Annotated in this window: 45 protein-coding genes, 1 other RNA gene, 1 pseudogene and 4 riboswitches (1 of these 51 only partly in view); of the genes and pseudogenes, 21 read left to right on the forward strand and 26 right to left on the reverse strand. The window is 70.1% G+C overall.

The window, feature by feature from the left end:
- The 4 genes in view from ACFFIO_RS13840 to ACFFIO_RS13855 are tightly spaced (at most 35 nt apart) and all read left to right on the forward strand, a layout consistent with a single transcriptional unit that may run on beyond the window.
- Positions 1–538: the final stretch of a heme/hemin ABC transporter substrate-binding protein gene (locus ACFFIO_RS13840; RefSeq protein WP_378042664.1), read on the forward strand. Its footprint begins 665 nt before the window's first position; 538 of the gene's 1,203 nt are visible here — the last part of the coding sequence; its start codon lies beyond the left edge, outside the window; its stop codon occupies positions 536–538.
- Positions 535–1,737, forward strand: a complete 1,203-nt coding sequence (locus tag ACFFIO_RS13845; protein WP_378042665.1) for a FecCD family ABC transporter permease — start codon at positions 535–537, stop codon at positions 1,735–1,737. The genes ACFFIO_RS13840 and ACFFIO_RS13845 overlap by 4 nt, the downstream gene beginning before the upstream one ends.
- Positions 1,737–2,549, forward strand: a complete 813-nt coding sequence (locus ACFFIO_RS13850; protein WP_378042667.1) for a heme ABC transporter ATP-binding protein — start codon at positions 1,737–1,739, stop codon at positions 2,547–2,549. The genes ACFFIO_RS13845 and ACFFIO_RS13850 overlap by 1 nt, the downstream gene beginning before the upstream one ends.
- A gap of 35 nt (positions 2,550–2,584) precedes the next feature.
- Positions 2,585–3,844 carry a siderophore-interacting protein gene (locus ACFFIO_RS13855; protein ID WP_378042668.1) on the forward strand — a complete coding sequence of 420 codons (1,260 nt, stop codon included), beginning with the start codon at positions 2,585–2,587 and terminating at the stop codon, positions 3,842–3,844.
- A 77-nt stretch (positions 3,845–3,921) separates the two neighbouring features.
- On the opposite strand, the gene ACFFIO_RS13860 is transcribed toward ACFFIO_RS13855, so the two are convergent.
- Positions 3,922–6,042 (reverse strand): AMP-binding protein, encoded by a 2,121-nt coding sequence (locus ACFFIO_RS13860; protein WP_378042669.1) that lies wholly within the window; start codon positions 6,040–6,042, stop codon positions 3,922–3,924.
- Between the two features lie 12 nt (positions 6,043–6,054).
- A riboswitch (SAM riboswitch) is annotated at positions 6,055–6,174 on the reverse strand.
- A gap of 115 nt (positions 6,175–6,289) precedes the next feature.
- Here ACFFIO_RS13860 and ACFFIO_RS13865 point away from each other — a divergent pair.
- Entirely contained in the window at positions 6,290–7,978 is a 1,689-nt protein-coding gene (locus tag ACFFIO_RS13865; protein ID WP_378042671.1) for a cation:proton antiporter, read from the forward strand.
- A gap of 56 nt (positions 7,979–8,034) precedes the next feature.
- On the opposite strand, the gene ACFFIO_RS13870 is transcribed toward ACFFIO_RS13865, so the two are convergent.
- The 6 genes from ACFFIO_RS13870 to ACFFIO_RS13895 form a co-directional block, all read right to left on the reverse strand.
- Positions 8,035–8,811 (reverse strand): GNAT family N-acetyltransferase, encoded by a 777-nt coding sequence (locus ACFFIO_RS13870; RefSeq protein ID WP_378042672.1) that lies wholly within the window; start codon positions 8,809–8,811, stop codon positions 8,035–8,037.
- Between the two features lie 21 nt (positions 8,812–8,832).
- Positions 8,833–10,488, reverse strand: coding sequence for a sodium:solute symporter family protein (locus ACFFIO_RS13875; RefSeq protein ID WP_378042674.1), 1,656 nt, complete (start codon positions 10,486–10,488; stop codon positions 8,833–8,835).
- Complete coding sequence (locus ACFFIO_RS13880; RefSeq protein ID WP_378042676.1) at positions 10,485–11,189, reverse strand: OsmC family protein; 705 nt, start codon at positions 11,187–11,189, stop codon at positions 10,485–10,487. The genes ACFFIO_RS13875 and ACFFIO_RS13880 overlap by 4 nt, the downstream gene beginning before the upstream one ends.
- Before the next feature lie 46 nt (positions 11,190–11,235).
- Positions 11,236–12,153, reverse strand: a complete 918-nt coding sequence (locus tag ACFFIO_RS13885; protein ID WP_378042677.1) for an ABC transporter permease — start codon at positions 12,151–12,153, stop codon at positions 11,236–11,238.
- Positions 12,150–13,163 carry an aliphatic sulfonate ABC transporter substrate-binding protein gene (locus ACFFIO_RS13890; protein ID WP_378042679.1) on the reverse strand — a complete coding sequence of 338 codons (1,014 nt, stop codon included), beginning with the start codon at positions 13,161–13,163 and terminating at the stop codon, positions 12,150–12,152. Before ACFFIO_RS13890 ends, ACFFIO_RS13885 begins: the two co-directional genes overlap by 4 nt.
- 88 nt (positions 13,164–13,251) lie before the next feature.
- Positions 13,252–14,094 (reverse strand): ABC transporter ATP-binding protein, encoded by an 843-nt coding sequence (locus ACFFIO_RS13895; RefSeq protein WP_378042681.1) that lies wholly within the window; start codon positions 14,092–14,094, stop codon positions 13,252–13,254.
- Positions 14,095–14,104: 10 nt separating this feature from the next.
- Positions 14,105–14,200, reverse strand: a riboswitch (SAM riboswitch).
- 203 nt (positions 14,201–14,403) lie between these two features.
- A riboswitch (SAM riboswitch) is annotated at positions 14,404–14,496 on the forward strand.
- A gap of 7 nt (positions 14,497–14,503) precedes the next feature.
- On the opposite strand from ACFFIO_RS13895, the gene ACFFIO_RS13900 reads away from it, so the two are divergent.
- The 4 genes from ACFFIO_RS13900 to ACFFIO_RS13915 all read left to right on the forward strand — a co-directional run bounded on the left by ACFFIO_RS13900 (position 14,504) and on the right by ACFFIO_RS13915 (position 19,094).
- Positions 14,504–15,844, forward strand: a complete 1,341-nt coding sequence (locus ACFFIO_RS13900; protein WP_378042683.1) for an acyl-CoA dehydrogenase family protein — start codon at positions 14,504–14,506, stop codon at positions 15,842–15,844.
- Positions 15,845–16,041: 197 nt separating this feature from the next.
- On the forward strand, positions 16,042–16,638 hold the full coding sequence (gene sigK, locus ACFFIO_RS13905; protein ID WP_378042685.1) for an ECF RNA polymerase sigma factor SigK: 597 nt from the start codon (positions 16,042–16,044) through the stop codon (positions 16,636–16,638).
- Complete coding sequence (locus tag ACFFIO_RS13910; RefSeq protein ID WP_378042687.1) at positions 16,635–17,468, forward strand: anti-sigma factor; 834 nt, start codon at positions 16,635–16,637, stop codon at positions 17,466–17,468. Before sigK ends, ACFFIO_RS13910 begins: the two co-directional genes overlap by 4 nt.
- Positions 17,469–17,534: 66 nt before the next feature.
- Positions 17,535–17,626: riboswitch (SAM riboswitch) on the forward strand.
- Between the two features lie 64 nt (positions 17,627–17,690).
- Positions 17,691–19,094, forward strand: coding sequence for an LLM class flavin-dependent oxidoreductase (locus ACFFIO_RS13915; RefSeq protein WP_378042741.1), 1,404 nt, complete (start codon positions 17,691–17,693; stop codon positions 19,092–19,094).
- A gap of 121 nt (positions 19,095–19,215) precedes the next feature.
- On the opposite strand, the gene ACFFIO_RS13920 is transcribed toward ACFFIO_RS13915, so the two are convergent.
- On the reverse strand, positions 19,216–19,758 hold the full coding sequence (locus tag ACFFIO_RS13920) for a hypothetical protein (RefSeq protein WP_378042689.1): 543 nt from the start codon (positions 19,756–19,758) through the stop codon (positions 19,216–19,218).
- A 204-nt stretch (positions 19,759–19,962) separates the two neighbouring features.
- On the opposite strand from ACFFIO_RS13920, the gene ACFFIO_RS13925 reads away from it, so the two are divergent.
- Positions 19,963–21,060, forward strand: coding sequence for a winged helix DNA-binding domain-containing protein (locus tag ACFFIO_RS13925; protein WP_378042691.1), 1,098 nt, complete (start codon positions 19,963–19,965; stop codon positions 21,058–21,060).
- A gap of 101 nt (positions 21,061–21,161) precedes the next feature.
- On the opposite strand, the gene ACFFIO_RS13930 is transcribed toward ACFFIO_RS13925, so the two are convergent.
- A complete protein-coding gene (locus ACFFIO_RS13930; RefSeq protein ID WP_378042693.1) occupies positions 21,162–22,550 on the reverse strand; it encodes an NAD(P)-dependent malic enzyme in 1,389 nt (462 codons plus the stop codon).
- A 159-nt stretch (positions 22,551–22,709) separates the two neighbouring features.
- Positions 22,710–25,379: an HAD-IC family P-type ATPase gene (locus tag ACFFIO_RS13935; RefSeq protein WP_378042695.1), complete on the reverse strand. Its 2,670-nt coding sequence runs from the start codon at positions 25,377–25,379 to the stop codon at positions 22,710–22,712.
- 233 nt (positions 25,380–25,612) lie between these two features.
- On the opposite strand from ACFFIO_RS13935, the gene ACFFIO_RS13940 reads away from it, so the two are divergent.
- The 4 genes and pseudogenes from ACFFIO_RS13940 (at position 25,613) to ACFFIO_RS13955 (ending at position 27,448) form a co-directional block, all read left to right on the forward strand.
- On the forward strand, positions 25,613–26,041 hold the full coding sequence (locus tag ACFFIO_RS13940; protein ID WP_378042697.1) for a CoA-binding protein: 429 nt from the start codon (positions 25,613–25,615) through the stop codon (positions 26,039–26,041).
- Between the two features lie 38 nt (positions 26,042–26,079).
- Positions 26,080–26,400, forward strand: a complete 321-nt coding sequence (locus tag ACFFIO_RS13945; RefSeq protein WP_378042699.1) for a putative quinol monooxygenase — start codon at positions 26,080–26,082, stop codon at positions 26,398–26,400.
- Between the two features lie 100 nt (positions 26,401–26,500).
- A pseudogene (locus tag ACFFIO_RS13950) lies at positions 26,501–26,809 on the forward strand (DUF952 domain-containing protein); the annotation flags it as partial.
- Positions 26,810–26,986: 177 nt separating this feature from the next.
- Positions 26,987–27,448: a nucleoside deaminase gene (locus tag ACFFIO_RS13955; RefSeq protein WP_378042742.1), complete on the forward strand. Its 462-nt coding sequence runs from the start codon at positions 26,987–26,989 to the stop codon at positions 27,446–27,448.
- A 145-nt stretch (positions 27,449–27,593) separates the two neighbouring features.
- Here the strand turns inward: ACFFIO_RS13955 and ACFFIO_RS13960 are convergent, their stop codons facing one another.
- From ACFFIO_RS13960 to purS, 4 genes are read right to left on the reverse strand one after another with little or no spacing between them, the layout of a single operon-like run.
- A complete protein-coding gene (locus ACFFIO_RS13960; protein ID WP_378042700.1) occupies positions 27,594–28,337 on the reverse strand; it encodes a DUF3800 domain-containing protein in 744 nt (247 codons plus the stop codon).
- A gap of 7 nt (positions 28,338–28,344) precedes the next feature.
- Entirely contained in the window at positions 28,345–30,681 is a 2,337-nt protein-coding gene (gene purL, locus ACFFIO_RS13965; protein WP_378042702.1) for a phosphoribosylformylglycinamidine synthase subunit PurL, read from the reverse strand.
- Positions 30,678–31,508, reverse strand: a complete 831-nt coding sequence (gene purQ / locus ACFFIO_RS13970) for a phosphoribosylformylglycinamidine synthase subunit PurQ (protein ID WP_378042704.1) — start codon at positions 31,506–31,508, stop codon at positions 30,678–30,680. Before purQ ends, purL begins: the two co-directional genes overlap by 4 nt.
- Positions 31,508–31,786, reverse strand: a complete 279-nt coding sequence (purS, locus tag ACFFIO_RS13975) for a phosphoribosylformylglycinamidine synthase subunit PurS (protein ID WP_188804352.1) — start codon at positions 31,784–31,786, stop codon at positions 31,508–31,510. Before purS ends, purQ begins: the two co-directional genes overlap by 1 nt.
- An 80-nt stretch (positions 31,787–31,866) precedes the next feature.
- Between purS and ACFFIO_RS13980 the strand changes: the two genes are divergently transcribed.
- Entirely contained in the window at positions 31,867–32,367 is a 501-nt protein-coding gene (locus ACFFIO_RS13980) for a YchJ family protein (protein ID WP_378042706.1), read from the forward strand.
- Positions 32,368–32,473: 106 nt separating this feature from the next.
- On the opposite strand, the gene ACFFIO_RS13985 is transcribed toward ACFFIO_RS13980, so the two are convergent.
- Entirely contained in the window at positions 32,474–34,000 is a 1,527-nt protein-coding gene (locus tag ACFFIO_RS13985) for a CitMHS family transporter (RefSeq protein WP_378042707.1), read from the reverse strand.
- 215 nt (positions 34,001–34,215) lie between these two features.
- On the opposite strand from ACFFIO_RS13985, the gene ACFFIO_RS13990 reads away from it, so the two are divergent.
- On the forward strand, positions 34,216–35,952 hold the full coding sequence (locus tag ACFFIO_RS13990; protein ID WP_378042709.1) for a sensor histidine kinase: 1,737 nt from the start codon (positions 34,216–34,218) through the stop codon (positions 35,950–35,952).
- A 71-nt stretch (positions 35,953–36,023) separates the two neighbouring features.
- Complete coding sequence (locus ACFFIO_RS13995) at positions 36,024–36,632, forward strand: response regulator (RefSeq protein ID WP_378042744.1); 609 nt, start codon at positions 36,024–36,026, stop codon at positions 36,630–36,632.
- Here ACFFIO_RS13995 and ACFFIO_RS14000 read toward each other — a convergent pair.
- Entirely contained in the window at positions 36,611–37,705 is a 1,095-nt protein-coding gene (locus ACFFIO_RS14000; RefSeq protein ID WP_378042710.1) for a YdcF family protein, read from the reverse strand. The genes ACFFIO_RS13995 and ACFFIO_RS14000 overlap by 22 nt on opposite strands.
- Positions 37,702–38,769: a 3-methyladenine DNA glycosylase gene (locus ACFFIO_RS14005; RefSeq protein ID WP_378042711.1), complete on the reverse strand. Its 1,068-nt coding sequence runs from the start codon at positions 38,767–38,769 to the stop codon at positions 37,702–37,704. The genes ACFFIO_RS14000 and ACFFIO_RS14005 overlap by 4 nt, the downstream gene beginning before the upstream one ends.
- A gap of 296 nt (positions 38,770–39,065) precedes the next feature.
- On the opposite strand from ACFFIO_RS14005, the gene ACFFIO_RS14010 reads away from it, so the two are divergent.
- Positions 39,066–42,674: a S8 family serine peptidase gene (locus tag ACFFIO_RS14010; protein ID WP_378042712.1), complete on the forward strand. Its 3,609-nt coding sequence runs from the start codon at positions 39,066–39,068 to the stop codon at positions 42,672–42,674.
- Between the two features lie 134 nt (positions 42,675–42,808).
- Here the strand turns inward: ACFFIO_RS14010 and ACFFIO_RS14015 are convergent, their stop codons facing one another.
- The gene (locus ACFFIO_RS14015; RefSeq protein ID WP_378042714.1) at positions 42,809–44,095 is read right to left on the reverse strand and encodes an aspartate kinase; all 1,287 of its coding nucleotides are present in this window, start codon (positions 44,093–44,095) and stop codon (positions 42,809–42,811) included.
- A 219-nt stretch (positions 44,096–44,314) separates the two neighbouring features.
- Between ACFFIO_RS14015 and ACFFIO_RS14020 the strand changes: the two genes are divergently transcribed.
- Complete coding sequence (locus ACFFIO_RS14020) at positions 44,315–45,382, forward strand: ABC transporter ATP-binding protein (RefSeq protein ID WP_378042715.1); 1,068 nt, start codon at positions 44,315–44,317, stop codon at positions 45,380–45,382.
- Complete coding sequence (locus tag ACFFIO_RS14025; protein ID WP_378042717.1) at positions 45,382–46,530, forward strand: ABC transporter permease; 1,149 nt, start codon at positions 45,382–45,384, stop codon at positions 46,528–46,530. Before ACFFIO_RS14020 ends, ACFFIO_RS14025 begins: the two co-directional genes overlap by 1 nt.
- Before the next feature lie 85 nt (positions 46,531–46,615).
- On the opposite strand, the gene ACFFIO_RS14030 is transcribed toward ACFFIO_RS14025, so the two are convergent.
- The 4 genes from ACFFIO_RS14030 to ehuB are packed head-to-tail and all read right to left on the reverse strand — an operon-like array spanning position 46,616 to position 49,858.
- Positions 46,616–47,494, reverse strand: coding sequence for an amino acid ABC transporter ATP-binding protein (locus ACFFIO_RS14030; protein ID WP_378042719.1), 879 nt, complete (start codon positions 47,492–47,494; stop codon positions 46,616–46,618).
- Complete coding sequence (gene ehuD / locus ACFFIO_RS14035) at positions 47,478–48,140, reverse strand: ectoine/hydroxyectoine ABC transporter permease subunit EhuD (protein ID WP_378042721.1); 663 nt, start codon at positions 48,138–48,140, stop codon at positions 47,478–47,480. The genes ACFFIO_RS14030 and ehuD overlap by 17 nt, the downstream gene beginning before the upstream one ends.
- Positions 48,140–48,877 (reverse strand): amino acid ABC transporter permease, encoded by a 738-nt coding sequence (locus tag ACFFIO_RS14040; RefSeq protein WP_378042722.1) that lies wholly within the window; start codon positions 48,875–48,877, stop codon positions 48,140–48,142. Before ACFFIO_RS14040 ends, ehuD begins: the two co-directional genes overlap by 1 nt.
- A 6-nt stretch (positions 48,878–48,883) precedes the next feature.
- Positions 48,884–49,858 (reverse strand): ectoine/hydroxyectoine ABC transporter substrate-binding protein EhuB, encoded by a 975-nt coding sequence (gene ehuB / locus ACFFIO_RS14045; protein WP_378042724.1) that lies wholly within the window; start codon positions 49,856–49,858, stop codon positions 48,884–48,886.
- A 316-nt stretch (positions 49,859–50,174) separates the two neighbouring features.
- Between ehuB and ACFFIO_RS14050 the strand changes: the two genes are divergently transcribed.
- Complete coding sequence (locus tag ACFFIO_RS14050; RefSeq protein ID WP_378042725.1) at positions 50,175–50,957, forward strand: GntR family transcriptional regulator; 783 nt, start codon at positions 50,175–50,177, stop codon at positions 50,955–50,957.
- A gap of 27 nt (positions 50,958–50,984) precedes the next feature.
- Here the strand turns inward: ACFFIO_RS14050 and recR are convergent, their stop codons facing one another.
- The 4 genes from recR to ffs form a co-directional block, all read right to left on the reverse strand.
- Complete coding sequence (gene recR, locus ACFFIO_RS14055) at positions 50,985–51,584, reverse strand: recombination mediator RecR (protein WP_159553888.1); 600 nt, start codon at positions 51,582–51,584, stop codon at positions 50,985–50,987.
- Positions 51,585–51,672: 88 nt separating this feature from the next.
- Positions 51,673–54,837 carry a DNA polymerase III subunit gamma and tau gene (locus tag ACFFIO_RS14060; RefSeq protein ID WP_378042726.1) on the reverse strand — a complete coding sequence of 1,055 codons (3,165 nt, stop codon included), beginning with the start codon at positions 54,835–54,837 and terminating at the stop codon, positions 51,673–51,675.
- Positions 54,834–55,994, reverse strand: a complete 1,161-nt coding sequence (gene gluQRS, locus ACFFIO_RS14065) for a tRNA glutamyl-Q(34) synthetase GluQRS (protein WP_378042728.1) — start codon at positions 55,992–55,994, stop codon at positions 54,834–54,836. Before gluQRS ends, ACFFIO_RS14060 begins: the two co-directional genes overlap by 4 nt.
- A 67-nt stretch (positions 55,995–56,061) precedes the next feature.
- Positions 56,062–56,158, reverse strand: an RNA gene (gene ffs, locus ACFFIO_RS14070) — signal recognition particle sRNA small type.
- Positions 56,159–56,396 lie beyond the last annotated feature (238 nt).

The raw sequence follows: 56,396 nt of genomic DNA on the forward strand, positions 1-56,396 counted from the left end.
CCGCAGCCTCGAGGCGAACGAGGACATGATGGTCCAGGTCGCCCAGACCCTAGGTGTCCCGGCGGCCGGCGAGGCGCTGGTCGAGCGCTATGACGCCGAGATGGAGACCGCCCAGGCCCGGATCGACGCCCTGGTACCCGACGACGAGGCGGACCTGGTCAGCGCCGCGATCCTCTACGTGCGGGGGACCGCCGGCATCTTCTTCGTCATGGGCAGCGACTCCGGCGGCGATGTGGTAGATAGCGTGGGTGCGCTCAACTCCGCCGAACAGGCTGGCATCACCGGCACCAAGCCGGCCAATGCCGAGGCGTTGGCCGCACTGAACCCGGACGTCATCCTCGTCATGGCCGCAGGCCTGGAGTCCACCGGTGGACTCGCCGGCCTGCTGGAGCGTCCCGGAGTCGCCCAGACCACCGCCGGGCAGAAGCGGCGCATCGTGGACGTCCCGGACGGACAGCTGATGTCCTACGGGCCCCGGACGCCCCAGGCGCTCGTAGCCCTGGCCGAGGCTGTGTACAACCCCGAAGGCACAGGATGACCGTCTCCGAGACCCGCCGGGACGCCGCCGCGGAGAGTGCTTCGCCCGGCCGGGCCCGGTCCACGGTGAACGCCACAGCGCCCGACGGCGGCGCACCCACCGGGGGCGGTCGCGGAACCCCGCCCGGTGCGGACGGCTCCCGCGCGGCCAGGGGCACCCGGCCGCACTCCGCGGCGCGGACCGCGGTGACCGGCGTCGTGCTGCTGCTCCTGCTGCTGGCCGTGCTGGTGCTCTCCGCCGGAGCCGGGCAGTTCCCCACCGCCCCGGCCGAGGTGATCGGCTCGGTCTGGCGTGCGGTGACCGGCTCCTCGGCGGCCACCCCGGACGAGACGCTGCTGGACTCCACCCTGTGGAACATCCGCTTCCCGCGGCTGCTGCTCGGGGTGATCGTGGGCGCCGCCCTCGGCGTGGCCGGGGCCCTGATGCAGGGCGTGTTCAGCAACCCGCTGGCCGAACCCGGGATCATCGGCGTGAGCTCCGGTGCCGCCGTGGGCGCCTGCGTGGTCATCGTGTTCGGGCTGACCGCCGCCGGCGGATGGGTGCTGCCGCTGGCCGCCTTCCTCGGCGGGATGCTGGTCACCTGGCTCGTCTACCTGCTGGCTACGTCCGGCAACCGGGCCTTGGTGCTGACGCTCGTACTGACCGGCATCGCCGTCAACGCCGTGGCTGGCGCCATCATGTCCTTCCTCATCTTCCTCGGGGACACCACCAGCCGCGAGCAGATCGTGTTCTGGCAGATGGGCTCCCTGAACGGGGCCACCTGGGCCGCGGTGGGCACGGCCGGGATCGTGTTCCTGCTGGGAATCGTCGTGGCCATGGCCCTGCGCAGCCAGCTGGACCTCCTCTCCCTCGGCGAGCGGCCCGCCCAGCATGCCGGCGTGAACGTGGGGCGGCTGCGAGTGGTGTCCATCATTGCCGTGGCCGTGCTGACCTCCGCCGCCGTGGCCTACGCCGGACTCATCAGCTTCGTGGGGCTGGTGGTCCCGCACGCCCTGCGGCTCGTGATCGGCCCCTCCCACCGGGGCCTCATCCCGCTCTCCGCCCTGGGTGGGGCCATGTTGCTCTCCCTCGCGGACGTGGCCGCGCGCACCGTCATCCCCTTCGCCGACATGCCGATCGGCATCTTCACCGCCGTGGTCGGAGGACCCGTGTTCTTCATCCTGTTGCGCCAGTCCCTGAAGAAGCAGGGGACCCTCTGATGCTCGAGGCACAGGACGTCCACGTGGAGATCAACGGCCACCAGATCCTGCACGGGGTCGGCGTGGACCTGCGTCCCGGCGAGGTCACCGTGGTGATCGGACCCAACGGCGCCGGCAAGTCCACCCTGTTCTCCGTGCTCTCCGGGGACATCCAGCCCAGCCGCGGTGCCGTCAGCCTGGATGGGACCCCGGTGGCCCGGTGGAAGCCCCAGGACTCGGCCCAGCGCCGGGCCGTGATGGTCCAGGACTCCGCGGTGTCCTTCCCCTTCACCGTCCGCGAGGTCGTGGAGATGGGACGCAATGCCTGGCGGCGCACCGAACGGGTGGACCAGGACCAGGACGTGGTGGACGGAGCGATCGCCTCCGTGGGGATCGAGCACCTGCAGGGGCGGACCATCACCGTGCTCTCCGGTGGCGAACGCCAGCGCACGGCCCTGGCGAGGGTGCTGGCCCAGGAGGGCCGGACCGTGCTGCTGGACGAGCCCGTCTCCGCCATGGACATCGCCCACCAGGAACGCACCCTGAAGCTATGCCGCGAGCTGGCAGCGCACGGCGCCGCGGTCGCCGTCGTGCTCCATGACCTGGACTCCGCCGCCGTGTACGGGGACCGGATCGTGGTGCTGGACCAGGGGCGCGTGGTGGCGGACGGGCCCGCCGCCGAGGTCTGCACCGCGGAGCTGCTCAGTGAGGTCTACGGGACACCGATCCACGTGCTCGAGCTGGACGGCGTGACCCGCGTGCTGCCGGACCGGTCCGGGGTGCGGCGGCTGTCGGACGCGCCTATCGGCTCCTCGTCTCAGACCCTAGGCTGAGCTGGAGGCACGATGACGTGCCACAGGAAGGACCCATGGGCAGCACAGACGAGAATGTCCCGACGGCAGGGCACCCGACGGCAGAGAGCCCGGAGACGGCGAGCGCGGCGGCAGGGAATCCAGCGGCACCGAACGCGGCGGCGGGACCAACGGCTGGGATTGGCCGGCCGGCGGGCGGGAGCCCCGAGCCGGACGCCGAGGAAGCGTACGAGCGGTACCGTGCGGCCCGGGAACGCTATGCCGTGGCCAAGTACGAGTACAAGGCGGCGCAGTACGCCCTGAAGGCAGCCCGATTGCGCGAGCAGGTGGCGGCCGGCGGCACCGTGGGCAAGAGCGGCAAGCGGGACAAGTACGGCAAGGACGACCACCACCACCGCAGGCGCCACCGGCACGGCGGGCGTCAGGAGCGCAGCGACCACGGTCAGCACGGCCAGTACGGCCACGCGGACGGCGATGACCGGGACGGCGTGGTAGGGCGCGGGGCGCTGGGGCCGGTGGAGACCCGCGATTCGTCGGATCGCCGCAAGGGCAAGCAGGTGGTCCTGGACGTGGTCTCCACCGAGCGGCTGGGGGAGCACTTCCAGCGGCTGACCCTCGGGGGACGGGGGTTCGCCGACTTCCGGGACAACCACTTCACGGACAAGTACGTCAAGATCCTCATCGTGGACCCAGCCCTGGGGCTGACCCCGCCCTACGACGTGCAGGCGCTGCGCAAGTCACTGCCGAAGCACCAGCGCCCCGTCCGCCGCACCTACACGGTGCACTCGGTGGACACCGAGGCCGGGACCGTGGTGATCGACTTCGTGCTGCACGGGGATTCCGGGGTGGCCGGACCCTGGGCGGCGGCAGCGCAGGTGGGGGATGCGGTGGCCTTCGCCGGTCCGGGCGGCAAGTACGCCCCGGACCTGACCGCAGACGCTCATCTGCTCGTGGGGGACGAATCGGCCTTGCCTGCGATCTCCGCCGCGCTCGCCGCGCTGCCGGATGGCGCCGCAGGGCAGGCCTTCATCGAGGTGGGCGGACCCGCCGACGAATGGGAACTGACGGTGCCCTCGGGCGTGGGGGTGACGTGGCTGCACCGTGGCGGCGAGTACCGGCTCGGGCGCTCGCAACTGGCGGCCACCGTGGAGGGGATCGGCCGGTCCGAGTGGCCCGCCGGACGGGTGCACGCCTTCGTCCATGGGGAGAAGTCCATGGTCAAGCGCCTGCGCCGGCATCTGACCGAGGAGCGCGGCGTGGACCGGAGGATGCTGTCCCTGTCCTCATACTGGACCTACGGCAAGGCCGACGACTAAGCCGCCCGGCCTCGTTGAGTCTGGAGCGATTCACACATTATGCGGCTGATTGCGTGAATCCCTCCAGACTCAACCGTTCAGCGGCGGGCGGCCATGACGTCGGCGATCTGCCCGACGCACGGCTCGTTCTGCAGGGACGTGGTGTCCCCCAGGGCGGTGCCCTCGTAGAGCTGGGTGAGCAGGCGCCGCATGATCTTGCCCGAGCGCGTCTTCGGCACGTCCGGCACGAAGACAACGTCCCGCGGCTTGGCCACCGGGCCGATCACGGTGCCCACGTGCTGGCGCAAGGCCTCGGCGGATTCCTCGCCTACGCCCGCCCGGGCCACCACGAAGGCGACGGCAGCGTGGCCGGTCTTGGCGTCCGGCACGGGGCAGACGCCGGCCTCCACCACGCCGGGGTGGGAGACCAGGGCCGACTCGATCTCTATGGTGGACAGACGGTGGCCGGAGATGTTGATGACGTCGTCGATCCGGCCCAGGATCCAGATGTCCCCGTCCTCGTCATACTTCGCGCCGTCCCCGGCCAGGAACCAGCCCTGCTCGGCGTAGTCCTTCCAATAGGAGGAGTAGTAGCGCCGCGAATTGCCCCAGACGGTGCGGGCCATGGCCGGTCCGGTGCGGGTGATCACGGCCTTGCCCTGCAGGCCGGCGGCCACGGGCGCGCCGGAGTCGTCCACCACGGCCACGTCCACGCCCGGCAACGGACGGGAACCGCAACCGGGCTTGAACCGCTCGTCGTCCTGCCGCGGGGAGAGGATGGTCGCCCCGGTCTCGGATTGCCACCAGGTGTCCACCATGGGCACGCCCACGGAACCATCGCGCGGGACCTGTGCGCCGGCGTCGCCGGTTTCGGCCTGTGCCTCACCGTCCAAGGTGGACAGCCGGTCCCGGCCGATCTGCGTGCGTGCCCAGGTCCAGGCCTCCGGATTCACGGCCTCGCCGACGGTGCCGACGAGACGGATGGAGGAGAGGTCATAGTCCGTGGGGATGCCCTCGGGGAACCAGCCCATGAGGGAGCGGACCAGGGTGGGTGCGGTGTAGTAGCTGGTGACGCCGTAGCGCTCGATGACCTCGAAGTGGCGGCCCGGGTGCGGGGCGTTGGGCACCCCCTCGTAGATGACCTGCGTGACGCCGTTGGAGAGCGGCCCGTAGATCTCGTAGGTGTGGGCGGTGACCCAGGCCAGGTCCGCCGTGCACCAGTGGACGTCCTGGTCCCGCGCGGTGACATCCGGGTTCGAGAACAGGTAGTCGTAGGACCAGCTTGCCTGTGTCAGGTACCCGCCGGAGGTGTGCACGAGTCCCTTGGGCTGGCCCGTGGTGCCGGAGGTGTACATGATGAACAGCTCGGTCTCGGCGTCGAAGGCTTCGGGGGCGTGCGTGACGGGCTGGCGGTCCACGATCTCGTGCCACCAGACGTCCCGGCCCTCGACCCAGTCCACGTCCACATGCCCGGTGCGGTTGAGCACCAGCACATGCTCGATGTTGTTCTCGCCGGAGACGGCCTCGTCCGCGTTCGCCTTGACCGGGACGGCCTTCCCACGGCGGAACTGGCCCTCGGAGGTCACCAGGAGCTTGGCGCCGGTGTCCTCCACGCGGAACTTCAGGGCCTCGGCGGAGAAGCCGCCGAACACGAGCGAGTGCACGGCACCGATCCGGGCGCAGGCCAGGGTGATGACGATGGTCTCCACCAGCACGGGCAGGTAGACGACCACGCGGTCGCCCTTCCCGATGCCCAGCTCGGTCAGCGCATTCGCGGCCTGGCTGACCTCCTTCTGCAACTGCGCGTAGGTCACGGCGCGGCGGTCGCCGGGCTCCCCCTCGAAGTACAGCGCCACCTTGTCCCCGCGGCCGGCGTCCACGTGCCGGTCCACGCAGTTCACCGCGACGTTGAGGGTGCCGCCCTCGAACCAGCGGATCTCCGGGCCGCGTTCGGCCTCCGGGTCCGGGGCCGTCCACGAGTGGGTGGTGTGCCACGGCGTCTGCCAGTCGAGGCGGCGCGCGGCCTGATCCCAGAAGGCCAGGCGGTCAGCCTCGTCCACCGGGTGGCCGTCGCCGAGACCGCCGTGGAGCAGGTTCGCGGGGCGGCCGGGGTGGGCGGTGGTGTCGGCGGAGTTCAGGAGAGAGTCCGGCAGGGGGCCCGGCAGCGGAGCGGGGAGGGCGCCAGTTTCGGCGGTGGTGGTGTTCGGGGCAACAGACAAGACAGAACCTTCTTTCCATCGAATCTGGCGGTAGCACCTGGTGGCCGATGCCGTGCCCGGAAAGGGGCCGGCGTCGACCACGGGTTGCTGCGGCGTCACAGAGCCAGATCTCTCGGCCGCTCGGGATGGTCGATTCCACTGTACGTCCGGGGCCCAGGCCCGGGCCAAACCGGTGAAGCCGTGCTACGGCGCCGGGATTAGTCTGGACGGGCAGTGGTGACGCCAGCCACCGGAACGGGGAGGCCCCTTGGAAGAATTCGCACTGCTGGCCGTGGCCGGCATCCTGATCATCGTCCTCGTGTCACTCTTCGCGCCGAAGCTGGGCGTGGCCGCACCCATCCTGCTGGTCATCGTCGGCATCGCCTGCAGCCTGATCCCCGGCGCGCCCAGGATCCTGCTGGAGCCGGAGTGGATCCTCATGATCGCGCTGCCGCCGATCCTCTACTCGGCCGCAGTCAACGTCCCCATCACGGATTTCCGCCGGGACCTTGAGACGATCAGCGCCCTGTCCGTCCTGCTAGTGATCGCCTCCGCCTTCGCCACCGGGTGGTTGATCTGGTGGGTGCTGCCGGACATCGGCTTCGCCGCCGCGGTGGCACTGGGGGCCGTGATCAGCCCGCCGGACGCCGTGGCCGCCACGTCCATCGGCAAGAAGCTGGGGCTGCCGCCGAGGCTGGTGATGATCCTCGAGGGGGAGGGGCTAGTCAATGACGCCACGGCACTCGTCATGCTCCGCACCGCCATTGCCGCCACCGCCGGCAGCATCACGTTCTGGGGCGCCATCGGCGACTTCGTCTACGCGGTCATCGCGGGGGTGGCGGTCGGGCTGCTGGTGGGTGCCCTCACGGTGTGGGCCCGGTCCCGGATCCGCCAGCAGCCCGTGCTCACCACCGCGATCTCGCTGACCGTGCCGTTCCTGGCCTACATGCCGGCGGAGAACCTGCACGCCTCGGGCGTCATCGCCGTGGTGGCGGCCGGGCTGATCACCGGGCATCAGGCGCCCAAACGCTTCAGTGCCGTGGACCGCATCACCGACCGCACCAACTGGCGGACCATCCAGTTGCTGCTGGAGAACGGCGTGTTCCTGCTGATGGGCTTCGAGATCACCTCCATCGTCGCGGACGCCGAGTCCTCCGACCGGGGACTGTGGATGGCCGTCGCCCTCGCGGCCGCCTGCACCGTGATGCTCTTCGTGGTCCGCATCCTGTTCGTGGTCCCGCTGATCGCCCGCCTCCGGGCCCGTCAGCGCCGGATCCCCGGCGTTGCCGAGCAGCTGGACGCGGCCCTGGAAGCCGTCGCCGAGGGCGATCAGGACGCCAATCCACGCCGCGCGGCGCGGCTGCAGCGGTGGCGTGCGGACGCACAGTTCCAAGCCACCCACAGCCTCGGGTGGCGCGGTGGTGCCGTGCTGGCCTGGTCCGGGATGCGCGGGGCCGTCACCCTGGCGGCGGCCCAGTCGCTGCCCTCGGACATCCCCTACCGGGCCGAGCTGATCCTGATCGCCTTCACCGTCGCCATCATCACCCTGGTGGTCCAGGGCGGCACGCTGCCCCTGCTGATCCGCGTCCTCGGCATCAAGGGCACCAACGAGGAGGCCGAGGGCCGCGAGGTCACCCGCCTGGCCGAGGAGATCATCGCCGCCCGCGAGGCCTTCCTGGACAACCAGGCACTGCGGCGGGAGAACGGCAGACCCTTCGCCCCCGAGGTGCTGGAGCGGACCCGGAGCCGGGGCCTGGCCGCCACGGAGGCGTTGGCCGCCATGGTCAATGACGACGATCCGGACGGTCACGCCCAGCAGCACCGCGAATTGCGCCGCCAGCTCGTGGACGTGGAACAGTCCGTCCTGCTCGACGCGCGGGCCGGCGGCACCTACTCCTCGCACACCCTCCAGCGGGCGCAGCATTTCATCGACGCGGAGTCCACCCGGATGCAGTAGCCCCGCGGCGGTGCGGGGCCAGGGTCAGGGACACCGGCAGAGGTCCTGCGGTCGGCTCACGGGCGGTGGGCCACCGGGGCGCGGCCCAGCTCCTCGACGGTCAGCATCCGGACGCCCTCTGGATGGCCAGCGGCCTCCAGCACGGAGCCGACGGGATACCGCTCCGGATCGGTCCCAGCCATGAACTCCTTCAGGGCTGCGGCCAGTCCCGCCTCCGGCAGCAGCCGCTGCCCGCGGACGAAGCGCTCCGGCGCGGCCAGGACCAGCAGGAGCATGCCGTAGACGGCGTCCTGCGTCTCGTCGACCGGCGGCTGGAAGTAGGGCACGTCCAGGATCTGTCCACCGAGCCGGGCATAGAACCGCAGCCGTGCCGCCGGGTCCCCGTGCACGGGGTGGGCCTGATGATGGTCGGGGTGCTCCACCTCGGCGAGCACCACCGAGACCTCCGCGTCCGCGGTGATGCCGGCCAGCAGCCCGGACAGCAGCGCCGTGCCCACGCCCCGCCCGCGCTGGTCGGCACGAATGGCCACATAGCTCAGCAGCACGGCCGGGGAGTCGGCGAAGGTCGCGATGATGGCCACGGCCACGGGGTCCGACGCCTCGCCGACCACGCGCACCGTGGCCGAGCCCCGGGCGACGTCCTCGAGCAGCTCCTCCACCGAGACCAATTCACGGGGCGGGAAGTTCGGGACCAGCAGGCGCTCATGCACCCGCGCCACGGCGGCAGGGTCCGTGACGGTGTTGGTGGGCGTGTCGGTGACCGGAGCGCCAACGGGCTCAGTCGGGATCAGGTCGTTCACGGGGTCCTCCTGGCGTGCGGTGGTGATGACCACGGTAGGCGAGGATTCCGCCGGTCAGGAAGCCGGCTCTGAGCGGGACGGGACGGCCTCATCCACGGGGTCCGGGCCGGCGTCGGGCGCCGGTGTGCCCTCGGTCAGCAGGACCACCGCCACGAAGACCGTGATCATGGCCGCGAGCATGGCCAGGCCCACCAGCCCGAACTGCACCAGCCAGGGCCACAATGCCGCAGCGGCCACCACGATCAGCCCGGCCGCGATGATCGCGGTGACCCCGCGCTGGCGCTCCCGGCCGGGCGCCACCAGCCGCCACCGCGACTGCGCCAGGGAGACGAGCACCATGCCCAGCAGGTTGGCGGTCATGCCCACCCAGACCGGGTGCATGCCCAGAAAGAAGTCGGTGGCGTGGAAGCCGGAGGCCGCGTACCAGCTCATGCCCACGCCGAACCCGGCCAGCATGGCCGTCAGCGCAGCGGACCGGGTGGCCAGCGGCCAGAAGAACGCGGCGAGCACCGGCGCCAGGGTGGCCCCGTTGCGCAGGGTCCAGGCCATCACGTTCCACCACGCCGACTCCTCGGTGCGCAGCAGGGCGAAGACCACCATGACCACGGTCAGCCCGACCAGGGCCACGCGGGTGTAGCGGACCAGCTGCCGCTCCGAGGCCGCCGGGTTCAGCGCCGATCCGAGGTCCCTCCCCAGCGAGGTGGCCCCGGAGAACTGGCAGGGTCCGGCCCAGCCGAGCGCGCAGGCCCACAGCCCCACGAAGAAGATCCCCGCCGCCCAGGGCGGCACCACGCTCGCGATGTACTCGGGGATGGCCACGAGCGGCAAGGCCTCGCCCGGCTGCACCAGGGCGGCGGCCACGCCGATGACCACGCCCAGCAGGATCAACGGGATGCCGAGGACGGCGGCTCGGTACAGGCCCCGCTGGCCGTCCTCCGGGGTGCGTGCGGACATGGACATCTGGAAGGCCGCCTGGGCCAGGGGCACGTTGATGATGAAGGTGCCGAACCAGGCCACGATCAGGGACACCCCGGCGTTGGAGAGGTCGAGCATCTCGGGCGCCTCGGCGGCGCGGGCCACGAGCCCGTCTGCGCCGCCGAAGCCCGGGTTGGCGAGCAGCACCCAGACGCCGACGAGGAACATCAGCCCGATCATGATGACGTTCATGGTCTGGCTGAAGCCGACCGAGCGCATCCCGCCGCCGGAGAGGAACACCAGCAGGACCACGGCGGTGGCGGCCACAGACAGCGGCAGGGACAGGTCCGTCACCACGTGCAAGGCGGAGGCGAACGCGATGGTGGTGGCCACGGAGTACATGGGGAACGTCAGCCCGGTGATGACCGAGCCGATGGCCTTCGCGGCACGGCCGAAGCGGTCCCCGATGATGCCGGTCACCGTCACCACGAGCTTCTCCCGCAGCGGTTTGACCAGCAGCAGCGCGATCAACAGGATCTGCACGGTCTCCGCCACGCCGTACCAGACGGCGGAGATCCCGGTCCGGTAGCTCAGCTCCACGATCGCGATGTAGGAGGAGCCGGAGAACAGCCCGGTGATGCAGAAGGCCACAGTCCACGGACCGAAGGAGCGCCCACCCACGAAGAATCCGCCCTTGCCGGTCTCCTGGCGCCGGACCATGATCCGGCCGCCGACCACGAGCAAGGCGGTGTAGACGAGGGCGAGCGCCACGGTCCAGAGTCCGGCGGCGGTCACGCGCGGGTCCCGTCCGTGACGGTCCCGACGCCGGCCTCCGTCCCGGCTGCACCACCAGCCTCCGGTGCCCGGCCGGCGTCGGCGTTCTCGCAGGTGAACACTGGCTCCGGGGCGTCCACGGGGCCGATCCGCGGCTGGTAGCCGAGGGCCCGGTTGCAGGCGGCCTCGGCATCATGGTCCACGGTCCGCCCGGCGAAGGTCCAGGCCACGGTCAGGCCCGCGCCCGCGTCCCGCAGCAGGTTCACGGCCGGGCAGGAATGCTCGACGGCGGCCGCGAAGTCCCGCAGGGCCGTGGCGTCCGTCTCGGGGGTGCCGATGGCCAGCTGCAGCCGGTAGCGGTGGAAGTACGGCTGGACGTCCGCGGTGCCGGCCAGGCCGCGGCGGTCCTGCCGGGCGAGCGAATAGGTGTTGATCCCGGTCAGCTCCAGGCCGCGCCGGGCAGCCACCTGCTCCGCGGTCACGGTGATGCAGGCATCCACCGCCCCGGCGAGAAACTCCATGGGGGTGGGGCCCTCGTTGCGGCCGCCCACCGCCTCGGGCTCGTCCACCGTGAACTCGAACTCGCGGACGCTCACCCGCGTCTGCTGCTGCCCCGTCCACGTTCCGGCGGCGCGGAGGGTCTTCGACTCGGAGTCGAGGGGCGTCTCGCTGAATCGGGAGGGTGTTCGGGACGGTTCTTGGAAAAGCTCAGAAGAGGACACGGCCGTCATTGTAGGACCCTCAGGCGAACATCAACTTGCGAGGAGCTCAGGACCAGCGGCGGATCGCCCGCTGCTCCACGAGGCCGAGGATCGCGTCCGTGATCTTGCCGATGACGGCCAACAGGATGATCGTCAGGATCAGACGGTCGGTGCGGCCATTGTTCTGCGAATCCGTGAGCAGGAAGCCCAACCCCATGGAGGAGGCGATGAGCTCCGCGGCCACGAGGAACAGCCATGCCTGGGCCAGCGCGAGCCGCAGCCCGGAGAACACGGAGGGCACCACGGCGGGCAACTGTATGGTGCGTAGCAGGCGCAGCCCGTGGTAGCCGAAGGCGCGGCCGGCCTCCACGAGGTGCGGGTCCACGTGCTTCAGTGCCGCATACACGTTCGTGAAGATTGGGAAGAACGCGCCGATCACGATCAATGTCACCTTCGAGTCCTCGCCGATGCCCATCCAGAGGATCAGCAGTGGCACCCACGCCAGCGACGGCACCGCGCGAATCGCTCCGATCAGGGGCGCGAGTAGGGCGTCGGCCCAGGTGGACAGGCCCAGGATGGAGCCGATGAGCAGGCCGAGGACCCCGCCCATTACGAAGCCCAGCAGGACGCGCTGCACCGAGATGGCGATGTGGTGCCACAAGGACCCGTCGGCAGCCAGGTCGATCCCCGCGCTGACCACCGAGGCCGGCGAGGGCAACTGCACCGGGGAGAACAGCCCGGCGGCGGTCGCCGCCCACCAGGCGATGACCAGCACCACCGGGATGAGAAGCCCGACGACGGCCCGGCCGGCCGGGGTGCCCAGGGCCCCGCGGGTGCCCGGGCCGGTGGCGGAACCACCGCCGTTCCGGGGGCCTGGGCCTGAGCCCGGGCCGGCCGGCGTCGCGCCCGGGTTGCGGCGCCCTGCCGCCTCATCAGCTTGATGCGATGCCGGGGTCAGGTGTCCGGGGGAGACGTGGGAGATCACCGGGTGGCCTCTTCGGCGAACGAGGGCTCGAGCATCTCGGCCAGGGCCTGATCCACGTTCTCCTGGCTGGCCACGTCACCGGTCTCCACCAGGATCGGGCCGACGACTTCGAGGACATCCAGTTGCGCCTGGCCGGGCACCGGGTCCACGTCCAGGTTGGAGCGCTCCTCGATGACGGTGGTGGCCACATCCTGCTCGAGGCCGGCCACCTCGGCGAGGATGGCCGCGGTCTCCTCGGGGTTCTCGAGGGCCCATTCGCGGGCCTGCTCGTAGACGTCCACCACGGTCTGGGCCAGCTCGGGGGATTCCTCGAGGAAGGACTCCGTGGCGTTGAGGAAGCCGTAGGTGTTGAAGTCGACGTTGCGGTAGAACAGTTCGGCTCCCTCGGCCTCGGCCCCGGCCATGATCGGGTCCAGCCCGGACCAGGCGTCCACAGACCCGTTGTTCAGGGCGGCGTTGCCGTCCGCATGCTGGAGGTTCTGCACCGTGACGTCGGCCTCGTCCACGCCGGCCTCGCCGAGGGCCTGGATGAGGAAGAAGTAGGGGTCGGTGCCCTTGGTGGCCGCCACGTTCTTACCGACCAGGTCCGTGACCTCGGTGATGTCCGAATCGGCGGTGGTGACCAGTGCGGCCCACTCCGGCTGGGAGTAGAGGCTGATGGTCTTGATCGGGGTGCCGTTGGCGCGGCTGAGCAGGGCGGCGGAGCCGGCCGTGGAGCCCACATCGATGGCCTCGGCACGCAGGGCCTCGTTGGCCTTGTTAGAGCCGGCGGACTGGATCCAGTTCACGGTGACGCCCTCGTCCGAGAGTTCCTCCTCGAGCCAGCCCTTCTCCTTGATGACCAGGGAGAGCGGGTTGTAGGTGGCGTAGTCGATGTTCAGCTCGCCGCCTTCGCCGCCGCCTCCAGCTTCGGCGGCCTCACCACCGGATCCCTCGCCGGCCACGCAACCGGTGAGCGCGAGGGCCGTGATGGCGAGGGCGGCGGCGGAGCGGGTGATGCGTGAGCGCATGGTGGTGCCTTTCGAGGGGTGCGGTGCGTCCCGAGCCGGGAGGGTGGTGGCGCGGGGCGATCGGTCGGGTACGGAGAATCGGGGCCGGCTAGCGGCGGTGGGCGTCCACGCCGAGGCCGCCGAGCAGCTCGGTTCGGAGGCGGGCCAGTTCGGCCGAGCCGCGGTCCCGGGGTCGTTCGCCGGGCACGTTGACCACGGTGCGGGTGGTAGCTCCGGTGCCGGCGCCCTGAGTGGGGTCCAAGCCGAGCAGCAGGATCCGGTCGGCCAGCTGGAGCGCCTCGTCCACGTCATGGGTGACGAGCAGGACGGTGGTGGCGGTCTTGGCATGGACGTCCAGCAACAGGTCCTGCATCTTCAACCGCGTCAGGGCGTCGAGCGCGCCGAACGGCTCATCCAGCAGGAGGACGCCGGGCCGACGGGCCAGGGCCCGGGCCAGCGAGGTCCGCTGGGCCATGCCGCCGGAGACCTCCCGGGGCCGCAGGCTGGCGTGCTCGGCCAGGCCCACCAGTTCCAGCAGCCGGTCGACGCTCTCGCGGCCCTCGGCCCGTCCCATGCCCGGGGGCAGTCCCAGGGACACGTTCTGGTGGAGGGTGCGCCAGGGCATGAGGCGGGGTTCCTGGAATCCGACGGCGGTGCGGGAGTCATAGGGGCGGACGGCGGACCCGCCGACCAGGATCTGCCCGGTGCTGCCGCTGTCCAGGCCGCCCACGGCGCGCAGCAGGGTGGACTTGCCACAACCGGAGGCACCGAGGATGGCCAGGACCTCGCCCGGCTTAACGGAGAGGTTGATGTCCCGCAACACGGTGCGTGCGCCGTCGATGGCGGGGAAGGACCGGCCGACGTCGCGGAACTCCACCGCGAGGCTGGTGGTCTGGGCCGGCGGCGCCGTGAGGACGCTGGAACCGGGCAGGGACTCGGCAAGGGCAGTCACGGTGAATCACGCTCCATCGGTTCTGGCATGAGCACCTTCCCGGAGGTCATACGGGAGGTTGCTGCGGCGTCACGGAGCCAGATCTCTCGGCCGCTCTGGATGGTTATCAGTGCTCCAGTGTGACGAGTGATGGAAGAATTCGCCGAAACGCCAGGTCATCTCCCGTCTCATGAGCGGGGTTTAACCTCGCGGAACCGATTTTCTGCGCTGAACCGGCCGAAGATGACGCCGTGTGACGCTCTGCATTCCTGGGTTTCCTGGGGCCGTGCATTTGACAGTGGAGGGCAGATCCCGGCTTGATGGAGGGGACCACCATCCAGAGCGGCCGAGAGATCTGGCTCGTCGACGCCGCAGCAACCCGCCCGTCAGGGGCCAGGGTGCTACCGCCAGGACCGATGGAGCCTTTCTCATGACGAGTACGTTGCCGTCCCGCTACACCGCCCTGTCCGCCCGCTTCGCCCCGGCCTTCGCCGAGGTGGGGCAGGGGGAGCTGCCCCGGGAGGCCGGCCGCCACCTGCCCTTCGCGGCCTTCGAACAACTCCGCGAGCAGGGTCTGGGCGCCGTCAGCGTCCCGGAATCCGCCGGGGGAGCGGGGGCGAGCCAGGAGGACGCCTTCCGGCTGCTGATGGATCTCGCCGCCGTGGACGCCAACACCGCCCACCTGGTGCGCAGCCACCTCAGCTTCGTCCAGCACCTGCTGGCCCAGCCCGACCGCACCGTCCGCGACCGCTGGCTGCGGCGCGTGGCCGAGGGAGAGGTGGCCGGCAGCGCCCTGTCCGAGGGCCGCGACGCACCGCTCGGCGGGCTCGGGACCACCGTGGCCCCGGACGAGGCGGGGCAGTTGCTGATCAGCGGCAGCAAGTACTACACCACTGGCAGCATCTTCTCCACGTGGGCCTTGGCGAGCGTCCGGCTGGACCCCAGCGTGTCCCGCGCTGTCCGGCGCAAGGTCCTGCCCCGCCCCACCGGATCCCAGCGTGCCAGATTCCAGGACACGACGCCGGCCGCCGGCTCGGGCGGCCGGGGCGGCCCCCAGCGGGCCGACGTCGCGCTCGCCGTGGTGCGGGTGCGGCAACCGCGGATCACGGTGAAGGACGATTGGGACGGCTTCGGCCAGCGACTCACCGGGACGGGGACCATGGAGTTCCACGGGGCCGGCGTCGAGGAGCTGCTGGCGCTGCCGCCGGCCGACGGGCCGGTCCCGCTGCACCACGAGTCCACCCTGATGGCGTTGCTGGCTGGCATCGGACGGGCCGCGCTGCGCGACGGCGTGGAGCAGACCCGGCGGCGGAGACGCTCGCCGAACACCGGGGGCGGACTGACCCCGCGCGAGGACGACCAGCTGCTGGGGATCATCGGCGAGCTCTCCGCCCAGCAGGCCACCGCCGAGGAGCTCGTGCGCGCCGCCGGGCGGGACCTGGATGCGGCACTGGCACTCGCCGCCGTCGGGCTGGAGCAGCCGGAAGGCGACGGCGCCGCGGACGAGGCGATGCACCGCGCCGCCCTGACGGCCCACCGGGCTCATGTGATGGTGCCGAAGCTGGTGCTGGACACGTGCACGCGGATCTTCGACACGCTCGGTGCCTCCGCCACCAGCACGGACCTGCAGCTGGACCGGCACTGGCGCAACGCCCGGACCATCGCCAGCCACGATCCGGCCGTGTTCATGGCCCGGATGGTGGGCGATTGGGAGGTCAACGGGACGCGCACCGTGCCCTACCTCCAGACCGGCACCACCGACGAGGCCTGAAGCCGACCCATCCGCAGGGCCGTCGGCTCCGAACACCAGACAGCACCCGGCGGTCGAGCAGGCCACCGGACCGACCACCACCGGACCAACACCGGGCCAGCACAGGAGGAGCCATGCGGATGAAGAGACCACCCATATTGAGCGACGCCCCTGACAGGTAAGCCGATCCTGGCCCCTTGCCCGGTTAGGGTGGATCCATGACGAGCACTGCAGGCACCGGACCCGGCCGCAGTGCCGCGCGCGAGCGGAACGCCCACCTGGTGGGCCTGCTCCAGCGCAGTGCCACTGGAGACCAGGAGGCCTTTGCCGCGTTCTATGATGCCGTGGCCCCCTCGGCCTACGGCCTGGCGCGGAAGATCGTGCGTGACGCCGACCTCGCGGCCGACGTCACGCAGGAGGCCCTCGTGGACGTGTGGCGCTCCGCCGAGCGCTTCAACCCTGACCGCGGATCCGTGGTCGGGTGGGTCTGCTCGATCACCCACCGCCGGGCCGTCGACCTGATCCGTTCCACCCAGTCCGGCCGGGACCGGGAGGAACGGGCCGGAGTGGCCGGGTTCGAGCGGGACCGGGACGACGTTTCCGAGGCCGTGGAGTCGGCGGAGGACCGGGAGCGCGTGACGGAATGCCTCGGCACGCTGACCGGCCTGGAGTACGAGGCCGTGACGCAGGCCTACTACGGCGGGCTGACCTACCGGCAGGTCGCTGAACGACTCGGGGCCAAACTGGCCACCGTGAAATCCCGGATGCGCAGTGCGCTCCAACGACTACAGGACTGTTTGGGGGTGGGAGCATGACGAACGGAAACGAGAACGAGATCAAGAACGAGTTCGACGCGGAGTTGCTCGCCGCCTGGGCCCTGGACGCCGTGGACGAGGACGATCGCCGCGCCATCGAGCAGCAGCTCGGCTCAGACCCTGAGCTCCGTGCCCGGGCCGATGCCCTCAACAGCACCGTTGCCCGCCTGGCGGTGAGCACACCGGCCGAGCCTCCCGCCGACCTGCGGGACCGTGTCCTCTCGGCCGTGGCCGGGACCGGTCAGGACGCGCGGCCTGCCGCGGACGGCGACGCCTCGCCCGCAGCGGGATCCGGCACTACCGGCTCCGGCGTCGGCACCGAGCGAGCCGGCGTCGCCGATCTGGACGGCCACCGTGCCCGACGCCGGCCGACCGCGCGCCGCTGGTGGGTGGGGGCGGTCTCGGCCGCCGCGGCCGCCGCCGTCGCCGTGGCCGTGGTGGTGAGTCAGCCGTGGGCGCCCACGGGCGGCGTGACCGAGGGCGACCAGCTCACGGCGATCGAGCAGATCCTGCAGGTGGACGGGGCCGAACGGCTGGAGTCCCCGGTGACCGGCGGCGGTGAGGTCGAGGTGGCCCGCGCCCCGTCCGGTGAGACCGTGCTGGCCGCGCGGGGCCTGCCGGCTCCCGCCGAGGGCCGCGACTACCAGATGTGGACCATCCAGGGCGAGGCGGCGCCCCAGCCGGCCGGGTTGCTGGAGGTCCAGGATGGCCTCGCCCTCGTGCGGATGCAGGACGTTCCGGCGGACGCGGCGCTCGCCGTCACCGTGGAACCGGCCGGCGGGTCCGAGGCACCGACCACGGATCCGATCGTGGTCCTCGCCTCGAGCTGACACGCCGGGTGACTCCGCGTGAACCCCGGTTGGGGTCGCGACCGAAGGTGTGGTGGAATCGATGGGTACCCATCCAGAGCGGCTGAGAGATCTGGCTCGATGACGCCGCAGCAACCACCGGGCAACCGGACAGGTGCTACCGCCAGGACCGATGGAAGGAGCACCACCGTGTCTGTCCCCAGCAACGAGAACGCCCATGGATCGAACGATCTCCCGGAGGGCGTGCCCACCACCGCCACCGGCAAGCGCGAGATCCTCTTCAATGCCTTCGACATGAACTGCGTGGCCCACCAGTCACCGGGCCTGTGGCGCCACCCCGAGGACCGCGCCCGCGACTACAACACCCTGGGCTACTGGACCGGATTGGCCCAGACCCTGGAACGGGGCCTGTTCGACGGCCTGTTCATCGCCGACGTGCTCGGGCCCTATGACGTCTACGGGGCCTCGGACGAGGCCACGCTCAAGGCCGGCACCCAGGTCCCGGTCAACGACCCGATGCTCGTGGTCCCGCCGATGGCGGCCGTCACGAAGAACCTGACCTTCGGGGTCACCGCCGGCACCGCCTACGAGCACCCCTACCCGTTCGCCCGCCGCCTGGCCACCCTGGACCACCTGACCGAGGGCCGCGTGGGCTGGAACGTGGTGACCGGCTACCTGCCCTCCGCCGCCATCAACATGGGCCAGGAAGACCAGATGGAGCACGACGAGCGGTACAACCACGCCGACGAATACCTCGATGTGGTGTACAAGCTCCTCGAGAGCTCCTGGGAGGACGACGCGGTCGTCAACGACAAGGAGTCCGGGGTCTTCATCGACCCGTCCAAGGTCCACCGGATCGAACACGAGGGCACCTACTTCAAGACCCCCGGCATCGCCTTCACCGAGCCCAGCCCGCAGCGCACCCCGGTGATCTACCAGGCCGGCGCCTCCACCCGCGGCCGGGCCTTCGCCGGCAAGCACGCCGAGGCCGTGTTCATCAACTCGCCCACGGATGACCTGATCAAGGGCACCACCGCGAAGATCCGCCAGGCGTTGGTCGAGGCCGGGCGCGATCCCTACGACGTCCGCGTGATGTCCATGCAGACCATCGTCACCGGCGCCACCGACGAGGAGGCCCAGGCCAAGTACCAAGACCTGCTGCAGTACATCGACGTGGAGGGTGGCCTCGTGCTGATGTCCGGCTGGATGGGCATCAACCTGGCCGAGTTCGAGCTCGACGAGCCGATTGGGGACGTGAAGTCCAACGCGATCCAGTCCGCCGTGGAGACCTTCAAGAAGGCCTCCGGCGACGACTCGATCGAGTGGACCGTCCGCAAGCTCGCGGAGTGGTGCGGCGTGGGCGGCTTCGGCCCGGTCATCATCGGTTCCGGTGAGACTGTGGCCCGGGAACTGGCGCGAATCCAGGACGAGACCGACGTGGACGGCTTCAACCTCGCCTACCACATCACCCCGGGCACCTTCGAGGATGTCGTCGAGTATGTGGTCCCGGAGCTGCAGCAGCTCGGTCGCTACAAGACCGAGTACGCCGAGGGCACCATGCGCCACAAACTCTTCGGGCGTGGCGACCACCTGCCGCAGAACCACTACGGCTCCGGGTTCGCACTGCGGAACCGCGCGCACGCCTGAGGCTGCGGGCCGGCGTCGGGCCGATTGTCAGCCCGGGACCGTGGCGGCAACCGGGTATGCAGGAACCCCGGCCCCCTGAAGCGGGGACCGGGGTTCCGGTGCGTGGTGGGACGGTGCCGGATCAGTAGCGTCCGGGTCCGCCGCCCTCGGTCTCGAGGGACTGGGACGGATCGGAGACCACGTCTCCGGAGGCGTCCTTGACGTTGGTGTTCCCGCTCGAGGCATTCGCATCGGAGCCGGTCGCCGGGGTGTCGGAATCCTTGGTGACGGACTGGTCACCGGAGGCGTGCTTGCCGGCGGACTTGTCTGCGGCATCGGAGGCCTTGTCCGCCAGCCCCTGGGCGGCGTTGGCCCCCTTCTCGGTGGCCGAGTGGGCGGCGGCGTTGGCCTTGTCCGCCTTCTCCGCCAGGTTCGGCGCCTTGTCCTTCAGGGCGTCCGTGGCCTTGTCCGCCAGGCCAGCCGCCTTGTCCGCCATCACGGGGGCCTGGTCCTTGACGGCACTGGTGGCCTTCTGGGTGGCCTTCTGCACCTGGTCCTGGGTCTTCGGGTCGTTCCAGAAGCTCTGCGCGTTCTTGGCGAACTTGTCGAGGTTCTTTCGTCCTTCGCGACTGCCCAGGAGATATCCGAGGGCCGCGCCGATGCCGAGGGTGATCAATCGTTTCATGTCGTCTCCTTTGTGGCGTCTGCCCGTGGCGGGGTGACCGCTCGGGTATGTCCCGAGTCTTCACCGCGGGCGGAGCCAGGTCAATCGGTGCACAGCCGGGCACCGGGGGATTCACAGCCTTTCCTCAGGCATGGTGCCGACAACAGCGGCAGTCGGCGCAGTCCTAGGGCTCCGTGGCACACTGTCCCCAGCGAAGGAGGGGGCATGCTGATTCTCAGCTCCGAACAGGTGGCGCGGATGCGGTTGATCTCCCAGGGGCTGATCGATCCGCTGCCCACTGCCGCCGAGGCGGCGCGATGGCTGACGTGCACCCAGGGCCAGGACTACCCGGGCTCCACCGTGTCCCTGGCCCTGCGCAGCGTGGACCGCTCCACCGCAGCGGTCCGCGAGGTCTACGATGCGGGGAGCATCGTCCGGTCCTGGCCGATGCGCGGCACCCTGTTCGCCGTGGCGGCCGAGGACCTCGGCTGGATCCTGGACCTCACTGCGGGCCAGACGTTGAAGGCGAGCGAACGGCGCCGCCGGGAGCTCGGTCTGGACGCGGACGTGCTCGACCGGGCCGAGTCAGCCGCCCTTCAAGCCCTGGCAGGTCCGGGACTGACCCGTTCGGAGCTCCTGGACCGGTTCACCCAGGAGGGCTTGTCAGTGGATGAGGGACGCGGGTACCACCTGATCTTCTTCCTCGCCCTGCGCGGGGTGCTGTGTTTCGGCCCCACCGAGGGGCGGGAACAACGCATCGTCCTGGCCACGGAGTGGATCGCCTCCGGTCAAGCCTCTGGTCGAATGCGTGGCCGGACGCCAGGCCGGAAGCCGGGCCGGGAGGACGGCGTCCGCGAACTGCTGCTGCGTTACCTGCGCTCCCACGGCCCGGCCACCGTGGAGGACTTCTGCTGGTGGTCCAAGATCGGCAAGACCCAGGCCCGGGCTGCACTGGCGGACCTTCAGCCGGACCTGCTGCCCGCGGACGTGGACGGGCGGAAGCACTGGATGGTCCCGGACCTGCCGGACCGGCACGCAGAGCGGGCCCGGGCCACCGCCGCGCCGGTCCTGCTGCCCGGGTTCGATGAGATCGTCCTCGGCTACCAGGACCGTTCCGCGGTGCTGACGAGGGATGAGGAGACGCTCGTGGTCCCCGGACGCAATGGGGTGTTCAAGGGCACGGTGCTGCATCGCGGCCACGCCGTGGGGACCTGGAAGAGGTCCACCCGGCGCGGCCAGCCTGTCGAGGTCACGGCGTTCGGAGAGCTGCCCGGCCCGGTGGCCAGGGCGGTCCCCCGTCTCAGCGCCGCGCTGCCGGCCTGACGCCGTCGGGCACCGGTCGGCACCGGTCAGGACGACCGGTCGGACACCGCGGGCCCCGGCCGGAAGAACCGGCCGGGGCCCGCGCGTCGGGAAAAGGGCGCTCAGCCCCGCGGGGTGGCGACCTCGGCCACGGCCGCGGCCACCCGGAGGGAGACCTCCGGGTCGAAGACCGAGGGGATGATGAAGCTCGGGTTCAGCTCCTCGTCCGTGATGGTCCCCGCGATGGCCTCGGCGGCGACGACCAGCATCTCGTCGGTGATGTCCGAGGCCCCGGCGTCCAGCAGGCCGCGGAAGAAGCCGGGGAAGGCCAGCACGTTGTTGATCTGGTTCGGGAAGTCCGAGCGGCCGGTGGCCACGATCGCGGCGTGCTTCGACGCGATGGCCGGGTGCACCTCCGGATCCGGGTTGGACATGGCGAACACGATCGAGTCCTCATTCATGGCTGCCACATCGGCCTCGTCCAGCAGGTCCGGGGCGGAGACGCCGATGAACACGTCGCGACCGACCACAGCCTCCTTGAGGGAGCCGGAGAATCCCTCCTCATTCGTGTTGTCCGCGAGCCACTGGCGGTTGGCGTCGGCATGCTGGGAGCCGCGCTCGATGATCCCGGCCCGGCCGGCGGCCACGATGTGGCGGGCCCCGGAGGCCTTCAGGAGCCGGATGATGGCGGTGCCGGCCGCGCCGACCCCGGCGACGGCGATCTTGACGTCCTCGATCTTCTTGCCGGTGAGCTTCAGGGCGTTGGTGAGGGCTGCCTGGACCACGATCGCGGTGCCGTGCTGGTCATCATGGAACACGGGGATGTCCAGTTCCTCGCGCAGCCGGGCCTCGATCTCGAAGCAGCGCGGGGCGGAGATGTCCTCGAGGTTGATGCCGCCATAGGCCGGGGCGATGGCCTTGACGATGCTGATGATCTCCTCGGTGTCCTTGGTGTCCAGCGCCACCGGCCAGGCATCCACGCCGGCGAACTGCTTGAACAGGGCCGCCTTGCCCTCCATGACGGGCATGGCGGCCTCGGGGCCGATGTCCCCCAGGCCGAGGACGGCGGTCCCGTCCGTCACCACGGCCACCGTGTTCTTCTTGATGGTGTACAGGCGGGCCAGCTCCTTGTCCTCCGCGATCGCTTTGCAGACGCGGGCCACGCCCGGGGTGTAGGCCCGGGAGAGATCGTCCCGGGTGCGCAGCGGCACGCGCAGGGTGGTCTCGATCTTGCCGCCCTCGTGCAGCTGGAAGGTCTGGTCCGTGACCTCATGGACGGTGATGCCCTCGAGGGCGTCCACGGCCTCGCGGACGCGATCGGCATGGGCCGCGTCCACCGTGTCACAGCCGACGGCCACGGTCATGAACCGGTGGTGCGACTCGATCACGTCCAGGCCGGTCACGGCGGCACCGGTGCCGGCCACGGCCGTGGCGATGTCAGAGGTCGCGGTGAAGGAGACGGGGGTCTCGACGCGCAGGGAAATGGAATAGCCGGGGCTGGGTGCTGCCATGGGGATGCTCCTTGGAATCGGGATCCGAACGGTTGCTGGACGGGTCGCCAACATCGCGGCCGCAGCGGCACGGCCGGCAAGATACAGAGTGTAGCGGCGGACGGCTTCTACCCCGCAGTACGCGGCGTAATGTTCGCCCTCGTCCGCAGGTTCAGGACGTCACGGTGAGGTGGCCGACGCGGCGTGGCGCCGACGGTGGAACTGGTGGATTCCCTCGAGCAGGACGCAGGCGACCGCACCGATCGTCACGGCGGCGAGGGCCAGGTCCACTGGCGGGATCTCGAACTGGTGGAACTCCCGGGACGCGGGGATCAGGAGCACGAGCAGCAGCAGGGCGTACATCGCGGCCACGAGGAACAGCTTCCACTTCGTCAGGGGCCGGGAGATGAGGTTCAGCACCCACAGGCCCATGAGCGTCAGGGTGATCACGGAGGCGGTCTGCACCTGTTGCAGGGACACCTCTCCCACGGCGCCGGCCGGCCCCGTGGCGTCGCCCGAGAAGCCGGCGAACCAGCGCGCGTACCCATTGACGGCCAGCAGCCCGGCGAGGATGACGAGGCCGGAGGGGATCGCGAACCGCAGGGCGCGTCCGAGGAACCCGGGGACGTAACGGCGCTGGTTCGGCACCAGGGCCAGGAAGAAGGTCGGCAGGCCGATCATGAGGAAATCGACGGTGGAGGCCTGGCGCGGCAGCAGCGGGTACTGCCACGCCAGCAGGGAGAAGACCACACCGAACAGCACGGCATAGGCCGTCTTCGTCAGGTACATGTGCGCCAGCTGCTCCATGTTGGCGATGACTTGCCGGCCCTCTGCCAGCACCGAGGGCAGGCGGGAGAACCTGCTGTCCAGCAGCACCATGCGGGAGACCGCCTTGGTGGCCGGCGCCCCGTTGCCCATCGCGATCCCCAGGTCCGCCGTCTTCAGGGCCAGGGCATCGTTGATGCCGTCCCCGGTCATGGCCACCACGTGGCCGTCCTGCTGCAGAGCGGTGACCATCCCCTTCTTCTGCTCGGGGGAGACCCGGCCGAAGACGGAGTGCTCTTGCAGCACCACCCGGCGCTCCTCCGGATCGGAGGGCAGGTTCCGGGCGTCATAACCGTCCCCCTGGACGTCCATGCCGACCTCGCGGGCCACCGCTGCGACGGTCCGGGGATGGTCACCGGAGATGACCTTCAGCTCGACGTCCTGCGCGCGGAAGTACTCGAGGGTCTCACGGGCGTCATCGCGCACCTTTTCGCGGAAGGTCAGCAGAGCCACGGCCTCCAGCGCGGGCGGCAGGTCCCGGCCCGTATCAAACCAGTTCCCGATGCCGGCCGGTTCCGTGGAGCGGCACAGCACCATGGTGCGCAGCCCGCGGCTGGTGGTCTCATCGCACAGCGCCTCGATGTGCGCGCGCCGGTCCGCCTCGAGGCCGCTGCCGGACGCCGGGAGCAGGACCTCCGGGGCACCCAGGACCCAGGCCCCGTGCACCGCATCGCCGGGCGGGACATCCCCGCCGGCGCCGGTGTCGGCGTCGCGCAGGGGTGCGGGGCCGAAGGCCACGGCGGACCAGCGCCGCTCCGAGGCGAAGGCCACCTGGTCCGTGGGTGCCACGGTGGGCAGCGTGGGGTAGGCCTCCGCGAGGGCCAGGGCGGTGGGGTTGGCGTTCGCGTCGGCGCCGAACCAGCCCAGGACCAGTGCCCCGGCGGAACGGAGATCGGTCAGGCCGGCTGGGCCGGGGGTGAGGTCTGTGGAGCCGTCGAAGACGATCCGCCCCTCGGTGAGGGTGCCCGTCTTGTCCAGGCACACAGTGTCCACCCGGGCCAGGATCTCGACCGCCGGCTGCTCCTGGATGAGCACCTCCTGACGGGCCAGCTTGAGGGCGGCCACCGCGAAGGAGATGGTGGTCATCAGGGCCAGGCCCTGTGGGATCATCGAGGTGATCGCGGCGACGGAGGCGACCACGGCTGGTTCGATCGCGTCCTGCTCCAGGGCACGTGTCCAGCCGCCCACGGCCTGGACCTGTCCGTTGACGATCAGCGCGGCGATGGGCACCAGCGCGATCGTCAGCCAGGTGGCCACCGTGTCCAGCGCGCCACGGAGCTCGGAGGGGATCTTGGAGAACCGGCGGGCCTCGGTGGCCAGTCGCGAGGCATGGGAGTCCGGCCCGACGGCCGTGACCCGGAACAGGCCCGTCCCGGAGAGGACGGCGGAGCCGGAGAGCACGGCATCACCGGGGCGTTTGCCCACCGCGTCGGCCTCGCCGGTGAGCAGGGACTCGTCGATGTCCAGGCCGTCGGAGGACAGCACCACCCCGTCCGCGGGGACCTGGTCGCCGCGGCGCAGCACCACGGCGTCGTCCAGCACGATCTCCTCGAGCCGCACGGGGTGCTCGGTGCCGTCGCGGAGCACGTGGGCGGCGTCCTGGTGGAGCAGGGCGATGGCATCGAGCTTGCGCTTGGCCGAGTACTCCTGGATCACGCCGATGACCACATTGGCCACGGCGGCCAGGCAGAACACGAGGTCGAACCAGCGGCCCAGCACGATGATGGCCACGGCACAGGTGGCGATCGCCAGGTTGAACAGTGTCAGGATGTGGACGCGCAGGATGGTCCAGATGGACCGGGAGGTGTCCCGCGGCTGACGGTTGACGAGCCCCTTCTCCTCGCGTTCGGCGACGGCGGCCGGTGCCAGGCCGCGCACGGTGAGCACAGCGTCCCGGGGTCGGGGGAGCGGGGCATGGCCCCGCCGGTGCAGGTGCAGGTGGCGCTGGTGGTCCGGATGCTCCGGATCGTCCGGGATCCCTGCTCCGTGGCTCGCCTGCTCGGTGGTGGACTCCACCATGCTCATGATTCTCCCCTGGGCAGCACAGGGCAACGGACGCCGATACCAGCGTCAGGCCCTGCCGATGTGATCCGGCGTGATTCCCCGGAACCCGTTCAACCTACTGCGCCGCCCGAGGACGAACATCCCACCTGGGGACTATTCCGGGTCGACTCCGGGTCCATCTCAGGGGTGGCTCCGGGAGGAGCCGGGGCCACGGTTCGTTCCAGCCGGTGTCCGGAACTGCGTACCGTGGTGCCATGGCACACAACAACGATCCGGCGACCATCCGCAGGCTGTTGACGAACCGTGGGGCCCGCTGGGCCGTCGTCGGGCTCACGCCCAATCCGCGCCGCGCCGCCGTCGGGGTGGCGAAGTTCCTGCGGGACGAGCAGGGCATGGAGATCATCCCGGTCAATCTCGGCGCGCAGGAGGTCCACGGAGAACAGGGATACCGGGCGCTGGCGAACATCCCCGGCACGGTCGACGTGGTCGACTGCTTCGTGAACTCGCAGAAGGTCGGGGGGATCGTGGACCAGGCCATCGAGGTCGGGGCGAAGGCGGTCTGGCTCCAACTCGGGGTGATCGATGAGGCGGCGGCCCAGCGCGCGGCGGACGCCGGACTGGACGTGGTCATGGACACCTGCCCGGTGATCGAGGTCCGGAGGGATCCGTCCCTGCGGAGCTGAGTGCTAACGCTGTCCACCGGGCTGGATAGGCTGGGCCCATGATCTTCATCGTGGTCAAGTACCAAGTCAAGCCCGAATACACCGACACCTTCCTGGACTCGGTCGCCGAGTTCACGTCCGCTACCCGCGCCGAGGAGGGCAATCTCTGGTTCGAGTGGTCCCGCAGCGTGGAGGACCCGAACGGGTTCGTCCTCGTCGAGGCCTTCAAGGATGGGGCTGGAGAGGCCCACGTCACCTCCGAGCATTTCGCTGCTGGGCTGGAGTCCATGCGTCCGCTCCTGGCAGCCACCCCCCAGATCGTCAGCCGTCAGATCGAGGGCGAGGGCTGGGACGAGATGGGCGAGCTGCAGGTCGCCTGACCGGCCCCGGTGAGGGCGCCTGGTAGTTCTCCCCTGCCAGCACCGATGCGACGGCTGGGGACCGGAGACGGACAACAGCGGTTCTGCCACACTGGGGCCCATGCCCATTCAGCACATTGCCGCAGCCGCCGACTGGGAGCGGGCGGTGGACGTCGGCTTCTATGACCGGTCCACCCGCGGTGCCTCTATCGAGAAGGTCGGTTTCCTCCACGCCAGTGCCGGTCCGCGCCAGGTCGCCCTGGTCCTGGACGCCGTCTATGCCGACGTCACCGAGCCGCTGGTCCTGCTGACCATGCATGAGGAGACCCTGCACGGGGCCGGTCTGCGGGTGGTTCTCGAGCCCGGTGTACCCGCGGACCCCGGCGGGGAGTGGTTCCCCCACGTCTATGGCGGGCCGATCCCGGTGGGTGCGGTGGCCGGCGTCGAGCAGATCGACCGGCCCCAGTCGCGAGCCGTGCAGGACCGCGTGGTCACGGGCAGCACCACAGGCGTGCCCACGGGTGAGCCCACGAGTGATTCCGTGAGCGAGCCCTCGGGGGCGGACGCGGGGGCGGGCGCAGGGTCGGATACCGCCGCCAACTCCCTCATCGAGGCGCACCTGTCCCGGGCCATCGATCTGGCCGCGTCCAATGCCGCCACGAACGGCGGTCCCTTCGGCGCGCTCGTGGTGTCCGCGGACGGCCAGGTCTTCCAGGGGACCAACCGGGTCACCGTCACCAACGACCCGACGGCCCATGCCGAGGTGGAGGCCATCCGGTCTGCCGGGCTCGGGCTGGGGACCTTCGACCTGAGTGGGGCCGTGCTCTACGCGAGCTGCGAGCCGTGCCCCATGTGCCTGGGCGCCGCCCTGTGGTCCCGCATCACCCGGGTGGTGTTCGCGGCGGACCGTCATGACGCTGCTGCGGCCGGCTTCGACGACGCCGCGTTCTACGAGTACTTCGAGGCACCGGGCCGCCGGGACGCCATGCCCGTGGTCCACCACCCCACGGACCGTGCCGCCGCGCCCTTCGAGGCGTGGCGGGCCAACGAGTCCCGCACCGCCTACTGACCTGTGCATGCAAACGCACACATTGATGTTGGAAGAAGCCCGTGACATAATGGAACCCTGATCGTGAGACGCTTTGGGTCACCGAGGTGCATCGATCGGAAGCAAAGGGCCCGCACTGCGGGTCCTTTGGCATTTCTGGCTTGGGTTATCCCCACGTTTGTCGGTAAGTGCGGACGTGGGGCGCTATCTGCTCATCAAGAATCTTCAAAAGCGCCTCGTCACCGCGAGAACGGGGCTTTTTCAGAGCCGCGCGACGCGAACGATTGAGGGCATAAGCAACGAGGTCGCTCAACTGAACGCCTCTATTCTCAGTTGAAACAGCGAAGTGGACGGTGTCGATAATCCTGTCCAAGATGACCTTGTGCCCGATGCCGCCCCCGTCGCGCTGCATGTTTTGTATCAGTTCGAACTGGAATGCACGATGTTCATCAGTCTCATCGGCGACCAAGAGAGCTCGCGACAGCATGGGGTCGCCGGTGGAACGCAAATAGTACTCGAGCTTTTCGACGAGGAACTGGAACGAGAGCACGTGCGGCGAGCGGTCTGCATCCACTTCGCCATAGCGGAGGGCGAGTTTCTGCTTGTCAATGCTTGAATGCGCGACGACGCATTCAAATGTCCCCAAGAGTCCGACCGCCTCGCGATACAGGTCAACGCGTTGCTCCGGCGACAACTTTTCCCAGCCCTCCGCTCCTCGAAACAATGCGGCTCCATGCAACTCGGTACTGGCTGCGACACCGCTCGAAGCCACCAGGCTGTCCAAAGCCTTGGCTAGCGCATTGACGTGAACCTCTGGTACCAAGACGGCTGCCATGAAGTGGAACGGTTGGTCTGGATCGTCGAGCTTGCGGCCCGTGTTTCCGCTTTCATCAAGGTAAGCCAGGTACATGAAAACTTCAGCCGAAGTACTTCGGCATGGTGCCGGCCCAGGCGGCGCGCAGCTCCTCGATCGGCAGGGTGAACTGGCCCTGCACCTCGAGGGAACCGGAGGCCACGTCCACCACGCCGATGCGGGCCACCGGGAAGCGGCGGGCCGTGGTCATGTCCTTGAACCGGACCTCCTCGGTGCGCGGCACGGCCACCAGGGCGCGGGCCTGCGACTCGGAGAACAGGGCGGTGAAGGCGTCCACGCCGTCGCGGCGCTGGATCTCGTCGAGGGAGACCCTCGCACCCACGCCGAAGCGCAGCACCATCTCGGACAGTGCGGCGGCGAGCCCGCCCTCGGAGAGGTCGTGGGCGGCGTCGATCATGCCGTCCCGGGAGGCGTTGATGAGCAGGTCTCCGAGCAGCTTCTCCGCGGCCAGGTCCACCTGCGGCGGCACGCCGCCCAGGTGCCCGCGCAGGTTCGCGAACTCGGAGCCGTCCAGCTCGTCCCGGGTCACACCCATGAGGTAGACCGCCTGGCCGTCCGCCTCCGCGTGGAAGCCGGAGGGGGTGCGCCGGCCCACGTCATCGAACTTGCCGAGCGTGGCCACCACGGGGGTCGGGTGGATCGGATTGGCGCCGGTCTGGTTGTACAGGGAGACATTGCCACCGGTCACGGGGATGCCGAGCTCGAGGCAGGCGTCCGAGAGTCCCCGGATGCCCTCCGCAAGCTGCCACATGACCTCCGGGTCCTCGGGGGATCCGTAGTTCAGGCAGTCGGAGACGGCCATCGGGATGGCACCGGAGGTGGCCACGTTGCGGTAGGACTCCGCCAGGGCGAGCTGCGCGCCGGCGTAGGGGTCCAGGAAGGCGTAGCGGCCGTTGGCGTCGGTGGCCACGGCCACGCCCAGTCCGGTCTCCTCGTCCACACGGATCACGCCGGCGTCATCCGGGGCCGCCAGGGCGGTGTTGCCGCCCACGTAGCGGTCGTACTGGCTGGTGATCCAGGACTTGTCACACATGTTCGGGCTGGCCATCAGCTCCAGGACCGTGGCGCGGAGCGCCTCGCCCGACGCCGGCAGGTCGGCTCCCGCTGCCGACTCGCGGAAGCGGTCGGCCTCCAGGGCGTCCTGCCCGGCGGGGCGGTGGTACGGGCGGTCGTAGACGGGGCCGTCATGGGCCACGGTCTTCGGGTCCACGTCCACGATGGTCTCGCCGTCCCAGGTGATGATGAGGCGGTTGGTGTCCGTGACCTCGCCGAGCCAGGAGTACTCGACTCCCCACGTGGCCATGACGGCTTCGAAGGCCTCCACGTTGTCCGGTTTCACCACGGCCATCATGCGTTCCTGGGACTCGGACATGAGGATCTCACCCGGGGTCAGGGTGGGGTCCCGGAGCAGGACGTCGGTCAGCTCGACCTGCATGCCGCCCTCGCCGTTGGAGGCCAGCTCGGAGGTGGCGCAGGAGATCCCGGCGGCGCCGAGGTCCTGGATGCCCTCCACCAGGGAGGACTTGAACAGCTCGAGGCAGCACTCGATGAGCACCTTCTCGGCGAACGGGTCGCCCACCTGCACCGCGGGGCGCTTGGAGGGCTTGGTGTCGTCGAAGGACTCGGAGGCCAGCACGGAGGCACCACCGATCCCGTCACCGCCGGTGCGGGCCCCGAACAGGACGATCCTGTTGCCCACACCGGAGGCGTTGGCCAGGCGCAGGTCCTCGTGGCGGAGCACGCCCACCGCGAGGGCGTTGACGAGCGGGTTGCCCTGGTAGATCGGGTCGAACACGGTCTCGCCGCCGATGTTCGGCAGGCCCAGGGAGTTGCCGTAGCCGCCGATCCCGGCGACCACGCCGTGCACCACGCGCTGGGAGTCCTCGTGGTCGATGGCCCCGAAGCGCAGCGGATCCATGACGGCCACCGGGCGGGCGCCCATGGAGATGATGTCCCGGACTATGCCGCCGATGCCGGTGGCCGCGCCCTGGTAGGGCTCCACGAAGGAGGGGGAGTTGTGGGACTCGATCTTGAAGGTCACCGCCCAGCCGTCACCCAGGTTGGTCACGCCGGCGTTCTCGCCGATGCCGACCATCAGGTCCTTCTTCATGTCCTCGGTGAGCTTGTCCCCGAACTGGCGCAGGTGCACCTTGGTGGACTTGTAGGAGCAGTGCTCGGACCACATGACCGAGTACATGGCCAGCTCGGCGGCGGTGGGCCGGCGGCCGAGGATCTTCACGACCTCGTCGAACTCGTTCTGCTTCAGGCCGAGCTCGGCCCAGGGCAGTTCGGTGTCCGGGGTGGTGGCGGCGTGCTCCACTGTGTCGATGTTGAACTGCCGTGCGTCTGCCGGCGGGGTGTTCTGGGTACCAGTGGTCACTGGGCGCCTCCTGCGATCGATGCCACCACGGACGTGAAGATGCCGAGCCCGTCCGTGCCCAGGCGCATGCCTGCGGCGGAGTCCGGGCCGAAGCCTGGCTCCACGGCGTGCTCCGGGTGCGGCATGAGGCCCACCACGTTGCCGGCGGCATTGGTGATGCCGGCGATGTCCCGGCGGGAGCCGTTGGGGTTGCCGCCGACGTAGCGGAAGGTCACCAGGCCCTCGCCTTCGAGGCGGTCCAGGGTCTTCTCATCGGCCACGTACTGGCCGTCCTGGTTCTTCAGCGGCACGGTGATCTCCTCACCGGCGGTGAACTCCCGGGTCCAGGCGGTCGCGTTGTTCTCCACGCGCAGCACCTGGTCCTGGCAGAGGAACTTCAGGTTCTCATTCTTGATCATCGAGCCGGGCAGCAGGTGCGACTCGGTGAGGATCTGGAAGCCGTTGCAGATGCCGAGTACCGGCAGGCCGGCGGCCGAACCGCCCAGGGTGCCCGAGCCGGCGTCGTTCCCGGCCGTGCCTCCGGCGGCGGAGATGATGGCGTCCATCAGGGGGGCGAAGCGGGCGATGGCCCCGGCGCGCAGGTAGTCGCCGTAGGAGAAGCCGCCGGGGATGATCACGGCGTCCAGGCCGGACAGGGCCTGCGCGCCCTCGGGCTCGGCGTGCCAGAGGGCCACGGCCTCGCCGCCGGCCAGTCGCACGGCGCGCGCGGCGTCGCGGTCGTCCAGGGTACCGGGGAAGGTCACCACGCCGATGCGCGCCCCGGTGAGGATGGGCCCGGCGGTGGAGAAGTCCCCGATGAGCGGCAGCTCGGTATTCTGCGCGGTCATCAGGCGCTCTGGCTCTCGTTCTGGGCCGACTCGGTCAGCACGGCGACGTTGACCACGTCCTCGATGACCGGGTTGGACAGCAGTTCTTCAGCGGCCTTCCGGGCCTGGGCGAGGACGTCTTCGGTGACCTCGCCGTCCACAGTCAGTTCGAAGCGGCGGCCTTGGCGGACCGATGCGAATCCGGTGAAACCGAGGCGGGGCAGGGCCCCGGCGATGGCCTTGCCCTGCGGGTCAAGGATCTCGGGCTTGGGCATGACGTCGACGACGATCGTGGGCATGGAGGACTCCCGGTGGTATGCGTGAGGGCTTGGTCCAGTCTAGCCGTGACCGGCCGGCCCGATCGGCCTACGCTGAAACGATGAACACGTCCGAGAACCCTCCCGCGGATCACGCCGCCGGCCAAGCCTCCGCAGCGCGCCGGTGCCCCTGCGGCGGCGGTGACGTCTACGGTGCCTGTTGCGGTCGCCTGCACGGGAGGTTCGCTGCGGACGGCACCCTGGCCGCCCCCACCGCCGAGGCCCTGATGCGCTCCCGGTACTCGGCGTTCGCCCTCGCGGCCACGGGAGACCTGGTGCAGGCCGAGGAGTACCTGTTGGCGACGTGGGCGCCCGAGACGCGGCCGGCGCAGCTGGCCCTGGACGGGCCGGCAGACGAATCGGGCGACGACGTCCGCTGGCTGCGCCTGGACGTCGAGTCCACGTCCGGCGGCGGCCCCTTCGACGACGCCGGCACGGTCACCTTCACCGCCCACTTCCGGACCCCGGCCGGCCGGCACACCCAGCACGAGACCTCGCGCTTCGTGCGCCGCCAGGGCACCTGGCTCTACCGCGACGGCGAGGTCTCCGCGGCCCCACGTTGAGTCTGGAGGGATTCACCGATTTCGCCCGTCTGGGCGTGAATCCCTCCAGACTCAACGGTTGGGTTGGGTTGGGTTGGGTTGGGTTGAGTTGGGGTGGGGCGGGCCGTCAGTTGTAGATGCCGATGGCGCCGAAGAGCACGCCCGAGGCCAGCATGACCAGCGCGACGATGCAGGCCCGCCAGAGCACCTTCTTGTGGTGGTCGCCCAGGTCCACCTTGGCCATGGAGACCAGCAACAGGATCGCCGGGACGAGCGGCGACTGCATGTGCACCGGCTGACCCGTGATGGAGGCCCGCGCCATGTCCACGGCGGGGATCCCGTAGTGGGCACCGGTCTCGGCCAGTACGGGCAGGATGCCGAAGTAGAAGGCGTCGTTGCTCATGAAGAACGTGGCCGGGATGGAGATGATCCCGGTCAGCACGGCGAGGATCGGGCCCATCGAGTCCGGGATGACGTCCACGAGCCACTGGGACATCGCGTCCACCATGCCGGTGCCGGTCAGCACACCGGTCAGCACGGCGGCGGCGAACACCATGGAGACCACGGCGACGATCGAGGAGGAGTGGTTGCCCAGCACCTCGGCCTGCTTCTTGACGTTCGGGAAGTTCACCAGCAGGGCGATCGCGGTGCCGATCATGAACAGGTAGGCCAGCGGCAGGATGTCCGCCACGAGCAGCACCATGATGGCCACGGTGAGCACGAGGTTGAACACGAACAGCTTGGGCCGCAGGGTGTCCCGGTTCGGGTCCAGCGCGGTATCGGACATGTCCGGCCCGGTAGCAGGCTCGGCGCTCTCGGTGCGTTCCAGGAGCCCGACGCCGGCCCCGGTGCCTGAGGTGCCCGGCGTCCCGCTGGGCACCGGGTCGCCGGAGGGGCGCGAGCCGCCCGTTCCGCGGCCTGAATCGCCGCGGCCGGACTGGTCGTGACCGGGACCGCTGTCGGTGGTGCTTTCACCGCCGGAGGTGACCGAGCCGGCGTCGAACCTCTGCTCGGGACGGCCCCAACGGGCCGGGTCCTCACGGCGCAGGCGGCGGCGCTCGGCCAGGCCCAGGAACCAGGCGAACGTGAAGACCACGGCGAGGCCCACGATCATCGAAGGGATCATCGGGACGAAGATGTCCGCGGCGTCCACGTTCAGGGCGGCGGCGGCGCGTACGGTCGGGCCGCCCCACGGGACGATGTTCAGGGTGCCGTTGGTCAGGCCGGCCACGCAGGTCAGCACCACGGGGCTCAGGCCCAGGCGGTGGTAGACCGGCAGCAGGGCGGCGGTGACCACGATGAAGGTGGTGGAACCGTCCCCATCGAGGGAGATGACGGCGGTCAGCAGGGCGGTGCCCATGACCACCTTGGCCGGATCGTGGCCGACCACCCGGACGATCCAGTTGACCAGCTTGTCGAAGAGGCCGACGTCGATCATGATGCCGAAATAGGCGATGGCGAACATCAGCAGCGCGGCGGTGGGGGCCATCTGGCCGACGGCCTCGAGGATCATGTCCCCCAGGCCGAGCCCGGCGCCGGTGAACAGGCCGAAGATCGTGGGGACGAGGATCAGTGCCAACAAGGGCGTCATCCGCTTCGTCATGATGAGGGCCATGAAGGTGGCCACCATCGCGAAGCCCAGCAGGACGAGCATGGGTTCTCCTGGTTCGAGAGGGGTGCCGGCTTTCACCGAGGCATGTGACGGGGACCACGGGGGTCCGCAGATTGCAGTCACCCTACGGTGACCCGGACCACGGAAAGCGGTTGTGCTCGCAAGTGGGCGAAGAACCCGTTCGGCGCATTGTGTGCATTGTGCTCACCGAAGTCCGGCGCGTCTGCCGCGAGCCGCCGGACCCTAGACTGACGGGCATGCAGCATCAGCGGGCCGTCCGGGGAACCTTCTCCGGGCGCATGACGGCCCTGGTGCTCGCCGCCGTGGCCGGTACGCTGGTGATCTGCCTGCTGGCCATCGTGTGGCTGACGGCCCAGCGCATCCACGACCAGGCCGAACAGCAGGCCCTCGGCATCGCGCGGTCCGTCGCCTCCATCCCGGACGTCCGTGAACTGGTCGCCGCTCAGGCGGAGCTCGAGACCCTGGACCCGGTGCAGCTCGCCGACGGCCCCCTGCAGGCCACCCTCGAGGGGGTGCGCGAGAGGACCGGAGCCCTGTTCGTCATCGCCACCGAGGACCGCGGGCTGCGGCTGGTCCACCCCAACCCTGACCTCATCGGTCAGCGGGTCAGCACCGATCCGGTGGCGCTGCGCGGGGTGGAGGACACCTCGACCGAACGCGGCACCTTGGGTGAGTCGGTGCGGGCCAAGGTGCCTGTCTGGTCCGCCGACGGAGAGCGCGTGGTGGGGGAGATCAGCGTGGGCGTCGGAGTGGCCGCCGTCGCCGCAGACGTGCGCCAGGCCGCGGTGTCCGTGGCCGTCGTCGGGGTGGTGGGGCTCGGCCTCGCCCTGTTGTCCGCCGTGTACCTCAAGCGCCGGCTCCGGCGCCTGACCCTGGGGTTGGAACCGGACGAGATCGCCGCCTCCGCGCGGGACCAGGCGGCCGTGCTCTACGGGGTGCAGGACGGGGTGATCGGCGTCAGTCCGGAGGGGATCATCACGGTCCGCAACAAGGCGGCCCGCATGCTGTTGGGCCTGCCGCACCGAGCGGATCCGGGCGACGTGGTGGGCCGCCGCTATGACGAGTCCGGCCTGCCGGGGACGCTGACGGAGGCGGTGGCCGGAGCCCTGCAGTCCGGTGCATCAGCCACCGGTCTGCGGCTGGCCGTGGGCGAATCCTCGATGATCGCCTCCGTGGTGCCCGTGCACCGGGACGGCGTGGACCTGGGCGGGGTGGTCATGCTGAAGGACACCACGGCGGTGGAGGCCCTCGGCAGCCGGTTGGACGCCGTGGAGACCATGGCCTCGGCCCTGCGCGCCCAGCGGCACGAGTTCGCCAACCGACTCCACGCCCTCTCCGGCCTCTTGGCGGCCGGCCAGCTGGAGGCGGCCCAGGAGTTCCTGCACCAGGTCATCGAGTCCGGCCCCGTGAAGGATCCCGTGCCCGGGATCGACGCCGTGCAGGACACGTTCCTGCGCGCCTTCGTGGGCGCCAAGGGCGTGCAGGCCCACGAGCTCGGCGTGGAACTGCGGGTGGGACCGGAGACGTCCTTCTGGCAGACCGTGGTGGACCCCCAGGATGCGACGGCGGTGCTCGGCAACCTGGTGGACAACGCCGTGCGCGCGGCCCTGGAGGGGCACGGGCCGGAGGGCCACAACGCCGGCCCTGCCGGCGCTGCTGACCGGGGTGCCGCCGTACCGTGGGTCGAGGTCGACCTGCTGGGGGAGGGGGACACCCTGCACCTGGCGGTGGCCGACTCCGGCGGCGGTGTTCCGGCGGGCCTGGACGTCTTCGCCCCGGGCGCCACCACCCGGGAGGGCGGAGAGCACGAGGAGCACGGGCACGGCGTCGGGCTGTCCCTGGCCCGGCGGCTGGCGCGCCAGCGGGGCGGGGACGTGTGGCTGGCGGACGCAGGCGGGATGGATGGCGCCGGGGCCGTGTTCTGTGCGAGGCTTCCGGGCGTGCTGACGAGTGCGGGGGAAGGCGAGCGATGACGGTGGACAGGACATCGGAGACGACCGACCTGAGGGTCCTCGTGGTGGACGACGACTTCCGGGTGGCGTCCATGCACGCCGCCTACGTGGATTCGGTGCCCGGCTTCACGGCACTGCCGCCCGTGAACGATGCCCGCGTGGTGGCCCGCACCGTGGCGGAGGCTCGGCCGGACCTGGTGCTGCTGGACCTCTACCTGCCCCATGTCTCCGGTCTGGACCTGCTGAGCGCGCTGGACGTGGACGCCTTCGTGCTCAGCGCCTCCGGGGAGGGTGAGTCGGTGCGGACGGCCCTGCGGCGCGGTGCCCTGGCCTACCTGGTGAAGCCCTTCGACGAGAAGGCGCTTGCGGACCGTCTGCGGGCCTATGCGCGGTACCGCCGGTTGCTGGCGGGCGGCATCTATGACCAGGTGGCGATCGACCGTGCCCGCCGGGTGCTGCTGGTGGAGTCTGAGCAGGCTCCGGCCTCAGCGGCAGCGACCACCGAGCAGTCCGTGCTGGAGGCCGTCACCGCGGCAACGGCGGATCTCACCGTGATGGAGGTGGCGGAGGCCGTGGGGATCTCACGGGCCACCGCCCAGCGGTACCTCTCCCACCTGGCCCAGACGGGGCAGGTCAACCTCGGGCTGCGCTACGGGGCCCGGGGACGGCCGGAACATCGCTACGGCCCGGCGTTGAGTTGATACATCACCATCAATGCGGTGAGTCCCGCCGAGAGCAGAAGTCCCGGGATGGCCAGCAGGATCTGGGTGCGCTTGTTCATCACCATGACGGCCAGGAACTCGCGCAGGTAGGCGCTGGGGACGTAGTAGCCGGCCGTGCTGCCGCCCACCACATCAGCGTCCACGCCGATCCGCCGGGAGAGCAGGGCCGCCCTCGGTGCGTGATACTCGTTCGTGGCCACCAGCAGGTGCCCGGGCCTGGTGTCCTGCGGCAGTGCGCCGTCGGCGATCTCCCTCGAGAGGCGCAGGTTCTCCTCCGTGGTGCGCGAGCGCTCCTCCGGCAGGACCAGCTCCGGCGGCACGCCGTGATCCACGAGATAGTCGGCCATGGCGGCCGCCTCCGGGCGCGGCTCGTCCGGACCCTGGCCGCCGGACGGGATGAGGGGCACCCCACGGGCGGGGGCTGCCATGGGCAATCCGGGCGCCGTCCCGGCGGCCGGTGTGCTCGACGGCGGCAGTGCCAGCTGGGCCCGCCAGGCCTGCCATCCCCGGTCCAGGCGGGAGGCGAGCAGCGGGGTCACCTTCCCGTCGATGAGGCCAGAGCCCAACACCACCACGGCGTCCGCCCCCGGGCGCGGCTCCCGCCGGGCGTACACGACCGTGAACACCAGGAAGGTCACGAAGGACAGCCCGGCCTGGGCGGAGACGAAGAAGGCCAACGCCGCCGCGCCGATGCCCACGGGGTGCAGCGTCGCGACCAAGAGGAACGCTGCCACGGGCAGCGCCAGCAGGGCGAGCCCGGTCAGCAGCGAGAGCAGGTTGCCCAGACTCCGGCCCTCTCGCCGTACCATCTGGACCCCGTTGCGGATGAGGAATCCGGCCAGTACGAGCACGGAGAACGGCAGCGCCAGGAGCACCAGGCCGATCAGCGCCTGCACCCCGGGGGAGAAGTATCCGATGACCTCCACCACGGCACCCCACGCGAACCAGGCCCCCACCAACAGCACGACGGCGGTGCGCAGCCGGCGTGGTTCGGTCCGCCACATCTTCCGGTACAGCAGCCAGCATCCGAGGGCGAGCAGGGCGCCGATCATGGCGTGCCCGTCTCCGCGGCCAGGGCCCTCACGGTGTCCAGTTCCGCCAGCAGCCGGCCGCGCAGCACATTGGCCTCCGCGGCGAAAGCGCGCTGCAGGCGCACATACTCGGCACGGCCCTCGGCGGTCTCGATCCGGATCGGCTCCAGCCCCCAGTCGGCCAGCTCGTAGGGGGAGGCTCGCATGTCCATGGTCCGGATGCGCCAGGCGAGCTCGAAGCAGTCCGCGACCAGGTCCGAGCTGACCGCCGGCAACAGCTTGTACGCCCACTTGTAGACGTCCATGTTGGCGTGCAGACACCCGGGCTGCTCCAGGTCCGCCTGCGTCTCGCGCGTGGGCTGCAGCTCGTTCAGCTCGACCGCCTCGGGTGCGTAGAAGCGGAAGGCGTCGAAGTGCGAGCAGGCGATCCGGTTGTCCTCGACCACCCGGTTCGTGCCGTCCGAGCCCAGCCGCAGCGGCACGGAGGAGTGGCGGATCCCATGGACCTCGGATCGGTAGGCCATGGCCCATTCGTGCAGGCCGAAGCAGGCCAGCCGGGCTGGCCTCTGCGCCGTCAGGCCGAGGATGCGCCCGGCGAACTCGATCATCGCGGCCCGGCGTGCGGCGAACGCGGGCACATCCACGGTCCACCCGCCGTCGGGAAGCCCAGGGCAGGGCTCCACCCACCGGTAGAACGCGCCTCCGCCACCGGTGCCGGGACCACCCGCCGGGCGGTGGCCGTCCTGGTGCCCGACGACGTCCGCAGACCCGGCGCTGTCAGGGTCCCGGCCGGCGAGCGGCACGGGATCGGCGGCCAGCACGACGCCGGCGCCGGGGTGCCAGCGCTCCAGGGCACCCGGGCTGAGGGAGTAGTAGGAGAACAAGAAGTCATGCACGGGATGCCGCACCCCGGCCGCGTGCAGTGCCCGCAGCGGCCCGGTGTAGGGGGTGATGCGTGCCCGGTGGGCTGTGCCGGCGGCCCGCCACTGCTCCGCGGGCAGCACCCGGAGCGGCCCTGGACTCTGCGGGGTCGCGTTCTCGTCGCTGCCGCCGCAGGGGCTTGTGGTGGGGGCGGAACGGGGCATCCAACCAGCGTACGGTCCTGAAGGGCGTAGAGCATACGGGGGGGAGGGTGGTGGGGCGGAATGCCGCGTCCGTGTAAAAGATCTGTTTCGGGACTTCCGCTCGTTGCGCGGCTCGGGTAGGTTTCCGTCCATCCCGCCTTTGTGGTTGTCGTCACACGCGCCGTTCTCACTGGGTTTCCGTGCCGCCTCGCGTCCTGACCGACCGAGCGTCGCGGTGGCCGTCCACAGCGGCCACGGAGATCACTCGCCGAGCACAACCGTGCCCGGCTCGCACCTTGTGAGGAGAGGCGAGGTTCATGTCCAAGAACCCCACAACGGCCCGGCGACGCCGGGCACTGACCGCCACATTGGCGGGGATCGGATTGCTGGCTGCGCCGTTCACGGCACTGCCGGCCGTCGCGGCCCCTGCGTCCGGTGGTCCGGAATCGTCCATCGACCAGGCTCTGCAGTCTGGCGCCGACTACCGGGACGGCCGCTACTTCGTCATCCTGAAGGAAGAGCCCGCGGCCACCTATCGGGGCGGGACGGACGGCTTGAGCGGGACCATGTCCCGCCAGGGCGGCGTGGACGCTGACTCGGAGGCCGTGAAGAAATACGACCGGCATCTGACGGCCCAGCAGCTCGAGGTGGCCGCCTCGGTCTCCGCAGACTCCGCGGCTACCGATGCCGAGCGGCTGCCCGTGGAACGCCATTTCACCACGGCGCTGAACGCCTTCGTCTCAGAGCTCACGGCCGAGCAGGCCCGGGAGCTGTCCAAGGATGAGCGGGTACTGGGTGTCACGGAGGTCGAGGAATTCGCGCCCGACTACTCGTCCACCGAGTTCCTCGGCCTGCCGGGCTCCCGCGGAGGCTGGAACAACCAGTTCGGCGGCGTCGAGGACGCCGGCAAGGGCGTGGTGGTCGGGGTGATCGACACCGGCTACTTCCCGGACCAGGCGATGCTGGCCGGAGAGCCGGTCGAGCCGCTGGCCGGTGACCCGCAGGTCGGCGAGCCGTACCGCACCGATGCCGGGGACATCGCCATGCTCAAGGCAGACGGCACCACGTTCCGTGGTGACTGCGAGGCCGGCGAGGACTTCACCGGAGACGAGTGCAACTCCAAGGTGCTCTCGGCCCGCTATTACTCGGAGGAGTTCGAGACCTTCGTCCCGGAGGGGGACCGCGATCCGAACGAGCGGCTCTCCCCGATCGACATCTCCTCGCACGGTACGCACACCGCCACCACCGCCGCCGGGAACCACGGCGTGGACCAGGTGATGAACGGCGGCGCGTCCTACGGCGAGGGCTCCGGTGTGGCCCCCGAGTCCAAGGTCTCCGTCTACAAGATCTGCTGGGAGGACACCGATCCGGATACCGGCGGCTGCTATTCCACGGCCTCCGTCTCGGCGATCGAACAGGCCATCATCGACGGCGTGGACGTGCTGAACTACTCGATCTCGGGTAACAACGACTCGGTGGCGGACCCGGTCGCGCTGGCCTTCAAGTCGGCCGCCGAGGCCGGCATCTTCGTCTCGACCTCGGCCGGCAACTCCGGCCCCGCGGCCCAGACCGTCAACCACTCCGCCCCGTGGGTGACCTCTGTGGCCGCGTCCACGTTCTCCAATGAACTCACGGGGACCGTCGAGTTCCCGGACGGCTCGGCGTTCCGCGGTGTCTCCTCCATGACAGAGGGGGTGGGCCCGGCCGAGATCGTCCTGGCCAGCGAGGTCGGTCTGGCCGGTGCGGAGGACATCGATCTCTGCGCCCCCGGCTCCTTGGACCCGGCCCTTGCCGAGGGCAAGATCGTGGTCTGTGACCGCGGCGTTTACGACCGGGTCGCCAAGTCCGCCGAAGTGGACCGGGCTGGTGGCGTGGGTATGGTGCTGGTGAACATCGGCGGTGGCTCCGAGGACGCGGACCTGCATGCCGTGCCCACCGTGCACACCTCGGACGAGTCCATCAAGGAGCTCGTGGCCTCTACGGATCAGACGGCGACCCTCGTGGTCGGGGACACCACCGGTCTGGACCCCGTCCCCGTGCCGCAGATCGCCGGGTTCTCCTCGCGGGGCCCCTCCACCGCGGTGGACTCCGAGATGCTCAAGCCGGACATCACGGCTCCGGGCGTCAACGTCCTGGCCGGTGTCTCCCCGCTGGACCCGATGTACAAGGGGGATTCCTACGGGCTCATGTCCGGTACGTCCATGGCGGCGCCCAACCTCGCCGGAATGGCAGCCCTGATGAGCGCCAAGTATCCGGACTGGTCTCCGATGGCCGTGAAGTCCGCCATGATGACCTCCGCCGGTGACGTGGTGGACGCTGACGGAGCGGCGAGTCCGGACAACTTCTCCACCGGCGCCGGATCCGCCGACCCTGTGGAGATGGTGGCACCGGGCCTCGTCTACGAGTCCGACGCCCGCCAGTGGGATGCACTCGTCCTGGGGCAGATCGCCGGCCGGGACGTCAACGTCGCCTCGATCGCCGTCAACGACCTCCTGGGCTCGGCCACCGTCACGCGCACCGTGACCGCCACCGAGACCGGGACCTGGGTCGCCGAGGGCTCCGTGCCCGGGTACGAGGTGACCGCCTCACCCTCGACGCTGTCCCTGACGGCCGGCGAATCGGCCACCGTGGAGATCACCCTGACCCGCACGAACGCCCCGGCCGAGGAATGGTCCCAGGGCTCGTTCACGTGGGCCCGCCCTGGAGCCACGGACGTGACCTCCCCGGTCGCCGTCCGGGCGGTGGACGTCGCCGCACCGGAGATCATCACCGGTGAGGGGTCGAGCGGATCGGCCGACGCGGAGATCACCCCGGGTGTCACCGGCACCCTGGATCCGACGATCGACGGACTCGGCCCGGCCACCGTGGAGGAGTTCGCCAAGATCCCTGGCGGGTTGTTCGGCGGGGAGGACGATTCGAACCACCTGATGGAGACAGTGGTCCCGGAGGGGGCCACGTCCGTGACGTGGTCGCTGAACGCGGGGGACACCGCCTCCGACTGGGACCTGTTCGTGGTGACCCCGGACGGCGGCGTGATCCAGGAGGCCACGGGGTCCGGGTCCGAGCAGCTGGTCCTGGCCGACCCGGCCCCGGGAACCTACTACGCGATCTCCAACCTCTACTCCTCCCCGGAGAGCGCGGAGGTTCCGGCGAGCATGGAGGCCGTGGTCCTGGCCGGTGATGCGGGGAACCTGACCGTGTCCCCTGACCCCCTCGTGGTGGAGACCGGTCAGCCGACCCCGGTCAGCCTCGAGTGGTCCGGGCTGGCCCCGGGAACCTGGAAGGGCACGGTCGAGTGGGCCGCCGGCACCCGGACCGCCGTCACCGTCACGGTGGCGGAGGGCGAGGGCCCGACCGATCCCACTGACCCCACGGAGTGCGAGGCGGCGGACTTCTCGGACAACACGTCCGGCTCCCCGTACTACGAGCCGGTGCGCTGGATGCAGTGCTCCGGGATCAGCGTGGGGCGCGGTGACGGCAGCTACGGCAAGTCGGAGAACCTGACGCGCGGTGCGGCCATGGAGTTCCTCTACCGGTACGTGGACCCGGAGAAGGAGTCGAAGCCGGCGAAGTTCTCCGACGTGGGCAAGGACCACCCCAACTACGATGCCATCTCCTGGGCCAGCGCCCAGCGGATCGTCGGGGGCCACAAGGACGGGACATTCCGCCCCTCCGGTTCGGTCACCCGGGGAGAGCTCGCGACCTTCCTGTACCGGGCCCTGGGCCCCAACTCCGTGAAGGGGGCTCGCTCCGGATACTCGGACGTGCCGCCATCCCACCGCCATGCCAAGGCCATCGCCTGGCTGACGATGGAGGGGATCGCCGTGGGCCATACTGACGGGACGTTCCGCCCGGATCGCGCAGTGACCCGTGGTGAGTCGGCCGCGTGGCTGTACCGCACCCACGGGGTGGTCACCGCCGAGTAGGCGACCCGCACCGCCTCGCACACACCCGGCCCCCGCACCGCGCGCCGGAAGGACACACAGCCGAAGCCCGACGCCGGCCGCGCGAGGTGCGCGGTCGGCGTCGGGCCTGGTGTGTTGTTGGGTCTGCTTCCGATTCAGCGGCCGGTGCCGCCGTAGACGGTGGCTTCCTCATCCGCGTCGAGGCCGAAGGCCTGGTGGACGGCGCGCACGGCGGTGTCCAGCATGTCCTCGCGGGTGATGATGGAGATGCGGATCTCCGAGGTGGTGATCATCTCGATGTTCACGCCGGCCTGCTTCAGGGCGTCGAAGAACGTGGCGGAGACGCCCGGGTTGGAGCGCATGCCGCCGCCGATCACGGAGAGCTTGCCGACGTGCGGGTTGAGGATGGCGTCTTCGAAGCCGATCTCCTCCCGGGCGGCGTCCAGGGCCTCCATGGCCGTCTTGCCGTCGGTGATCGGCAGGGTGAAGGAGATGTCCGTGCGTCCGGTCTCCACCCGGGGGACGTTCTGCACGATCATGTCGATGTTCACGCCGGCCGTGGCGACCACGTTGAACACCTCAGCGGCCTTGCCCGGGAAGTCCGGGACGCCGTAGACGGTGACTTTGGCCTCGGAGCGGTCGTGGGCCACGCCGGCAACGATCGGCTGTTCCATGGGTTCGCCTTCCTCAAGTTTGATGGTGTCGTCAGGATTGGGACGCACCCAGGTGCCTTCGTTGTGGGAGAAGGAGGAGCGCACGTGCAGCAGCACGCCGAAGCGGCGGGCGTACTCCACACAGCGCAGGTGCAGGATCTTGGAGCCGGCCGCGGACATCTCCAGCATGTCCTCGGAGGAGATCTCGTCGATCTTCCGCGCCGAGGGGACCACGCGCGGGTCAGCGGTGTAGACGCCGTCCACGTCCGAGTAGATCTCGCAGACGTCCGCATTCAGGGCGGCGGCCAGCGCCACGGCCGTGGTGTCCGAGCCGCCGCGGCCCATGGTGGTGATGTCCCGGGACTCGCGGCTCATGCCCTGGAAGCCGGCCACGATCGCGATGTCGCCAGCGTCCACGGCGTCCTTCACGCGGTCGGGGGAGACGTCGATGATCCGGGCGTCTCCGTGCAGGTTGTCCGTGAACATCCCGGCCTGGGAACCGGTGAAGGACTGGGCGGTGGCGCCCTGGGAGTGGATGCCCATGGCCAGCAGGGACATGGAGATGCGCTCGCCGGCGGAGAGCAGGATGTCCATCTCCCGGGCCGGTGGCTCCCCGTTGATCTGCTCGGAGAGGTCCAGCAGCTCATCGGTGGTGTCACCCATCGCGGAGACCACCACCACCACCTGGTGGCCGGCCTGCTGGGTCTCCACCACGCGTCTGGCCACGCGCAGGATCCCTTCGGCATCAGCGACGGAGGATCCGCCGTACTTCTGGACGATCAGGCTCATGCAAGGACCTCAGAGTGGGTTGACGTACCGCTGTCAGCGGACTGGCAAAGGGACTGCTGTTCAGTCTAGGTGGAGGCGGTGTCCGGCTCCCACCTATGACCACTGAAGTCACGGAACGGTAACGCCGCCGTGGTGGCCGGCTGCTCTGCGCGCGTGGTCCGGATTCCATCCCGACTGCCCGTCCTTGCCGTGGGATGGACCGTGCCGGACGATGGGCCCATGACTACCGACACCCTTACCGACGACTCCGGTGAGGTCCCTGCGTCCCCGGACGCGGCGCCGGGCATCACCGTGGACTCGGTGGCGCGCAGCTTCGGGCCCGTCAAGGCCCTGCAGGGCGTGGACCTCACGGCGCCGGCCGGGGCCATCACAGCGCTGGTGGGCCCCAACGGCTCGGGGAAGACCACCCTCATGCTGGTGCTGGCGTCCCTGCTGAAGCCCGACGCCGGCTTCGTCACGATCGCCGGCTTCGATCCCTTGGTCCGCCCGGCCGCGGTCCGGCGGAACACCGGCTGGATGCCGGACACACTCGGAGTGTGGGAATCCCTGACGGCCCGCGAGATCCTCGTGACCATGGGCCGGTTCTACGGGATGGACCGGGACCGGGTGCGGTCCCGCGCGGCGGAGCTGCTGGAGTGGCAGGAGCTGTCCATGCTGGCGGACCAGCCGGCCCGGGTGCTCTCCCGCGGGCAGCAGCAACGGCTGTCCCTGGCTCGAGCCACCCTCCACGATCCCCAGGTGCTGCTGCTGGACGAGCCCGCCTCCGGCCTGGACCCGGGCTCCCGGATCCGGCTGCGGGACGACCTCAAGCAGATGGCCGCCGCGGGCAAGACCATCCTGGTCTCCTCCCACGTGCTCTCCGAGCTCGACGAGATGGCGGACCTGGCCGTCTTCATCCAGGCCGGAGCCACCGTCCGGGTCGAGGATCTCAGCCAGGAGGGCGCCGCCGGGGGCCGCTACCTCATCACCGCTCTCGATCCGGGGCCCCTGCACGCGGCCCTGGAGCACTACTCCATCGCCTACCGCACCGAGGGCAAGCGCCGCGACTCGGTCAGCGTGGAGGTGGCCTCGGCCAGCGAGGCCGCTGACATGCTCGCCACCCTCGTGGGCGACGGCGTCCGGGTCCTGTCCTTCACCCCGGGCACCTCGCGCCTGGAGGCCGCCTACCTCGAACTGGACCGTCGCCGCCCGGCGGAGGGGCCGGCGTCGCTCCCCGAGCCCGACTCCGGCCGGGCCGGTGCCGCACCACGGCCGGGCATGCGCCCGGACGGAAGGGGGATCCAGTGATGACGATGGACACCATGCCGCAGGAGCCGACCGTCCGATCGGAGGGGCGGCTCGGCTGGGGCGCGGCCCTCGGCAACGTCATCCAGATGGAGCTGCGCCAGCGGCTGCGCACCCGCAGCTGGTACGTCATGCTGGCCGTCTGGTTCGTGGTCATCGGCCTGGTCACCTGGGGTTCGGTGGCCAGCTACAACACCCTGGCCGGCGATGACCTGTTCTTCGGCCCGGGCCGCTTCGTGTTCGAGGCCGTGGTCGGCTTCGTGCTGTTCTTCGGGCTGCTGGTGGCCCCGGCCATGTCCGCGAGCACCGTGAGCGGGGACCGGGCGGGTGGCACCCTGGCGATCGTCCAGGTCACCCTGGCCACCCCGGGCCAGCTGCTCACCGGCAAATGGCTGGCCGCCTGGATCGCCGCGCTCGGTTTCCTCGTGGCCGCCCTGCCGTACATCGTCCTGGCCGTGGTGCTGGGCGGGCTGGACGTCCCGGGGCTCGTGGTCTTCGTCCTGATGGTGGCCGTGGAGCTCGGGGTCATCTGCGCCCTCGGCACCGCGGTCTCCGCCATCGTCTCCAGGACCCTGTTCGCGGTGGTGGCCACCTACCTGCTGGTGGCCCTGTTCTCCCTGGGCACGCTGATCGGCTTCGCCCTGACCGCCCCGTTGACCATGACCACCGTGCCGGCCAACCAGGCGGTGTACCCGGACGAGCAGCCGCTCGTCGACGACGAGACCGAGTACGACGCGGCGGAGTGGGAACCACTGCGGTGCGCCGGGCCGATGGTCCCCCAGGAGACCCTGGACACCCGGTCCACCTACTGGATGCTGGCCGCCAATCCGTTCGTGGTGGTGGCGGACGCCGTGCCGCATCCGGAGAAGCCGCCGTATGATCCCGACGACCCCGAGACCTGGGCTCCCGATGGCATCATGACCTCGATCTCCACCGGGGTGCGCTACCTGCAGCAGCCTCCGGAGACGAATGTGGAGTGTGCCAACGGCCAGCTGATGGACCAAGGCCCGGGAGAGGACTCCGAGGGCACCCCGGTCTGGCCGCTCGGACTGGGCATCCAGGTCGCGGTGGCCGCTGCCCTGTTCGCGTGGGGACGCCAGCGGCTGGTGGCCCCGGCCGCCCGCCTGCCGCGCGGGACCCGCGTGGCGTGACCGGCCGGCGTCGTTCCTCCCAATTCCTCGTTAACGCACTGTCCGGCCTATCCCCACCGATGGGGATAGGCCGGACAGTGCTGGGTCAGCGGGTGCCGATCTGGCCCTCGCCGAGGACGGCACGGAGGAACTTCTTCGTGCGCTCATGGGTCGGGGCCGTGAACATGGTGTGCGGATCGGCGTCCTCCACGATCGCGCCGCCGTCGAACATCAGCACCCGGTCCGAGACGTCCCGGGCGAACTGCATCTCGTGGGTGACGATCAGCATGGTGATGTCCGTGGTGTCCGCGATGTTCCTCAGGATGCCGAGCACCTCGTCCACGATCTCCGGGTCCAGCGCGGAGGTCACCTCGTCCAGCAGCAGGATCTCCGGGTCCATCGCCAGTGCGCGGGCGATGGCCACGCGCTGCTGCTGACCGCCGGACAGGGACGAGGGGTGGGCGTCCGCCTTGTCATCCAGTCCGACCTTGTGCAGCAGATCCCTGGCCTTGGCCCGGGCCTCGTCCTTGGACTGGCCCAGCACGTGGATGGGGGACTCGGTGATGTTCTCCAGCACGGTCATGTTCGGGAACAGGTTGAACTGCTGGAACACCATGCCGATCCGGGTGCGGGTCTTCTTGATCTCCTTGTTGGAGAGCCGGACCCGCTTGCCACCGTCGAGCCGGTGCGTCAGGGGGTGCCCGTCGATGAGGATCATCCCGTCCGTGGCCTCCTCCAGGGTCATGACCAGCCGCAGGATGGTGGTCTTGCCGGAGCCGGACGGGCCGATCAGGGTCACCCGCTCACCCTTGTTGACGTGGAAGTTCAGGTCCTTGAGCACCACGTTGTCACCGAAGCGCTTCTCCACGTCCCGGAACTCGATGATGGGGGCGGTGCCCCTTGTAGCGTGGCCGGCGGCAGCCGCAGTGGCACCACCGGCGCGGTCACCGGGGGCGGTGGCACCGGGGTCAGTAGGCGTAGGCAAGTCGCTTCTCCAATCGGCGGACGAGGACGGACGTGGGGTAGCTGGCCAGCAGGAAGATGATGCCGGCCAGCGTGATGGCCTCCACGTAGCGGAAGTTGTTTCCACCGAAGATCTGGGCGGCGTTGACCATCTCCACCACACCGATCACCAGCAGGAACGGCGTGTCCTTGAACATGGAGATGGCGTAGTTGCCCAGGGCCGGCACGGTGGCGCGCAGGGCCTGGGGGATCACGACGGCGGTCCAGGTGCGGCGCGTGGACATGGACAGTGCCGTGGTGGCCTCCCATTGGCCCGGGGGCACGGCATCGATGCCGGCGCGGTACACCTCGGACATGTACGTCGAGTAGTGGATGCCGAACACCACGATCCCGATGGTGATCGAATCGAACATCAGGAACGTGTAGTAGGCGAACAGCAGCTGCACGACGATCGGGGTCATGCGGATGAAGCTGACGACCCACTTGACGATCCCGGAGATCGGCTGCGGAGCCAGTCGGATGATCATGGCCCAGACCAGGCCGAGGGCGGCCGCGATCAGGGTGGCGACGACGGTCACCAACAGGGTGACTTGGAGGAATGCCAAGAGGATGTCCGGCAGGGCCTCGAAGGCGAGGTCCCAGTTCCAGAGCTGGCGCTGGTTCTCCATCAGATGCCACCTCCCGCCGTGGACAGTGAGTTCTTGTTGGTGGGCGTGGGCGAAAGGACCTCACGCAGGGACGGGCCCCGGCCCAGCCGGTGCTTGGCGCGGGCCTCCAACGCATTCATGAAGAGCGTCAGGATCAGGGCGAGGAGGAAGTACCCCACCAGCCCGACGGCGGCGTAGGCCCAGAACGTGTCCGTCTGCCGGGTGAGCTGGTCCAGGTAGAACGTGAAGTCCCGCAGGAGGATGACGCTGACGATGGCCGTGCCCTTGAGCAGGTGGACCATCAGGCTGGCCAGGGACGGGATCATCAGGGCCCAGGCCTGCGGGAAGATCACCCGCCGCATCCGGTGGACCGGAGACATGGACAAAGCGGTGGTGGCCTCCCACTGTCCTCGCGGAACCGAGGCGATGGAGCCGCGCACCACCTCCGCGGAGTAGGCCCCGTAGTTCAGGCCCAAGGCGAGCACGCCCACGACCATGCCCGGCAACTCGACCCCGAACTGGGGCAGGACGAAGAAGATGAAGAACAGCTGGACCACCAGGGAGGTCCCGCGGAAGAACTCGATGATGATCCGGCCGGGGATGGCCAGTGCCTTGTTGGAGGCCCCGGCCATCAGCCCGAGGACAACAGCGAGGACGAGGGACAGTGCCGAACCCATGACGGTGAGCTGGATGGTCACCCACAGTCCCTGGGCTAGGAACGGCCAGGCCTCCGCTGTGGCTTGGAGGTTGTCTTGCACCGACTATCAGCCCAGTTCGCCTGCGCACAGCTGTTCGGTGGTCAGGTCCTCCGGGGGGAGGTTCTCAGCGGTGAAGCCGTAGTCGCCCACCACCTCCAGGTAGGTCTCCTCCGACTCGGTGACGGAGCCCAGCGCCTCGTTGTAGGCCTCCAGCAACTCGGTGTCATCCTGGCGGAACACGGTGCCGCCGGCGCCGATCTGCTCCACGCCGTCGATCACCTGGACGAAGGCGTCGGTGGTCTCCACGCCGGCATCCGGGTTCTCCTCGGCCAGGGTGTTCAGGGAGATCGCGGTCATGGCAAAGGCGTCCGCGCGGCCGTTGGCCACGGTGTCCATGCCGGTCTGGGCGTCCGGGACGGACTGGACGTCCAGGCCGAGGGACTCGGCGTAGCCGGCCTCGATGCCACCGGCCAGCACGGCCAGGTTCACGCGCTCGCCGGCATCCATCTTCTCCTTGACCGAGTCCAGGTCGGTCAGGCCCAAGGGGTTGCCCTCAGCGACCATCAGGGTGGTGGTGTACATGATCTCCGGATCGGAGAAGGCAGCCTGGGCGCAGCGGTCCGGGAGGATGGACATGCCGGCGGAGACGGCATCGAAGCGGCCGGCGTTCAGGCCCGGGATCAGGGAGTTCCACTCCACCAGTTCGGCCTCGACGTTCTCGATGCCCATGTCCGCGAAGATCTTCTCGTGCATGGCCACGGTGGCCCCGGCGGGTTCGCCGCCCTCCAGGTAGGAGTAGGGGACCTCGCCGGCGATGCCGACGGTGATGGTGCCCTCTTCCTGGAGCCGCTCCAGGGTGTTGCCCTCGGCCGCGGTGGTGCCCTCGCCGCCCTCTGAACCGCCCTCAGCACCGCCGTCACCCCGACCGCAGGCCGTGAGCATCAGAGCCGAGGCGGCCAACAGGCCGGCGCCCTGCAGGAGCCGGCGCTTGCGGGACGTGCCGGTGGGAGAGGTCAGGGTGGTCAGGTGCTGGATGGTCATGGCGTGCTCCTCAGCTGTCCGGACCTCCCGGGCTGCCGGCGGGAGGGCCGGTGATGCGAATCGTGACGGTGCTTGGGTGCGGTGCGTCGTGGTCTGGGCGATGCGCGGAAGCGGCCACAAGAGGGTCGGGGATCGTCCCCACACTGTGTCCGACGCCACTGAAATCGCTGGCAACCTGGGGCCGACGTTAGCAGAATGTGAACGGGGCCACCATTGGATCGTCGACCTGAAGAATGTCGACAATGTAACGATTCGCGTGGAATGATCGGGGTTCGTCGCATGGAATGATCGTGGTTGCGTCGAAAGGAACCGCCACATGAACCAGACCCAGGACCGGGGTTCGGCCCGCCGGAACGGACCGGTCACCAGGCCTCTGGTCAACACGGTGCGCCGTCCCTCGACGGTCGACTTGATCGCCGTGGAACTGCGCAACGCGATCTACGGGGGCACCCTGAGGCCGGGGTCCTCCGTACGCGAGGCCGAGGTGGCCTCCCAACTCGGGGTCAGCCGCGGCCCCCTGCGGGAATCGGCCCAGCGGCTGGTCCAGGAGGGCCTGCTCGTGGCCCGCCCCGGGGCAGGCCTGCGCGTGGTGACCGTCGGCGCGGACCAGGTCGAAGACCTCTACCAGGCCCGGCTGGCGATCGAGAGCGCCGCCGTGCGCCAGATCGCCGCACTGGATCCCGAGGAGCGGCGTCGGCACATCGCCTCGGCCGAGGATCTGCTGGCCGCGCTGGCCTCAGCGCTCGAGGACGGCTCTGATGCGCGCCGGATCGGGGACGCGGACCTGGATCTGCACTACGGGCTGGTCGAGGCCACCGGCAACCTGAGGCTGATGTCCTTCGCCTCCACGCTGATCATCCAGACGCGCATCGCAGCGCTCTCGCACACGGACGGCTATGTGGTGCGGACGGACATCCTCGACGTCCACCGCACGCTGCTGCGCCAACTCTCGGACGGCGACGGCCAGGCCGCCTCGGAGATCTTGGCGGGGCACTTCCGGCAGACGGTGGACCGCCTGCTCGGACGTCTGCAGGAGCCCTTCAGCACGGTCTCCGGTGAGGCCGACGGTTCACATTTCTCCTTCAACCGCCTGCCCTGACCGGCTGCTCTGACCAGGGGTGCGGAGTCAGCCGGCGACGTTGCGCCGGCCCTCGAAGGCCCGCCCGAGGGTGACCTCGTCGGCGTATTCGAGGTCCCCGCCCACCGGTAGTCCGGAGGCCAGGCGCGTGACCTTCAGGCCCGTCGAGCCGAGCATCCGGGCCAGGTAGGTGGCGGTCGCTTCACCCTCGAGGTTCGGATCGGTCGCGAGGATGACCTCTTCGATCTCGGCGTCCTGCAACCGAGTCAGCAGCTCGCGGATGTGCAGCTGGTCCGGGCCGATGCCGGCGATCGGATTGATGGAGCCGCCGAGCACGTGGTACCGGCCGCGGAAGGTGCGGGTCCGCTCGATCGCCATGACGTCCTTGGACTCCTCCACCACGCAGATCTGGGCGCGGTCCCGCCGCTCGTCCCGGCAGATGGAGCACGTCTCCTGTTCAGAGACGTTGAAGCAGATGCTGCAGTGCTTGACCTTGTCCTTGACCGTGCGGATCGCGTCGGCCAACCGCATCATGTCCTCCGCATCGGCCTCCAGGACGTGGAAGGCGATGCGTTGGGCTGACTTCGGCCCGATGCCGGGCAGCCGTCCGAGCTCGTCGATCAGGTCCTGGACCGCACCTTCGTACACGCTACCGACCACTTTCTGCGTTGCTGGACCGGCCGATGGGCCGGAGGGGAGGGTTCCTGCGGGGCCGGGAGCATCGGTTCAGGACGCGTCAGGACAGGGGGCTCCCGTCCAGCATGCGCTCCTCGATGAAGCGGCCGCCCAGCAGTCGCTCGACCACCTTGCGTCCGGCGATGCCGGATTCCTCAATGGTGATGTCGTCCTCGCTGGGAACCTCGTCGCTCCAGTTTACGGACCCCGGTGCTCCGTTCCCGGTCGCACCGCCGCTGCCGTCGGAAGTTCCCGACGCCGGCCCCGCCACCCCGGGTGCCCCGGGCCGGCCGGCGCCTCCCCCTGCGGTTCCCCCGGCGGGTGCACCGCCCTGAGACTGGTTGTACTCCTCCATCATCTGCTGGAAGCGGCTGGACCGCCGATGGTGGGGAGTCTCCGCCGCCGGCGCAGGCGCGCTGACCGGCGTGGCCTCACGCGCGGCCATCATCTCGGCCTCCGGCTTGGCGAACGACGGGATGCCGCCGAAGCCGGGTTCCGGGCGGGGGATCGGAGCAGCGGTGGGCGTGGGACGGGGGATCGGAGCAGCGGTGGGTTCGGGCCGCGGGATGCCACCCGCAACGGGCGCCGAAGCTGGAGTCTGCAACGGAGCCGGAGCCGGAGCTGGCATTGGAGCTGGCATTGGAGCCGGAACTGGGGCCGGGGTGGGATCTTCGCCCCACTGGCGTGCATAGCCGCCGTCGTCCTCTGGCTCGGGCTCGTCGTCGTCAGGCGGCGGCGGGACATCGTCGTACGGATACGGTCCGCCGGAGCCATCCCAGTCGGAGACCGGAACGTCATCGGAGGTCAAGTCCTCCGGCTCGGAGGAGTGCCCCGGACCGGTGGCGGCTTCCTCGACGGGATCGAGGGAGCTCTCATCGTCGGCGTTGGCCTCGCTGCCGGCGTCCACATTCGCCTCGAGAGGGGCGTCGACATGTGCGTCGCTACTCGCGCCGACGGGCGCATCAACCACGGCGTCAGGGACATTGCCGGCCTCAGCCTTGGCATGGGTGGACGAGGCCGCTACGGGTTCGCCGGGAGACTCGGTGGCGGTCACCGCGGCAAATGCTGGGTTTGCGGGTGCAGACGCGGAATCCGGCCGCGGTGCGTCCGGTTGCGACGGGGCAGACGGCTGCGGCATGGCCGGCGACGAAGGCGTCGTCGACGTCGGCACGGCTGGGCGTATGGCTGACGGCGGGGTGTTCGACTGCGGTGCGTCCGGCTGCGGGGCCGCCAGTGCGGGGCGGCCCTCAGCTTTTGGGCTGGAACCACCCGCTGGCGCGGACCCTCCGGTGATGAGGTCCAGCTGCGGCTGGATTCCGAGGACCGAGTGGACCGCCTCGGAGATGACCTGATCGCCGCCGCGACGCTGGACGGTGTCCCGGGGGCCGTCGCCGGAGAAGCCGACGGTCAGCAGCTGACCGTCGAAACCAGCCACCGAGGCGTTCTGGGAGACCAGCATCCAGATGAGCCGTGAGTGCTCCTCCAAGTAGCCGAGGATCTCCGGCCACGCCCGGCGGATCATCTCCACCTGCGAGGCGGAACCCCCTTGCGTAGTAGGAGTGGCCGGCGGTGCTGCCGGAGTGGACTCTGCCGCCGGCCCTGCCGGTGTTGCCGGGCGTGTGGTGTGGGCCGGAGCGTCGGCGGCAGGCATGGACTGTGGGGCGGCGGGGGTACCTGCGGACTCATCGTCGGCCGGGGCGCTCCGCTGCTCAACGTGCTGCTCACCCCGCTGATCGACGTGCTGATCAGCACGCTGCTCGACTCGCTGCTCGGCGCGCGGCGCATTGACGTCCTGGGCTGGGGGTGCCGACTGATCGGCGGCCTCACCTCGCTTCATCGCGGCCCGGGCCAGGGCCGCACCGGACAGGCCTGGGGCGCCAGGTCCACCGGCCGGAATACCCTGCGGGGCCTGCTGGTGACCGTCGGGGGAGTAACCGCGGTTCGGGTCCTCGGACGCAGTCCGGGGTGCGCCAGAGGTGACCGGCGCGGAAGGTGCGGGGCGTCCGGGCGTGGCGGGGCCGGCGTCGTGCGTTGCGGGTGCTTCAGGGACGTCCGGGGCGCCGCCATAGGCGAGCCGCCGTTCGATCCGGTCCAGGCGGGCGGCCAGGCCGCGCTCGGTGGCATCCGTGGTGGGCAGCATCAGCCGGGCCATGAGCAGCTCGAGGTGCAGGCGCGGGCTGGTGGCGCCGACCATCTCGGTGAGCGCCTGGTTGGTGATGTCCGCGGCGCGGGAGATCTCGCCGTGCCCGAGCTGCGCGGACTGCGCCTCGAGCCGGCGGACCTGGTCCTCGGGCATGCCGTGCAGCACGGCCGACGCCGAATCCGGCATGGCCTTGACGATGATCAGGTCCCGGAAGCGCTCCAGCAGGTCCTCCACGAAGCGGCGGGGGTCCTGGCCGGACTGCACCACGCGGTCGACCACGCGGAAGACGGTCTGGGAGTCGGCGGCGGCCACGGCGTCGACCACGTCGTCCAGCAGGGCGTCCGGGGTGTAGCCGAGCAGGTTCACGGCCAGGTCGTAGCCGATGGCACCCTGGGCGGCCCCGGCCATGAGCTGGTCGAGCACGGACAGGGTGTCACGCACGGAACCGCCGCCGGAGCGGACCACCAGGGACAGCACGCCCGGCTCCACCTCCATGTTCTCCTGCACGCACAGCCGCTCGAGGTACTCCATGAGCGGCTCCGGCGGCACCAGGCGGAACGGGTAGTGGTGCGTGCGGGAGCGGATGGTCCCGATCACCTTGTCCGGCTCCGTGGTGGCGAAGATGAACTTGATGTGGGGCGGGGGCTCCTCCACGATCTTCAGCAGCGCGTTGAAGCCAGCCGAGGTGACCATGTGGGCCTCGTCGATGATGAAGATCTTGTACCGGTCCCGCACGGGGGCGAAGGTGGCGCGTTCGCGCAGGTCACGGGCATCGTCCACGCCGCCGTGCGAGGCCGCGTCGATCTCGATGACGTCCAGGGCGCCCGAGCCGCCGGTGGCCAGTTCCCGGCAGGAGTCGCACACCCCACACGGGTGGCCGGTGGGCCCCTCGGCACAGTTCAGGCAGCGCGCGAGGACGCGGGCCGAGGTCGTCTTGCCGCAGCCGCGCGGACCGGAGAAGAGGTAGGCGTGGTTGACCCGGTCCTTGGACAGGGCGGTCATCAGCGGCACGGTGACGTGCTCCTGGCCAATGATGTCCTCGAAGGAGTCGGGACGGTAGCGGCGGTACAGGGCGGTAGTCACCTATGGAACCTTATCTTCTCTTCGGGGGTCCCCGCAGGGCCGGCAGGGGTCTGTGGAGGAGGCAATCGCGGAGTCCAGGGGGAGCCCGGTACGGCGTCCGGATCGAAGTGGGTCAGCGCTCGGTCCAGGGGGCCGGCCGGCAGGCCAAGTGAGTCCAGCAACAGGTCCCTGACGCGCGGGGGTGACCAGCCGCCGTCGGACCCTTGGTCTCCGTGTGCGGAGCTGGCCGGCAGGGCCGCCAGGTCCGCCAGCGTCACGGCGCCGTCCCGTTTCGCCAGGCGCTGGCCGGCGGCATTCAGCACCAGCGGGACGTGCACGTACTCGGTCTCCGGCGCGGGGCGGCCCGTGCGCCCGGCCAGCAGCCGGGCCAGCCAGTCCTGCCGCGGCGTGGAGGAGAGCAGGTCGTCCCCGCGCACCACTTGGTCCACCCCCTGGGCCAGGTCATCGACGACGACCGCCAGGTTGTAGGCAAACGCCCCGTCATTGCGACGCAGCACGAAATCGTCGACGGCGGCCTCCACCGTCCCGTTCAGCCGGTCCGTGATGCGGTGGACCGGGGCCTGGCCGTCCGGCAGCCCGGCGGCGCGGGCGGCGTTGATCCGCAGGGCCGCGGGCCGTTCGGCGCGGCGGCGCTCGCGTTCCGATTCGGTGAGGTTCCGGCAGGTCCCGGGATAGGAACCGGGTGGCAGAAGGAGGGGCGCAGAGCCGCTGGATTCGGTTCCGGCGGAGGCCTTCGCGGGCGGCTGCGGGGCGGGGCCGGGGGTGGAGTGCTGTTCGGGATGTGAGGTGTCAGGGGCTGGCTGGGGAGCGAGGTGCGGGGCGCTCGTGGCCTCGGCGATGTCCTTGCGGGAGCAGTAGCACTCGTAGACGAGGCCGTTTTCGAGGGCATCCGCCCCGCCCAGTGCGGTGAGAGAGTCCTCGTAGAGGTGGATGCGCTCGGACTGGCGGACCGGTTCGGCGTCCCAGGTGATGCCGATGGCCGCCAGATCGGCGATCTGCTGGGCCTCTGCGCCGGAGCGGACGCGGTCCAGATCCTCGATGCGGAGGAGGAACGTCCGGTCCGAATGACGGGCATACAGCCAGGCCAGGATCGCGGTGCGGAGGTTGCCCAGATGCAGCGCGCCGGACGGGCTGGGGGCGTAGCGGCCTGCGGGCACGGGACCTCCGGGAAGGTGGCGCGGCTGGTGGTCACACAGCGGCGGGAAGGGTGGGAACTGGAGGGAAATTAAAGACCCCCCACGCACCTGCCAGAGCCCACTTACCCTTGCTACCTTCCGGTCCTGGGGGAGTTCAGCGAGATGACACCACGTGAGGGGCCGTCGTCCATACTATCAGCGTCCGCCGCCTGATGTGATCTCGCTGAGCGAGTGGGGCCGAGCGTGAAGCCCGCCCTGTCTCCGGGTTGAACCGGCCCCTAGTCTGGGCGCATGACCTCACGTGAGCAGTGGAGCGCCGTTGACGACTACCTCGTGGAGACCGCGATCCGCCCGGACCCTACGTGTCAGGCTGGAGCGGTACCACGGTGACAGAGCAGATCAGTTCGATCACGTAGGGCGAGA

The sequence above is a fragment of the Citricoccus parietis genome (genome assembly GCF_042433045.1).
In the GTDB taxonomy this organism is placed as follows: Bacteria; Actinomycetota; Actinomycetes; order Actinomycetales; family Micrococcaceae; genus Citricoccus; species Citricoccus parietis.

Bases quoted from the DNA above. Each gene is read 5' to 3' on its own strand.
- ACFFIO_RS13920 (WP_378042689.1), bottom strand. From the start codon at position 19,758: ATGAAACGATTGATCACCCTCGGCATCGGCGCGGCCCTCGGATATCTC.
- ACFFIO_RS13855 (WP_378042668.1), top strand. From the start codon at position 2,585: ATGGGCAGCACAGACGAGAATGTCCCGACGGCAGGGCACCCGACGGCA.
- ACFFIO_RS13900 (WP_378042683.1), top strand. From the start codon at position 14,504: ATGACGAGTACGTTGCCGTCCCGCTACACCGCCCTGTCCGCCCGCTTC.
- ACFFIO_RS13995 (WP_378042744.1), top strand. From the start codon at position 36,024: ATGCACGCCGCCTACGTGGATTCGGTGCCCGGCTTCACGGCACTGCCG.
- ACFFIO_RS13930 (WP_378042693.1), bottom strand. From the start codon at position 22,550: ATGGCAGCACCCAGCCCCGGCTATTCCATTTCCCTGCGCGTCGAGACC.
- ACFFIO_RS14010 (WP_378042712.1), top strand. From the start codon at position 39,066: ATGTCCAAGAACCCCACAACGGCCCGGCGACGCCGGGCACTGACCGCC.
- purQ (WP_378042704.1), bottom strand. From the start codon at position 31,508: ATGACCGCGCAGAATACCGAGCTGCCGCTCATCGGGGACTTCTCCACC.
- ACFFIO_RS13845 (WP_378042665.1), top strand. From the start codon at position 535: ATGACCGTCTCCGAGACCCGCCGGGACGCCGCCGCGGAGAGTGCTTCG.
- ACFFIO_RS13940 (WP_378042697.1), top strand. From the start codon at position 25,613: ATGGCACACAACAACGATCCGGCGACCATCCGCAGGCTGTTGACGAAC.
- ACFFIO_RS13935 (WP_378042695.1), bottom strand. From the start codon at position 25,379: ATGAGCATGGTGGAGTCCACCACCGAGCAGGCGAGCCACGGAGCAGGG.
- ACFFIO_RS13850 (WP_378042667.1), top strand. From the start codon at position 1,737: ATGCTCGAGGCACAGGACGTCCACGTGGAGATCAACGGCCACCAGATC.
- ACFFIO_RS14050 (WP_378042725.1), top strand. From the start codon at position 50,175: ATGAACCAGACCCAGGACCGGGGTTCGGCCCGCCGGAACGGACCGGTC.
- sigK (WP_378042685.1), top strand. From the start codon at position 16,042: ATGACGAGCACTGCAGGCACCGGACCCGGCCGCAGTGCCGCGCGCGAG.
- ACFFIO_RS13960 (WP_378042700.1), bottom strand. From the start codon at position 28,337: ATGTACCTGGCTTACCTTGATGAAAGCGGAAACACGGGCCGCAAGCTC.
- ACFFIO_RS13910 (WP_378042687.1), top strand. From the start codon at position 16,635: ATGACGAACGGAAACGAGAACGAGATCAAGAACGAGTTCGACGCGGAG.
- ACFFIO_RS14005 (WP_378042711.1), bottom strand. From the start codon at position 38,769: ATGCCCCGTTCCGCCCCCACCACAAGCCCCTGCGGCGGCAGCGACGAG.
- ACFFIO_RS14000 (WP_378042710.1), bottom strand. From the start codon at position 37,705: ATGATCGGCGCCCTGCTCGCCCTCGGATGCTGGCTGCTGTACCGGAAG.
- ACFFIO_RS13925 (WP_378042691.1), top strand. From the start codon at position 19,963: ATGCTGATTCTCAGCTCCGAACAGGTGGCGCGGATGCGGTTGATCTCC.
- ACFFIO_RS13945 (WP_378042699.1), top strand. From the start codon at position 26,080: ATGATCTTCATCGTGGTCAAGTACCAAGTCAAGCCCGAATACACCGAC.
- ehuD (WP_378042721.1), bottom strand. From the start codon at position 48,140: ATGGAGAACCAGCGCCAGCTCTGGAACTGGGACCTCGCCTTCGAGGCC.
- ACFFIO_RS13980 (WP_378042706.1), top strand. From the start codon at position 31,867: ATGAACACGTCCGAGAACCCTCCCGCGGATCACGCCGCCGGCCAAGCC.
- purS (WP_188804352.1), bottom strand. From the start codon at position 31,786: ATGCCCACGATCGTCGTCGACGTCATGCCCAAGCCCGAGATCCTTGAC.
- ACFFIO_RS13890 (WP_378042679.1), bottom strand. From the start codon at position 13,163: ATGCGCTCACGCATCACCCGCTCCGCCGCCGCCCTCGCCATCACGGCC.
- ehuB (WP_378042724.1), bottom strand. From the start codon at position 49,858: ATGACCATCCAGCACCTGACCACCCTGACCTCTCCCACCGGCACGTCC.
- ACFFIO_RS14025 (WP_378042717.1), top strand. From the start codon at position 45,382: ATGACGATGGACACCATGCCGCAGGAGCCGACCGTCCGATCGGAGGGG.
- ACFFIO_RS14020 (WP_378042715.1), top strand. From the start codon at position 44,315: ATGACTACCGACACCCTTACCGACGACTCCGGTGAGGTCCCTGCGTCC.
- ACFFIO_RS14015 (WP_378042714.1), bottom strand. From the start codon at position 44,095: ATGAGCCTGATCGTCCAGAAGTACGGCGGATCCTCCGTCGCTGATGCC.
- ACFFIO_RS13985 (WP_378042707.1), bottom strand. From the start codon at position 34,000: ATGCTCGTCCTGCTGGGCTTCGCGATGGTGGCCACCTTCATGGCCCTC.
- ACFFIO_RS13990 (WP_378042709.1), top strand. From the start codon at position 34,216: ATGCAGCATCAGCGGGCCGTCCGGGGAACCTTCTCCGGGCGCATGACG.